General features: G+C 64.4%; 57 protein-coding genes and 1 pseudogene (2 of these 58 cut by a window edge). 25 read left to right on the top strand and 33 right to left on the bottom strand.

The annotated features are described in order from the left end of the window. The 4 genes from ALVIN_RS17150 to ALVIN_RS11105 all read right to left on the bottom strand — a co-directional run. Positions 1-204 carry the 5' portion of a PilZ domain-containing protein gene (locus ALVIN_RS17150; RefSeq protein WP_012971417.1) on the bottom strand. It extends 129 nt beyond the left edge of the window, so 204 of the gene's 333 nt are visible here — the first part of the coding sequence; the start codon lies at positions 202-204; its stop codon lies off the left edge, out of view. A 63-nt stretch (positions 205-267) separates the two neighbouring features. Further along, positions 268-1,047, bottom strand: a complete 780-nt coding sequence (locus tag ALVIN_RS11095; protein ID WP_012971418.1) for a TatD family hydrolase — start codon at positions 1,045-1,047, stop codon at positions 268-270. 92 nt (positions 1,048-1,139) lie between these two features. Next, positions 1,140-2,030: a cysteine synthase CysM gene (gene cysM, locus ALVIN_RS11100; RefSeq protein WP_012971419.1), complete on the bottom strand. Its 891-nt coding sequence runs from the start codon at positions 2,028-2,030 to the stop codon at positions 1,140-1,142. Between the two features lie 116 nt (positions 2,031-2,146). Beyond that, positions 2,147-2,413 (bottom strand): hypothetical protein, encoded by a 267-nt coding sequence (locus ALVIN_RS11105; RefSeq protein WP_043795627.1) that lies wholly within the window; start codon positions 2,411-2,413, stop codon positions 2,147-2,149. 111 nt (positions 2,414-2,524) lie between these two features. Here ALVIN_RS11105 and ALVIN_RS11110 point away from each other — a divergent pair, with 111 nt between their 5' ends. Together ALVIN_RS11110 and ALVIN_RS11115 are read left to right on the top strand one after the other, a co-directional pair. Beyond that, positions 2,525-5,131 (top strand): methyl-accepting chemotaxis protein, encoded by a 2,607-nt coding sequence (locus tag ALVIN_RS11110; RefSeq protein ID WP_012971421.1) that lies wholly within the window; start codon positions 2,525-2,527, stop codon positions 5,129-5,131. After that, on the top strand, positions 5,128-5,550 hold the full coding sequence (locus ALVIN_RS11115; RefSeq protein WP_012971422.1) for a flagellar basal body-associated FliL family protein: 423 nt from the start codon (positions 5,128-5,130) through the stop codon (positions 5,548-5,550). Before ALVIN_RS11110 ends, ALVIN_RS11115 begins: the two co-directional genes overlap by 4 nt. Before the next feature lie 34 nt (positions 5,551-5,584). On the opposite strand, the gene ALVIN_RS11120 is transcribed toward ALVIN_RS11115, so the two are convergent. From ALVIN_RS11120 to ALVIN_RS11155, 8 genes are read right to left on the bottom strand one after another with little or no spacing between them, the layout of a single operon-like run. Further along, positions 5,585-5,890 (bottom strand): STAS domain-containing protein, encoded by a 306-nt coding sequence (locus ALVIN_RS11120; RefSeq protein WP_012971423.1) that lies wholly within the window; start codon positions 5,888-5,890, stop codon positions 5,585-5,587. A 30-nt stretch (positions 5,891-5,920) separates the two neighbouring features. Further along, entirely contained in the window at positions 5,921-6,970 is a 1,050-nt protein-coding gene (locus ALVIN_RS11125; RefSeq protein ID WP_012971424.1) for a protein-glutamate methylesterase/protein-glutamine glutaminase, read from the bottom strand. A gap of 9 nt (positions 6,971-6,979) precedes the next feature. Continuing rightward, complete coding sequence (locus ALVIN_RS11130) at positions 6,980-8,215, bottom strand: methyl-accepting chemotaxis protein (RefSeq protein ID WP_012971425.1); 1,236 nt, start codon at positions 8,213-8,215, stop codon at positions 6,980-6,982. Next, positions 8,212-8,823, bottom strand: coding sequence for a chemoreceptor glutamine deamidase CheD (gene cheD / locus ALVIN_RS11135; RefSeq protein WP_012971426.1), 612 nt, complete (start codon positions 8,821-8,823; stop codon positions 8,212-8,214). The genes ALVIN_RS11130 and cheD overlap by 4 nt, the downstream gene beginning before the upstream one ends. 12 nt (positions 8,824-8,835) lie before the next feature. Further along, entirely contained in the window at positions 8,836-9,684 is an 849-nt protein-coding gene (locus ALVIN_RS11140) for a CheR family methyltransferase (RefSeq protein WP_012971427.1), read from the bottom strand. A gap of 11 nt (positions 9,685-9,695) precedes the next feature. Continuing rightward, a complete protein-coding gene (locus tag ALVIN_RS11145) occupies positions 9,696-10,199 on the bottom strand; it encodes a chemotaxis protein CheW (RefSeq protein WP_012971428.1) in 504 nt (167 codons plus the stop codon). A 42-nt stretch (positions 10,200-10,241) separates the two neighbouring features. After that, the gene (locus tag ALVIN_RS11150) at positions 10,242-12,635 is read right to left on the bottom strand and encodes a chemotaxis protein CheW (protein ID WP_012971429.1); all 2,394 of its coding nucleotides are present in this window, start codon (positions 12,633-12,635) and stop codon (positions 10,242-10,244) included. A 32-nt stretch (positions 12,636-12,667) separates the two neighbouring features. After that, complete coding sequence (locus tag ALVIN_RS11155) at positions 12,668-13,033, bottom strand: response regulator (protein WP_012971430.1); 366 nt, start codon at positions 13,031-13,033, stop codon at positions 12,668-12,670. 254 nt (positions 13,034-13,287) lie between these two features. Between ALVIN_RS11155 and mfd the strand changes: the two genes are divergently transcribed. Continuing rightward, complete coding sequence (gene mfd, locus ALVIN_RS11160) at positions 13,288-16,770, top strand: transcription-repair coupling factor (RefSeq protein ID WP_012971431.1); 3,483 nt, start codon at positions 13,288-13,290, stop codon at positions 16,768-16,770. An 11-nt stretch (positions 16,771-16,781) separates the two neighbouring features. Here the strand turns inward: mfd and ALVIN_RS11165 are convergent, their stop codons facing one another. After that, complete coding sequence (locus ALVIN_RS11165; protein WP_148217500.1) at positions 16,782-17,069, bottom strand: hypothetical protein; 288 nt, start codon at positions 17,067-17,069, stop codon at positions 16,782-16,784. Between the two features lie 368 nt (positions 17,070-17,437). Here ALVIN_RS11165 and ALVIN_RS11170 point away from each other — a divergent pair, with 368 nt between their 5' ends. Next, positions 17,438-17,752, top strand: a complete 315-nt coding sequence (locus ALVIN_RS11170) for a hypothetical protein (protein WP_012971432.1) — start codon at positions 17,438-17,440, stop codon at positions 17,750-17,752. A 2-nt stretch (positions 17,753-17,754) separates the two neighbouring features. Here ALVIN_RS11170 and fur (ALVIN_RS11175) read toward each other — a convergent pair whose 3' ends face one another. Further along, entirely contained in the window at positions 17,755-18,171 is a 417-nt protein-coding gene (gene fur / locus ALVIN_RS11175) for a ferric iron uptake transcriptional regulator (protein ID WP_012971433.1), read from the bottom strand. 174 nt (positions 18,172-18,345) lie between these two features. Here fur (ALVIN_RS11175) and ALVIN_RS11180 point away from each other — a divergent pair, with 174 nt between their 5' ends. From ALVIN_RS11180 to ALVIN_RS11190, 3 genes are all read left to right on the top strand, one after another. Further along, a complete protein-coding gene (locus ALVIN_RS11180; RefSeq protein ID WP_223295210.1) occupies positions 18,346-18,804 on the top strand; it encodes an outer membrane protein assembly factor BamE in 459 nt (152 codons plus the stop codon). A gap of 173 nt (positions 18,805-18,977) precedes the next feature. Further along, positions 18,978-19,166, top strand: a complete 189-nt coding sequence (gene hemP, locus ALVIN_RS11185; protein WP_012971435.1) for a hemin uptake protein HemP — start codon at positions 18,978-18,980, stop codon at positions 19,164-19,166. A gap of 13 nt (positions 19,167-19,179) precedes the next feature. Beyond that, a complete protein-coding gene (locus ALVIN_RS11190) occupies positions 19,180-20,490 on the top strand; it encodes a DUF2325 domain-containing protein (protein WP_012971436.1) in 1,311 nt (436 codons plus the stop codon). Between the two features lie 30 nt (positions 20,491-20,520). Here ALVIN_RS11190 and ALVIN_RS11195 read toward each other — a convergent pair whose 3' ends face one another. Beyond that, entirely contained in the window at positions 20,521-20,925 is a 405-nt protein-coding gene (locus ALVIN_RS11195) for a cupin domain-containing protein (RefSeq protein ID WP_012971437.1), read from the bottom strand. A gap of 371 nt (positions 20,926-21,296) precedes the next feature. Between ALVIN_RS11195 and ALVIN_RS11200 the strand changes: the two genes are divergently transcribed. From ALVIN_RS11200 to ALVIN_RS11220, 5 genes are read left to right on the top strand one after another with little or no spacing between them, the layout of a single operon-like run. Further along, positions 21,297-23,417 carry a TonB-dependent receptor plug domain-containing protein gene (locus ALVIN_RS11200; protein ID WP_012971438.1) on the top strand — a complete coding sequence of 707 codons (2,121 nt, stop codon included), beginning with the start codon at positions 21,297-21,299 and terminating at the stop codon, positions 23,415-23,417. Between the two features lie 23 nt (positions 23,418-23,440). Further along, complete coding sequence (locus tag ALVIN_RS11205; RefSeq protein ID WP_012971439.1) at positions 23,441-24,187, top strand: MotA/TolQ/ExbB proton channel family protein; 747 nt, start codon at positions 23,441-23,443, stop codon at positions 24,185-24,187. Beyond that, complete coding sequence (locus ALVIN_RS11210) at positions 24,177-24,572, top strand: ExbD/TolR family protein (RefSeq protein WP_012971440.1); 396 nt, start codon at positions 24,177-24,179, stop codon at positions 24,570-24,572. The genes ALVIN_RS11205 and ALVIN_RS11210 overlap by 11 nt, the downstream gene beginning before the upstream one ends. Continuing rightward, a complete protein-coding gene (locus tag ALVIN_RS11215; RefSeq protein ID WP_012971441.1) occupies positions 24,569-24,991 on the top strand; it encodes an ExbD/TolR family protein in 423 nt (140 codons plus the stop codon). The genes ALVIN_RS11210 and ALVIN_RS11215 overlap by 4 nt, the downstream gene beginning before the upstream one ends. Then, positions 24,991-25,815 (top strand): energy transducer TonB, encoded by an 825-nt coding sequence (locus tag ALVIN_RS11220; protein ID WP_012971442.1) that lies wholly within the window; start codon positions 24,991-24,993, stop codon positions 25,813-25,815. Before ALVIN_RS11215 ends, ALVIN_RS11220 begins: the two co-directional genes overlap by 1 nt. A gap of 93 nt (positions 25,816-25,908) precedes the next feature. On the opposite strand, the gene ALVIN_RS11225 is transcribed toward ALVIN_RS11220, so the two are convergent. Then, a complete protein-coding gene (locus ALVIN_RS11225; RefSeq protein WP_012971443.1) occupies positions 25,909-26,961 on the bottom strand; it encodes a DUF4198 domain-containing protein in 1,053 nt (350 codons plus the stop codon). Between the two features lie 51 nt (positions 26,962-27,012). Then, positions 27,013-27,327, bottom strand: a complete 315-nt coding sequence (locus tag ALVIN_RS11230) for a hypothetical protein (RefSeq protein WP_012971444.1) — start codon at positions 27,325-27,327, stop codon at positions 27,013-27,015. Positions 27,328-27,500: 173 nt separating this feature from the next. Here ALVIN_RS11230 and ALVIN_RS11235 point away from each other — a divergent pair, with 173 nt between their 5' ends. From ALVIN_RS11235 to ALVIN_RS11255, 5 genes are all read left to right on the top strand, one after another. Then, complete coding sequence (locus ALVIN_RS11235) at positions 27,501-27,755, top strand: FeoA family protein (protein ID WP_012971445.1); 255 nt, start codon at positions 27,501-27,503, stop codon at positions 27,753-27,755. After that, positions 27,748-30,282: a ferrous iron transport protein B gene (gene feoB, locus ALVIN_RS11240; protein ID WP_012971446.1), complete on the top strand. Its 2,535-nt coding sequence runs from the start codon at positions 27,748-27,750 to the stop codon at positions 30,280-30,282. The genes ALVIN_RS11235 and feoB overlap by 8 nt, the downstream gene beginning before the upstream one ends. A 382-nt stretch (positions 30,283-30,664) precedes the next feature. Then, positions 30,665-31,714 (top strand): GGDEF domain-containing protein, encoded by a 1,050-nt coding sequence (locus tag ALVIN_RS11245; RefSeq protein WP_223295211.1) that lies wholly within the window; start codon positions 30,665-30,667, stop codon positions 31,712-31,714. An 80-nt stretch (positions 31,715-31,794) separates the two neighbouring features. Continuing rightward, entirely contained in the window at positions 31,795-32,571 is a 777-nt protein-coding gene (locus ALVIN_RS11250; RefSeq protein WP_012971449.1) for an HD-GYP domain-containing protein, read from the top strand. 127 nt (positions 32,572-32,698) lie between these two features. Then, complete coding sequence (locus ALVIN_RS11255; protein WP_148217501.1) at positions 32,699-32,929, top strand: hypothetical protein; 231 nt, start codon at positions 32,699-32,701, stop codon at positions 32,927-32,929. Here the strand turns inward: ALVIN_RS11255 and ALVIN_RS11260 are convergent. Next, positions 32,919-33,836 carry a LysR family transcriptional regulator gene (locus ALVIN_RS11260; protein WP_043795633.1) on the bottom strand — a complete coding sequence of 306 codons (918 nt, stop codon included), beginning with the start codon at positions 33,834-33,836 and terminating at the stop codon, positions 32,919-32,921. The two genes, ALVIN_RS11255 and ALVIN_RS11260, sit on opposite strands and share 11 nt — an antisense overlap. A 112-nt stretch (positions 33,837-33,948) precedes the next feature. Between ALVIN_RS11260 and metE the strand changes: the two genes are divergently transcribed. Further along, the gene (metE, locus tag ALVIN_RS11265; RefSeq protein WP_012971451.1) at positions 33,949-36,243 is read left to right on the top strand and encodes a 5-methyltetrahydropteroyltriglutamate--homocysteine S-methyltransferase; all 2,295 of its coding nucleotides are present in this window, start codon (positions 33,949-33,951) and stop codon (positions 36,241-36,243) included. Between the two features lie 24 nt (positions 36,244-36,267). On the opposite strand, the gene fur (ALVIN_RS11270) is transcribed toward metE, so the two are convergent. The 4 genes from fur (ALVIN_RS11270) to ALVIN_RS11285 form a co-directional block, all read right to left on the bottom strand. Continuing rightward, entirely contained in the window at positions 36,268-36,687 is a 420-nt protein-coding gene (gene fur, locus ALVIN_RS11270; RefSeq protein ID WP_012971452.1) for a ferric iron uptake transcriptional regulator, read from the bottom strand. A gap of 81 nt (positions 36,688-36,768) precedes the next feature. Continuing rightward, a complete protein-coding gene (locus ALVIN_RS11275; protein ID WP_012971453.1) occupies positions 36,769-37,407 on the bottom strand; it encodes a DUF3299 domain-containing protein in 639 nt (212 codons plus the stop codon). Between the two features lie 24 nt (positions 37,408-37,431). Next, complete coding sequence (locus ALVIN_RS11280) at positions 37,432-38,691, bottom strand: ABC transporter permease (RefSeq protein ID WP_012971454.1); 1,260 nt, start codon at positions 38,689-38,691, stop codon at positions 37,432-37,434. Between the two features lie 5 nt (positions 38,692-38,696). Beyond that, entirely contained in the window at positions 38,697-39,467 is a 771-nt protein-coding gene (locus tag ALVIN_RS11285; RefSeq protein ID WP_012971455.1) for an ABC transporter ATP-binding protein, read from the bottom strand. A gap of 128 nt (positions 39,468-39,595) precedes the next feature. On the opposite strand from ALVIN_RS11285, the gene ALVIN_RS11290 reads away from it, so the two are divergent. After that, positions 39,596-40,474 (top strand): metal ABC transporter solute-binding protein, Zn/Mn family, encoded by an 879-nt coding sequence (locus tag ALVIN_RS11290; RefSeq protein WP_012971456.1) that lies wholly within the window; start codon positions 39,596-39,598, stop codon positions 40,472-40,474. Positions 40,475-40,486: 12 nt separating this feature from the next. Here the strand turns inward: ALVIN_RS11290 and ALVIN_RS11295 are convergent, their stop codons facing one another. The 8 genes from ALVIN_RS11295 to ALVIN_RS11330 form a co-directional block, all read right to left on the bottom strand. After that, positions 40,487-40,762, bottom strand: coding sequence for an RnfH family protein (locus ALVIN_RS11295; protein ID WP_012971457.1), 276 nt, complete (start codon positions 40,760-40,762; stop codon positions 40,487-40,489). Further along, positions 40,755-41,192 (bottom strand): type II toxin-antitoxin system RatA family toxin, encoded by a 438-nt coding sequence (locus ALVIN_RS11300; RefSeq protein WP_012971458.1) that lies wholly within the window; start codon positions 41,190-41,192, stop codon positions 40,755-40,757. Before ALVIN_RS11300 ends, ALVIN_RS11295 begins: the two co-directional genes overlap by 8 nt. An 18-nt stretch (positions 41,193-41,210) precedes the next feature. After that, positions 41,211-42,545: a phosphoglucosamine mutase gene (gene glmM, locus ALVIN_RS11305; protein WP_012971459.1), complete on the bottom strand. Its 1,335-nt coding sequence runs from the start codon at positions 42,543-42,545 to the stop codon at positions 41,211-41,213. A 3-nt stretch (positions 42,546-42,548) separates the two neighbouring features. After that, the gene (ftsH, locus tag ALVIN_RS11310) at positions 42,549-44,468 is read right to left on the bottom strand and encodes an ATP-dependent zinc metalloprotease FtsH (RefSeq protein WP_012971460.1); all 1,920 of its coding nucleotides are present in this window, start codon (positions 44,466-44,468) and stop codon (positions 42,549-42,551) included. A gap of 62 nt (positions 44,469-44,530) precedes the next feature. After that, the gene (gene rlmE, locus ALVIN_RS11315) at positions 44,531-45,151 is read right to left on the bottom strand and encodes a 23S rRNA (uridine(2552)-2'-O)-methyltransferase RlmE (RefSeq protein WP_012971461.1); all 621 of its coding nucleotides are present in this window, start codon (positions 45,149-45,151) and stop codon (positions 44,531-44,533) included. A gap of 118 nt (positions 45,152-45,269) precedes the next feature. Next, positions 45,270-46,115 (bottom strand): hypothetical protein, encoded by an 846-nt coding sequence (locus ALVIN_RS11320; RefSeq protein WP_012971462.1) that lies wholly within the window; start codon positions 46,113-46,115, stop codon positions 45,270-45,272. A 94-nt stretch (positions 46,116-46,209) separates the two neighbouring features. Further along, a complete protein-coding gene (locus tag ALVIN_RS11325; protein WP_012971463.1) occupies positions 46,210-46,578 on the bottom strand; it encodes a high-potential iron-sulfur protein in 369 nt (122 codons plus the stop codon). 252 nt (positions 46,579-46,830) lie between these two features. Next, positions 46,831-47,319: a C40 family peptidase gene (locus tag ALVIN_RS11330; RefSeq protein ID WP_012971464.1), complete on the bottom strand. Its 489-nt coding sequence runs from the start codon at positions 47,317-47,319 to the stop codon at positions 46,831-46,833. Positions 47,320-47,624: 305 nt separating this feature from the next. Here ALVIN_RS11330 and trxB point away from each other — a divergent pair, with 305 nt between their 5' ends. The 6 genes and pseudogenes from trxB to infA all read left to right on the top strand — a co-directional run bounded on the left by trxB (position 47,625) and on the right by infA (position 52,960). After that, the gene (trxB, locus tag ALVIN_RS11335; RefSeq protein ID WP_012971465.1) at positions 47,625-48,587 is read left to right on the top strand and encodes a thioredoxin-disulfide reductase; all 963 of its coding nucleotides are present in this window, start codon (positions 47,625-47,627) and stop codon (positions 48,585-48,587) included. A 9-nt stretch (positions 48,588-48,596) separates the two neighbouring features. Beyond that, positions 48,597-49,340, top strand: coding sequence for a leucyl/phenylalanyl-tRNA--protein transferase (aat, locus tag ALVIN_RS11340; RefSeq protein ID WP_012971466.1), 744 nt, complete (start codon positions 48,597-48,599; stop codon positions 49,338-49,340). Beyond that, positions 49,337-50,101, top strand: a complete 765-nt coding sequence (locus ALVIN_RS11345; protein ID WP_012971467.1) for an arginyltransferase — start codon at positions 49,337-49,339, stop codon at positions 50,099-50,101. Before aat ends, ALVIN_RS11345 begins: the two co-directional genes overlap by 4 nt. 114 nt (positions 50,102-50,215) lie before the next feature. After that, a pseudogene (locus ALVIN_RS18320) lies at positions 50,216-50,845 on the top strand (cache domain-containing protein); the annotation flags it as partial. A 960-nt stretch (positions 50,846-51,805) separates the two neighbouring features. Then, on the top strand, positions 51,806-52,642 hold the full coding sequence (locus tag ALVIN_RS18325; protein ID WP_407637054.1) for a methyl-accepting chemotaxis protein: 837 nt from the start codon (positions 51,806-51,808) through the stop codon (positions 52,640-52,642). A gap of 99 nt (positions 52,643-52,741) precedes the next feature. Beyond that, positions 52,742-52,960, top strand: a complete 219-nt coding sequence (infA, locus tag ALVIN_RS11355) for a translation initiation factor IF-1 (protein ID WP_012971469.1) — start codon at positions 52,742-52,744, stop codon at positions 52,958-52,960. 32 nt (positions 52,961-52,992) lie between these two features. Here infA and zapE read toward each other — a convergent pair whose 3' ends face one another. From zapE to ALVIN_RS11370, 3 genes are all read right to left on the bottom strand, one after another. Continuing rightward, positions 52,993-54,090 carry a cell division protein ZapE gene (gene zapE, locus ALVIN_RS11360; protein ID WP_012971470.1) on the bottom strand — a complete coding sequence of 366 codons (1,098 nt, stop codon included), beginning with the start codon at positions 54,088-54,090 and terminating at the stop codon, positions 52,993-52,995. 69 nt (positions 54,091-54,159) lie between these two features. Then, positions 54,160-55,392, bottom strand: coding sequence for an aminotransferase class I/II-fold pyridoxal phosphate-dependent enzyme (locus ALVIN_RS11365; protein ID WP_012971471.1), 1,233 nt, complete (start codon positions 55,390-55,392; stop codon positions 54,160-54,162). Then, positions 55,392-55,443, bottom strand: the final stretch of a protein-coding gene (locus ALVIN_RS11370; RefSeq protein ID WP_012971472.1) for an HAD-IA family hydrolase. It continues 728 nt past the right edge of the window; 52 of the gene's 780 nt are visible here — the last part of the coding sequence; its start codon lies off the right edge, out of view; it ends in the stop codon at positions 55,392-55,394. Before ALVIN_RS11370 ends, ALVIN_RS11365 begins: the two co-directional genes overlap by 1 nt.

Consider the following 55,443-nt stretch of genomic DNA (forward strand, 5'->3'; position numbering starts at 1 on the left):
CAGCAATCGTTCATTAACATTATGCTCTATTTGTGTAAAAAGACACATGCCGCCTTCGCTGACATCGTGCGATAAGCCGCCTGGATTTGCAGGCGAACCCCTCTCCCCTGGATCGCCCAGGTGGTCGATCGACTGAAGCTGAACCAGCGCGGCGAGCGGAATACGCGGGGATCGACGGCGATCGGCATAAAAGTCGGTGTCCATGAAGCGCGCCCTCGTTGGGTTTGGGGGACTCTGGCGACGACCTGCCACATCGATTATAGCGTCTCAATCATCCACGACAAATAAACGACTATAATTGTCCACTATCACTTCGGCCAAGCGCTCGACATCCAGGCCACGCAGATCGGCGATGCACGCGGCGACGTGCTGGAGATAAGTCGGTTCGTTGGGTTTGCCGCGATAGGGCACAGGAGCCAGATAGGGTGAGTCGGTCTCGATCAGCAGTCGGTCGAGCGGCACTTGGCGCGCCACCTCGCGCAACGACTCCGCGCTCTTGAAGGTGATGATGCCGGAGAAGGATACATAGAAGCCGAGATCCAGCCCGGCACGCGCCATCTCCCAATCCTCGGTGAAACAGTGCAGCACGCCGCCGACCGCCCCGGCGCCTTCTTCGCGCAACAGACGGATGGTGTCGGCGCGCGCCTGGCGCGTGTGGATGATCAGCGGCTTGCCGCAAGCGCGCGCCGCGGCGATATGGGTGCGAAAGCGCGCATGCTGACCGGACGCCTCACCGTCTTCGAGACGATAGTAGTCGAGTCCCGTCTCACCGATGGCCACCACGCGCGGATCGGCGGCCAGTTCGAGCAGGCGCTCGACGCTCGGCGCCTCACCGCCCGCCTCGTTCGGATGGACGCCGACGGCGACATCGACCTCGGGATAGGGATCGACCAGACGACGCATCGCCGGATAGGCTTCCAGATCGATGCCGACACAGAGCATCCGTGAGACGCCGGATGCAGCGCAGGCACGCATCAGGCATCCGAAGTCATTGTCATGGGTCGTGAGATCCACCCGGTCGAGGTGGCAGTGTGAGTCGATGAGCATGAGCCTTGTGTGTCTTCGAGTGTAGTGCAGGTGTCGAACGGTATGGGCGGCCAACGGGCGCCATCAGTGGTCCGGAGACAGACCGATGCCGTTCAAGCGGGAAAGACGCCGGTCGAGAGATAACGATCCCCGCGATCGCAGACGATGGCCACGATCACGGCCCCGCTGACCTCCTGCGAGAGCCTGAGCGCTGCCGCGACCGCTCCGCCCGAGGAGACGCCGGCGAAGAGGCCCTCGCGCGCAGCCAGATCGCGCGCGGTCTGTTCGGCCACGGCCTGCGAGACATCGATGATCCGGTCGACGCCTGCCGGGTCGTAGATCTTCGGCAGATAGGCTTCCGGCCAGCGCCGGATGCCGGCGATGCTGGAACCTTCGTCCGGCTGTACGCCGACGACCTGGACCTCGGGATTCTGTTCCTTGAGATAGCGGCCCGTCCCCATGATGGTACCCGTAGTCCCCATGGCGCTGACGAAATGGGTGACTCGCCCCTGGGTGTCGTGCCAGATCTCGGGGCCGGTACCCTCGTAATGTGCCGCCGGGTTGTCTGGGTTGGAGAACTGGTCGAGCCGAATCCCCTCCCCGCGCGCTTCCATGTCGAGGGCCAGATCGATGGCGGCCTCCATACCGCCGTCTTTGGGCGTGAGGACGATCTCGGCGCCGAAGGCGCGCATGACGCCCCTGCGTTCTTCGCTCATGTGCTCGGGCATGATGAGCCGCATCCGATAGCCCTTGATGGCGGCGGCCATCGCCAGAGCGATGCCGGTGTTGCCGCTGGTGGCCTCGATCAGGGTGTCGCCGGGGCGGATGGTGCCGCGCTCCTCGGCGCGCCGGATCATGTTGAGCGCCGGGCGGTCCTTGACCGAGCCGGCCGGATTGTTGCCTTCGAGCTTGACCAGGACGAGGTTGTCGGTGGCGCCGGGCAGGCGCTGGAGTCGAACCAGGGGGGTACGGCCGACATGGTCTTCGATGGTTGGATACGACATGGGCGTCTCGCTGCAAAACGGATCGGTTGGATAGATGTCCGATGATGGCACAGTCTCAAAGCGCCCCCAACCTCGCAACCATGGCCAATCCATCCCGCGCTCCATCTGGATGGCGCCTAGCCATCATGCGACGCTCCCGCCTCCCCGATCAGCCCATTGCGGGTCAGGACGCGCTCGACTTTGCGACCTGTCTGCATCAGCCGTGAGAGATCACTCAGTCCGGGACGCTCACCGGCATCGAGCCGCTGCTCCCAGTCGTCGAGTTCGCTCTCCAGGAAATCGAGCAGCTTGCGCGAGCAGCCCTGACAGACGCCCGTGCAAACCTGCGTCTCGGCCGCCTCGAACGGCAGGGTGGCACGCGCCTGTCGGATCAGCGCACGCATCGCGGTCGCGACATCCGGTTTTCGCGACGAAGATCCAGGCTCGATTCTATTGAACTGTGTCATCATTTCACTTTCATCGCACAGTGAAAAGGTATAGCGGTTCCCAAGAACATGCTCCATCGTCTCAAGATCAGAACCAAATTATTGCTGCTCGCCGGCGTTCCCGCTCTGGTGCTCGTCATCCTGACGCTGATCGGCGTCACGCGCCTGACGACCGAGATCCAGAAGGTCCACCATGCCCGAAACGTCGCCGCGCTGGTGGTGGCCTTGGGCGAGGTGGCCCATGAGCTACAGAAGGAACGGGGGATGTCGGCCGGCTTCCTCGCCAGCCGGGGCGTCAAGTTTGCCGACCGGCTGCCGGACCAGCGGACCGCCTCGGATACGGAGATCGCCGGTCTGCGCGCCGCACTCGCCGCCGTCGATCTGACACGGGCCACCCCCGAATACAGCCGTTTGCTGCAAGCGTCCATCACGGGGCTGGACCGGATCGCCGTGCTGCGCACGCGCATCGACTCACTCGCCGCGCGCCCGCCAGAGTCGTTCAAGACCTACAGCGACACCATCGCCGATCTCCTGGAAGTCGCCACCCGCTCCGGCAACGAACTGCCCGACGCCCGGATCGCACGCCTGGCCAATGCCAAGAGCGCCCTGCTCTACCTCAAGGAGCGTAACGGTCAGGAGCGGGCAATCCTCTCGGGTGCTTTCAGCGCCGGGCAGATCACCGCACCCAACTACGAGATTCTGCTGACGCTCCTGAGCGATCAGGCCAGCTTCCAGCGCCTGACCCTGGCCTTCGCCACGCCCGAGCAGCGCGCGGCGTTCGAGTCCGGTCTCGATCACCCGAGTGTACGGGATGTCGAACAGGTCGAGATCATGGTCCGCAACCTCGGGGTTGGAACCGAGCTGATCTACCCGCCCGAGCTCTGGTTCGACCAGATCACCGCCAAGATCGACCGGCTGCGCGAGGTCGAGGAAGGCTTCTCGCGTGACATCGCCCAGGCCGTGAACGAGCAGGCACGCCGGACGCATACAACACTCACAGCCTTCCTGCTCCTGACCGGACTGACGCTGCTGGCCACGCTCTGGCTCGGCGTGCTCATCGTGCGCGGCATCCTGCGCCAGATGGGCGGCGAACCGGCCTTCGCGGTCGAAGTCGCCCGCGCCATCGCCGACGGCGTGCTCGACAAGGACATCCCGCTGCGGTCCGGCGACAGGACCAGCCTGCTCGCGGCCATGCAACACATGCAACGGGAGCTGCACGAACGCATCGAGAGCGAGCGGCGGCTCGCTGCCGAGAGCCGGCGCATCCAGAGTGCACTGGACAAGGCGTCGACCAACGTCATGGTCATCGACGACGCCGAGCGCATCATCTACATGAATGCGGCCATGACCCGGCTGCTGCGCGAGTCCGAGTCCGACATTCGCCGCGATCTGCCGGACTTCGACGCCGCCGCTCTGCTCGGGCGCCCCTTTGCGACGCTCCAGCCCCAGTCGGCGACACCGGCCCCGCTATCCGACCTGAGCGCCGAGCGTATCGAGGAGATCCAGCTCGGCGGCCGGCTGTTGCGGCGCGTGGCCAATCCCGTGCTCAACGAACAGGGCGAGCGGCTCGGCTCAGTGGTCGAGTGGACCGACCGCACCACCGAAGTCGGTATCGAGCGCGAACTCTCGGCCGTCGTCGAGGCCGCCGTGCACGGCGACTTCAGCGGCCGCCTCGACCCCAAGGGCAAGCGCGGCTTCTTCCTCCATCTGAGCGAGGGACTCAATCAACTGCTCGGCATCGTCTCGTCCGGACTCGGGGATCTGGCGCGCGTCATGAACGCCATCGCCAAGGGCGATCTGAGCCAGGGCATCACGGCCGAGTACGAGGGCACCTTCGGTCAGTTGAAGTCCGACACCAATGCCACCCTGGCCCAACTGCGCGATGTCGTCGGCCGCATCCTGGAGTCCAGCGCCGCAATCAACAGCGCCGCGCAGGAGATCTCGTCCGGCAACCTGGATCTCTCCTCACGCACCGAGTCGCAGGCCGGCTCGCTGGAGCAGACCGCCAGCTCGATGGAGCGCTTCAACACCAGTGTCCAGCGCAATGCCCAGAACGCCCAGCAGGCCAACGAACTCTCGTCGATGGCCAATCAACGCATCCAGCGCGGCGGTGAAACGGTGCGCTCGGTGGTCGGAACCATGAACGGCATCCAGGAGTCGAGCCGGCGCATCGCCGACATCATCGGCGTGATCGACTCCATCGCCTTTCAGACCAACATCCTGGCACTCAACGCCGCCGTGGAGGCCGCGCGTGCCGGCGAGCAGGGCAAGGGCTTCGCCGTGGTCGCGCTGGAAGTGCGCCAACTGGCCCAGCGCAGCGCGCAGGCCGCCAAGGAGATCAAGACCCTGATACTGGACTCGATGAGCAAGGTCGATGGCGGTGCAAGACTGGCGCGACAGGCCGGCACCGAGATGGAGGAAGTGGTCGAGAGCTTCCATCAGGTCGCCGCCCTGATCTCCGAGATCGCCAATGCCAGTCTCGAACAGTCGACCGGAATCGATCAGGCGACGCAGTCGATCACGCAGATCGACGCCATGACCCAGCAGAACGCCGCCTTGGTCGAACAGGCCGCCGCCGCCACCGAGAGCCTTGAGGATCAGGCGCGCGAACTGGCGCACGCCGTCTCCATCTTCAAGCTCGACGAACACACATCACTCATAGAGGTCTCACGATGACAAGCGTGCAGCGCAAGACAGCCTATCTACTCGCCCTGCTCCTCGGGCTCGCCCCCCTGACCAGCCTGACGGCGCAGGCGAGCGAGGAGGAGGCGGCGGCGTCACCCTACCCGGGATACATGGCGCTGGAACCACCGCTGATCGTCAATCTCGCCAAGCCGCGCAGTTACCTGAAGCTGAGCCTACAGTTCTTCATCGAGACACAGACGGACGCCGACCTGATCACCCTGCACATGCCGCGTCTGCGCGATCGCATGATCAGCCTGCTCGGCGGTCGGGACGGCGAGCAGATCATGACCACGGAGGCGCGTGAGCAATTGCGGATCGAATTGCTCGACAGCCTGCGCAAGACCATGATGGAGCAGACCGGACGGCCGGCGATCAGCGCGGTCTACTTCACGGATTTCATCGCCCAGTGAGCGCCCGCTGGGTGCTCGATCCGAAGCGACACGCTCAATCGAGTTGGAAGAGTTTGTCGAAATTGGCGATCTTGAGCACCCGGCGCACCTCTTCGCTGCTGCCTGCGATGCGCACGCTGCCGGGATGGCTGCCCACGTGCTCACGCAGCAGGAGCAGCATCCCCAGGGCCGAACTATCGAGATAGGACGCCCGGGTGAGATCCACGACGAACTTCATGGATCCAGGGGCGATATTCTGATACGCATTCCGGAAGTCTTTGTGCTGCGCAAAATCGAAACGCCCGTCGATGGAGATGGTCACCACGCCCTTCTCTCGATCGATACGTGATGTGACGCTCATTCATACACTCCTGATCAATAACACTTCTGTTCAATGTTTGCGCTTGGCCGTCAGCCCCTTGAGCAGGGCAGCGGCAATGTCCCGCAGGGGCAGCACCTCGACGGCACCGCCCCGCTTGACCGCCTCGCCGGGCATCCCCCAGACCACACTGGTCGCCTCGTCCTGGGCAATGGTGTGCACGCCGAGATCGTACAGTTCCTTGAGTCCCTGAGCCCCATCGGCGCCCATGCCGGTCAGGAGCGCGGCGGCGGCATTGGTGCCGGCGGTCTTGGCCACCGAGCGGAAGAGCACATCGACACTGGGCCGATGGCGATTGACGGGTTCGCTGCGGTCGAGCCGACAGACATAGCGCGCGCCGTCGCGGGCGAGCTGAAGATGGTAGTCGCCCGGCGCGATATAGGCATGTCCCAGCATGATGCGATCGCCATCGGCGGCCTCTTTCACCACCAGTCCGGTCTGACGGTTCATGCGCTCGGCGAAGGCGGTGCTGAAACCGGCCGGAATGTGCTGGGCGATGACCACGCCCGGCGTGTCGGGCGGCAGGCGCATCAGCACCTCCTTGATCGCCTCGGTGCCGCCGGTCGAGGCGCCGATGGCCAGAACACGATCGGTCGTGCGAAACGACGGGATGGCGCGTGGCTGTGATTCGGTCGTCATCGCCGGCGCCACCTGCAAGGGCCTGACCCGGATGGTCGCGGCTATCCGGATCTTTTCGATCAGCTCGTCGGCATATTCGCGCATCCCGGCGGCGATCGGGCCATCGGGCTTGCGCACGAAATCCACTGCACCCAGTTCGAGCGCGTGCAGCGTCACCTCGGCCCCGCGCTCGGTGAGCGAGGAAACCATCACCACCGGCATCGGGCGCAGCCGCATGAGATTGCGCAGAAAGGTCAGCCCGTCCATGCGCGGCATCTCGACATCGAGCGTGAGCACGTCGGGATCGAGCGCCTTGATGCGCTCGCGCGCCACATAGGGATCCTGGGCGCTCCCCACGACCTCGATGTCGGGGGCGGACTCCAGGATCTCGGTCAGCAGCTGACGCATCAGGGCCGAGTCGTCGACGACGAGAACACGTATCATCTTCGATCCTCAAAAGAGCTCGATGTCGCCTTCGTCCATTGAGCTCTGGCTTACGGCACGATGGGCGGTGGCCACCAGATCGGCGTGCAGTGTCTCCAGTCGAATCCTGGCCTGATCGATATCGTCGATCGAACGGACCTGTCCGAGCGGAATGCGCCGCAACTCGGCGACGAAGCGATCCATGAGTTCGATGCGCACCTCGGCGCGCTCCAGCACCTGACGGGCGATGTCCTCGAATTGTAACAAGCGCACCGCCGCGCCGACATTGCTCTGGAGCCGGTCGACGATCCGGTTCAGTTCGTCGAGGCCCACCGCCATCTGGGCGTTGAGTGACTGGACCTGTTCGATCATGTCGTCCATCGAGCCCTTGGCACTGATGGAGGCGTTCATGTCCTGCGAGGCCATGCGGCCGACGATCTCGCGGGTCTCGGCGAAGACCGACTGCGCCTGCACGACCTGCTGGCGGATATGATCGTTGAACTCGGAGGCGTCCTGGGAGAGCTTGCGGACTTCCTGCGCCACCACCGCAAATCCACGTCCGGCCTCGCCCGCGCGCGCCGCCTCGATGGCGGCATTGAGCGCAAGCAGGTTGGTCTGACGGGCGATGCGCTTGGCGCCATCGAGCTGCTCGAAGATGTGGGCCATCTGCGCCGAGAGGTCATCGATCTGATTGGCCACATGGACGCTGTGCTTGCCCATATCGATCAGGCGCTCGACGTTCTGGGCGAGCAGTTCGCTGTTGGCTTCGAGGAAGTCGTTGACATCGATCAGCTCGCCCTGGGTCTGCCCCGTCTGATCGGTTCTGGAGATCAGGTTCATCACCAGACGCTGCTGCGCCCTGGACTCGTCCGAGAGGCCGTTGAAACTGGCGTGGAGGTCGCCGGCGGCGTGGCCGATCAGATCCCTGGCCTGCCGGACCGAGTCGCGCAGCTCGTCCATCAGCGGCGCGAAGAGCTGGTCGGTCTCGACCACCAGATCCCAGAACGCACGCTCGTCCGGACTCTCCTGACGGCCGCCTTCGTATCGTGCGGACGTCCGGGCCGCGTGGCCCGTCGCGTCACCGCTCGCCCCCAGCACGAGCCACAGCGGCCAGATCGCCGCCAGCAGCAATACCGCGACCCAGGCCGGAACCAGCCCCGGCCACAGCAGCACCTGAAGCAACGCCACCAGACCGAAGAGCAACGGCGGCCAATGTGACCTGAAGGTCTCCAGTATCGTCCCGACTCGAATCCGTGCCGCATTCATGAAAACAGCTCCACCTCGCCCTCGACCTTCGCCCGACGCAATGTCTCACTGTAACTGAGCTCGCGCTCGATGATGGTGTCGTTGTGCATGCTACGCAGTTTCTTGACCAGGACACGACCGCTGGTCGGAAAGAAATAGACCTTGCGCGGATAGTTGCCCAGCAGATCCTGGGCGACCACGGGGATACCCTCGGTGGTCAGATAATCGATCACGAACTGAGCGTTGCGTTCGCCGACGACATGGTTCTTGAAACCCGGCAGCACATTGCCGCCGCCGAAGACCTTGGCTTCCAGGTTCGAGCGCCGCGCACCGAGCTTGATCAATTGGTTGATCAGGATTTCCATCGCATAGTCGCCATAGCGCATCGAACGACTGAAGCGCTCGTTCTCATCGCGCTTGTCGTCCGGCAGCATGAAATGATTGATGCCGCCGATGCCCCGGATCCGGTCGCGGATACAGGCTCCGACACAGGAACCCAGCACCGTGACCATCAGGATCTCGCGTGTCGAGACATAGTACTCGCCCGGCAGGATCTTGACCGCATCCATCTCGAAATGGCGGTCGTAGTAGAGATTGGGTGCCAGGACTTCCTCGAATCCATGCTGCATAGCGGTCCCATTTCAGTTTGTGTGCACGGGAGCGTAGACCGTCTTGCCCCGCAGACGAAAGAGATTGGCCACATGCGCCAGACTCTCGGAGTGTCCGACGAAGAGTAATCCGTCCGGACGCAGCAGCGGGTGGAAACGCGACAGGATCTTCGCCTGTGTCGGCTTATCGAAGTAGATCATGACATTGCGGCAGAAGATGGCCTCGAAGGGTTCGCGTATCGGCCAATGCTCGCTGAGCAGGTTGAGCGGCTGGAACTCGATCAGGGCGCGCACCTCGGGCCGTACCCGTGCCTGACCGGCTCGCGCCCCCTTGCCGCGCAGGAAGAAACGCTTGAGCTGGGCCTCGGGCAGTTTCCCGACCCGGTCCATCGCATAGATGCCCTCGGCGGCCTGGCGCACCACGTTGGTGTCCAGATCGGTCGCCAGGATCCTGACGGGCGGCGTCCAGGAATCGAACGCCTCGATCAGGGTCATGGCCATCGAATAGGGTTCCTCGCCGGTCGAGCAGGCCGAAGACCAGAGCCGGACCGGACGCCGGCCCTGGCGCCTGGCCTCCAGCGCGAGTTCGGCCAGCACGGGGAAATGATGCGACTCACGGAAGAACGAGGTCAGGTTGGTGGTGAGCGAGTTGGTGAAGTGCGGCCACTCGTCCGGATTGGAATCCAGGAAGTCCAGATACTCCTCGAAGGTGGTCAGGCCGGTGGCGCGCAGACGCCGGGCGATGCGGCTGTAGACCATGTCCATCTTGGCCGGACTGAGCGAAATGCCGGCGTGCTCATAGATCAGACGCCGGATCTGCTCGAAGTCGCGTGACGTGAAATGGAACTCACGCTCACGGCTCACCGCCGCGCGCTCTGCCATATCGCCGCCGCTCAGGCCACGGCCAGATGGGACTGGTCGACCAGTCCCATCTCCTGGCTGGTCATGAGCCTCTCGATGTCGACCATGATGATCATGCGCTCGTCGAGCGTGGCCAGACCGTCGATGTAGGCCGTGTCCAGCACCGAGCCGAACTCGGGTGCGGGCCGGATCTGATCGCCGCGCAGCGCGATGACGTCCGAGACGCCGTCGACCACCAGTCCCACGATGCGTCCGCTGATGTTGAGGATGATGACCACCGTGAATTCGTTGTACTCGACCTGCCCGAGATGGAACTTCAGACGCATGTCGATGATGGGCACGATGATGCCGCGCATGTTGATCACGCCCTTGATGAAGTCGGGCGAGTTGGCGATCTTGGTCACGGCGTCATAGCCGCGGATCTCCTGGACCTTGAGGATGTCGATGCCGTACTCCTCATCGCCCAGCGTAAAGGTCAGATACTCACGCGCGCTGTCGGTCGCGACCGCGCTGCCCTCCCGGCGCTCGTCGTTCATGGTCTCGGTCTCCCCTTGTCTCGTTTGAGTATTCGATCTCGACTAGCCGCCGGCCCGGCGGTTGAGCCGGACCAGGGCATCGACGTCCAGGATCAGGGCGACGCGCCCATCGCCCATGATGGTGGCCCCCGAAACGCCTTCCACCTTGCGATAGTTGGTCTCCAGGCTCTTGATGACGACCTGATGCTGGGCGACCAGTTCGTCGACCAATACGGCGGCACGCCCCTCGTTGGTCTCGACGATGACCAGGATGCCATCGAGCAGGTTCGGCTCGGGGCGGCCGCTGCTGAAGACATCGTGCAGACTCACCAACGGCAGATATTCGTCGTTGATCTGGACTACGCGCCCTTTGCCGACGACGGTCTTGAACTGCTCGGCGCGCGGCTGGATCGATTCCTGGATCACGGTCAACGGCAGGATGAACATTTCCTCGCCCATGCGCACCGAGAGTCCGTCGAGGATGGCGAGCGTCAGCGGCAGGCGGATGGTGATGTGCGTGCCGCGCCCGGCCGTCGAGTCGACCTCGACCCGGCCGTTCATGTCCTCGATGTTGCGCCGCACCACGTCCATGCCGACACCGCGCCCCGAGATGTCGGTGACGCGCTCGGCGGTCGAGAAGCCGGCGTGGAAGATGAGCTGCCAGACATCCTTGTCGGACGGGTTGTCCGGCATCGGGATGCCCTGCTTGGCGGCCTTGGCGAGCAGTTTCTCGCGCTTGAGTCCGGCGCCGTCGTCACTGACCTCGACCACCACGCTGCCGCCGCGATGGCTGGCGCGCAGCACGATCTCGCCGGTCTCGGGCTTGCCGGCGGCCAGACGCGCCTCGGGGCGCTCGATGCCGTGGTCGATGCTGTTGCGCACCAGATGGTTGAGCGGATCGGCCAGACGCTCGATCAGCCCCTTGTCGAGTTCGGTATCCTCGCCGATGAGCTTGAGCGTGACCCTTTTGCCGAGACTGGCCGCCGTGTCGCGCACCACGCGCGGGAAGCGATTGAAGACGAAGCTGATCGGCATCATGCGGATCGACATCACCGCTTCCTGCAGATCGCGCGAGTTGCGTTCCAGGTTCGACAGCCCGGCCATGATGCGCTCATGGACGACCGGGTCGAGTCCGGCCGCCGAGTCGGCGAGCATGGCATGGGTGATGACGAGTTCGCCGACCAGATTGATCAGTTGGTCGACTTTCTCGACGCTGACGCGGATGGACGAATCGGTCGTGGCCGGGCGCTTGGGCGCGTTGCCGGCACGGCTCTCGCGCTCCATGGCCGGCGATGCTGCCGTTGATATCGGTGCCGAGGCATCGTCGTCCAGGCGTGACTCGGGAGAGCCGGGTGCCGAATTGAAGAGTCCATACCCGCGTTCATCGTCGAGCCGCTCCTGGTGCGCCACGGCGGCCACTCGATCCATGCCGGGGCTGCCGCCGAAGAGTCCATAACCCGAGTGCTCCTGATCGAGTGCGGCCTCGGTGCCGGGGGCGTCGCGGAAGAAGCCGTAGCCGTCGGACTCCAGGATCTCGATCTGAAAACCGAACGCCTGGGTCTGGTCGGGAGTCGAGTCCGAGGCGCCGTGCTCGGTTCCGGGCGCGCCCTCGAAAAAACCATAGCCGAGTTCGTCCTGATCCGGCTCGGTCGCCGATGCGGCCGCGCCGAACACGGCGTCGCCTTGCAGACCGGGTGCATCGGTGAAAAAGCCGTAGGCGGTCTCGGTTTCCGCCTCGGTCTCAGCAGGCGCTTCCGGTGTCTCGATCGTGTCGATCTCGACCTGCCCCGGCTCGCAGATGAAGGCCAGGATCTCTTCGATCGCGCCGCGTCCGGCTGCCGATGTCAACTGCCACAGGCAGCGCTCGGTCTCGCCGGCACCGATGTCCTGGATCCGGCCCAGCTCACCCAGCGCCTCGAACAGGGCGCGACGTTCATCCGGCGTGCCCTGACCAATGCCGGCCGGCTCGAACGCGAGACGCCAGTGCGTGACGGATGACTCGGCCTCGACCGTGCCTGTCGGCCGAATCTCGCCCGCAGACGACGCCGGAACGTCTCCCTCAGCATCGTCCGCACGCGCCAGCCGTTCCAAGTGCTGGCAGACCTCGGTTACGCGCGAATCTTCGTACTCCTCGCCTTCCTGATGGGCCTGGAGCTGGGACTTGAGCACATCGCCGGCCTGGAGGAAGGCATCGACCATCTCGACCGTTGGGGCCAGTTCCTGCTTGCGCAGCCGATCGAGCAGGGTCTCCAGTATATGGGTCACTTCGGCCATGTCGCTGAAACCGAAGGTGCCGGCCCCGCCCTTGATGGAATGCGCGGCGCGGAAGATGGCGTTGAGGGTCTCCAGATCCGGCGCTTCGACGTCCAACTCCAGCAACAGGCTCTCCATCGCGGCCAGGTTCTCGCCGGCCTCCTCGAAGAACACCTGATAGAACTGACTCATGTCGATGCTCATGACCCCTCCCCCTCAGCTCTGGCGCGGCGCGTTCAACCGATCACTTTGCGGACGACTTCCAGCAGCTTGGCCGGGTCGAAGGGTTTGACCAGCCAGCCGGTCGCGCCGGCTGCCCGGCCCTGACTCTTCATGGCGTCGCTCGACTCGGTGGTGAGCATCAGGATGGGCACCGACTTGTAGGTCGGCAGGGCGCGCAACTGTTTGATGAGGCTCAGTCCGTCCATGCGCGGCATGTTCTGGTCGGTGAAGATGAGATCGAACTTGCCGGAGCGTGCCTTGTCGAGGCCGTCCTGTCCGTCGACCGCCTCAGTGACCGCATACCCCGCCTCCTTCAGCGTGAAGGAGACCATCTGTCGGATGGACGCCGAATCGTCCACGGTTAGAATCGTCTTAGCCATGTCGTTGGATCCTTGAGAATTGCGATGAGTCCGATCGCCGACGCCTCGACGGCGCCGGTCGCTCGATCAAAGGAGTAATACTGAAGATTTGCGCCACGGTTGTCGACCGTCGATGAAAGAAGATTCACGCCCAACGGGGTTTGCCCTTATATACCGGTGACTCGGACGAATGCCAGTCCATGTGCGAAAATCCGGCGTGAAAATTGGCTCGTCGGGCCTGTCCCCTCCGCTAACCCGAGGTCGTTTGCCGCACGATGTCGTCGCCTTCTCCATCCGAATCGCACTCTCCGCTCGATCCACCGCTGCCGCGCCGTCCGGGCGAGCGCCGGCTCTGGGGCGGACTCCATGGCGCCGGCACGGCCCTGGCCATCGCCGGTGCCGCTGAGCGGCATCCCGGACTGGTGCTGGTGGTGGTCGATGCCGTCCAGACCGCCGCGACCCGGCGTGCCGAGCTTGGATTCTTCCTGGACGGAGGCGAGCGGCCGATCCTCGACTTTCCCGACTGGGAGACCCTGCCCTACGACGTCTTCTCGCCGCTACCCGAGCTGGTCTCGGAGCGGCTGCTGACCCTGCATCGCCTGCCGACGCTGGAGCGCGGCGTGCTGATCGTCCCGGTCGCAACCCTGATGCAACGTCTGCCGCCGCGCGACTATGTCGATGGGCATTCGCTGGTGCTCGCCGTCGGCGATCGACTCGATCTCGACGCCACGCGCCGGCGGCTGGAGCGGGCGGGCTATTCGTGCGTCTCGCAGGTCATCGGGCATGGCGAATATGCGGTGCGCGGCTCGCTGCTGGACGTCTTCCCGATGGGCAGTCAGGTTCCGCTACGCATCGACCTGTTCGACGAAGAGGTCGAGAGTATCCGCGTTTTCGATCCAGAGACACAACGCTCCAGGGACAAGCTCGACCGCATCCGGCTGCTGCCGGCGCGTGAGCTGCCGCTCGACGAGGAGGCCATCGCCGGTTTCCGTCAGCGCTACCGGGCCGCCATCGCCGGCGATCCGCAGCGCAGTCTCATCTATCGCGAAGTCTCCAAGGGTCAGGCGCCGGGCGGGCTGGAATACTATCTGCCGCTGTTCTTCGAGCAGACGGCGACACTCTTCGATTATCTGCCCGAGGATACGTTGGTCGTCGAGTCGATCGCGTGTCGCGAGACGGCGCGCATCTTCTTCGAGAACGTCGAGCAGCGCTACGAACAACGGCGGCATGACGCTGAACGTCCGCTGCTGCCGCCGTCGCAGCTCTATCTGCCCCCCGAGGAACTGGCCGGGCGGCTCAACCGGCTCTCGGGCGTGCTCCATCAGCCGGACGCGGCCGACGCGCGGCGCAAGGGCTATGCCGATGCCTGCAACTTCGCCACCCATCCCCTGCCGCCGCTGACCATCCAGGCGCGTGCCGCGCAACCGGCGCAGGCTCTGCTGGGTTTCCTCGCCGACGGCGAGCGGCGCGTGCTCTTCGTCGCCGAGAGCAGCGGACGGCGCGAACTGCTCGCCGAGCAGCTCAAGGGCTTCGACATCCACGCCCGTCCGGTGTCGGGCTGGCGGGCGTTCCTCGACGGCGACGCCGCGCTCGCCCTGACGGTGGCCCCCATCGAACAGGGTCTGCTGCTCGAAGACGCCAGGCTCGCCGTCATCACCGAAAGCCAGCTCTATGGCGAGCGGGTGCGCCAGGAACGGCGTCGACGCGAGCGCGAACGCGACAGCGACGCCATCGTCCGCAACCTCACCGAGCTGACCGAGGGTGCGCCCGTGGTCCACGAGGAACACGGCGTCGGACGCTATCTGGGACTCCAGACGCTGGAGGTCGGCGGCCTGACCACCGAGTTCCTGACGCTCGAATACGCCAACGGCGACAAGCTCTATGTCCCGGTCAGCGCGTTGCAGTTGATCTCGCGCTACACCGGCGCCTCGCCCGAGAATGCGCCGCTGCACCGGCTCGGCGGCGATCAGTGGGAGCGGATCAAGCACAGGGCGGCGCAGAAGGCGCACGACGTGGCGGCTGAACTCCTGGACATCCATGCCCGGCGCGCGGCGCGTCAGGGTGTGGCCTTCCCTGAGGGCGGCGAAGACTATGCCGCCTTCGCCGCCGCCTTCCCGTTCGAGGAGACGCCTGACCAGCAGCGCGCCATCGAATCGGTGCTGGCCGACATGGCCGATCCCAAGCCGATGGATCGCGTGGTCTGTGGTGACGTGGGCTTCGGCAAGACCGAAGTCGCCATGCGCGCGGCCTTCATGGCGGTGCACAGCGGGCGTCAGGTCGTGGTACTGGTGCCGACCACGTTGCTGGCGCAACAGCATTTCGAGAACTTCTCCGACCGCTTCGCCGACTGGCCGGTGCGCGTCGAGAGCCTGTCGCGCTTCCGTACCGCCAAGGAACAGAAAGCGGTCCTGGACGGACTGGCCGATGGCACCGTCGACATCGTGGTCGGCACTCATAAACTGCTCCAGCCGACGATCCGCTTCAAGAACCTAGGTCTGGCCATCATCGACGAGGAGCACCGCTTCGGCGTGCGTCACAAGGAGCAGTTGAAGAACCTACGCAGCGAGGTCGATGTCCTGACGCTCACTGCCACGCCGATCCCGCGCACGCTCAACATGGCCATGTCCGGTCTGCGCGATCTGTCGATCATCGCCACCCCGCCGGTCGAGCGTCATCCGATCAAGACCTTCGTCAGTCCCTGGAACGACGCCCTGGTCCAGGAGGCCGTGCTGCGCGAACTGAAACGCGGCGGTCAGGTCTACTTCCTGCACAACGAAGTCGAGACCATCGAGAATCAGGCCCAGAAGCTCGAAGCCCTGATCCCGGAGGCACGGGTGGCGGTCGCCCATGGTCAGATGCGCGAACGCGAGCTGGAACGCATCATGCGCGACTTCTATCACCAGCGCTCCAACCTGCTGGTGTGCACGACGATCATCGAGAGCGGCATCGACGTGCCCTCGGCCAACACCATCCTCATCAACCGCGCCGACAAGCTGGGTCTGGCCCAGTTGCACCAGTTGCGCGGTCGGGTCGGGCGCTCGCACCATCGCGCCTACGCCTATCTCATCACGCCGCCGACCAAGGCCATGACGGCGGATGCGAAAAAACGGCTGGAGGCCATCGAGTCGATGGAGGATCTGGGCGCGGGTTTCACGCTGGCGACTCATGACCTGGAGATCCGCGGCGCGGGCGAGCTGCTGGGCGACGAGCAGTCGGGGCAGATCACCGAAGTCGGCTTCACGCTCTACATGGAGCTGCTGGAACGCGCGGTCGAGGCGCTGAAATCAGGACGCGCACCCGAGCTGGATCGCCCGCTCGACCACGGCACCGAGATCGATCTCGGGATTCCGGCACTGCTGCCGAGCGACTATCTGCCGGATGTGCAGGCGCGGCTGGTGCTGTACAAGCGCATCGCCGGCGCACGGGATCGTGAGGAACTGCGCGAATTGCAGGTGGAGATGATCGACCGCTTCGGCCTGCTGCCCGAACCGGCGAAGAATCTGCTGGAGATCACCGAACTCAAACTCTTGGTCCAGCCTTGGGGTATCCGCAAGATCGAGGCGGGACCGGCGAGCGGGCGTCTGCTCTTCACCGAATCGCCCAGGATCGATCCGGCCAGACTCATCGGTCTGATCCAGAGCCGACCCAAGGAATACAAGCTGGAAGGCGGTGACAAGCTGAAGTTTTTCCGTGACATGGCCGAACCCGGCGCGCGGATTCGCGAGGTTCGGCGCATGCTGGAGCCGTTGCTGGCCTAGCCATTCGGTCTTCAGTTGCGCGGCTGTGGCCGTGCATAGAACTCGCCGCACCGCAAGCGATAGACATCAATGAGCTGGCGCATCTGCTCGGCAACCGCTTGGGCGGTCTGAAAGTCGGTATAGAGCCCTGGATCCGTCGTTTCCGGTTCCGGGGTCGGCGCCGACAACCGTATCGCCATGATGCCCGGCTCATACCAGCCGATTCGCTCCGGGCCTTCGACATGAAGGATCGACAGCGCCGGGTACATCGGGTACATGGTGACAGCGCGTCTGGTTGCGACATGGTGGCCGGATTTCATAGCGATCCCCCCTGAAGGTCGTTGTCCTGATGACCTTCAGGAGCGAATACCGTGCCAGCGGCGAAATCTTCGATCCCCCGGCGAATCTGGCACAGACGACACACTGAAACCGTCACGCAACACGCACGAAGCGACGAATTTTCGACACTGATGCCCCGCGAACGACGTAGCTCCGACGCCACTGTTGCAAGGTGGTCATCCATCCGGGACGCGACAGCCGGATCGCGCCGATGGCACCGCGAGTTTCGTGAACCACGCAACAGTCCGGCGCGCGTTCGCGGTCTATGCTTACCGAGGATGACACCGCCTTGGCACGGGTGTTTCAGGGTCGAGCGGGAATCCTGTCCAATCACCGAGGAATCCGAGAGATGGCCACCGAGAACAGACGCCTGCTGATTGCGATCGATGCCGAGATCCGCGAGATCAACCGCGCGACCATCAACCCGCTTTTCGAAGAGCTCAAGCTCTCCGACCTGACCCCCGTGATCGAAATGGTGGCCAAAGCCCGCGCCAGCTATCTGCGAGCGCTCTACGACATCGCGCTCAAATCCCCGGATGGGCAGCCGGACGCGGCCGACATCGAACGGCTCGGCACCCTGCGCCGGATCTATGAGGAGCTCGTCAAGGGCACCCAGGCGCTGGAGACGGCCATCGAGCGCGAATATCTGGACGTCGTCCGGTAGGCTCAGCGCTTGCCCTGACAGTTCGGGCAGAGGCCGTAGACCACGAGTGAGTGGTCTTCGATCTTGAAGTGATGCTCGGCGGCAATGCGTTTCTGGCGCGTCTCGATCGTGGGGTCGAGGAACTCGACGATCGCGCCGCACTTGATACAGACGAGATGATCATGGTGCTCGCCGCTGTTGAGTTCGAAGACGGACTGCCCGCTCTCGAAGTGACGGCGACAGACGAGGCCGGCCCCCTCGAACTGGGTCAGCACGCGATAGACGGTGGCCAGACCGATCTCCTCGTCCTGACTCAGGAGTTCCCTGTAGACGTCCTCGGCACTCATGTGGCGCTTGCCACTGTGCTCGAGGATGCTCAGGATCTTGACGCGCGGCGCCGTCACCTTGAGTCCGGCCTGCTTGATCTGTTCGTTTTCCAACTGAATTCTCCGGGTCACGGGCCGACACGACCGACTTGGACGATCGCACTCGGCCACTTGGATCAGCGCCCCCTGTGATCCAGGAACGACGCTACGGTATGATGCTCTGATTTAGCGCAAAGTCGTGATCAGGACAAGATGCGAAAGATTTTCAGTTTTCCAATACTGGGCTCCATGATGGTCTCGATCGCCATCGCGGGATGCGCGCGCGACACCAAACCGGACGAGACGCAGACCTCGGTCCTGGAGACGCTGCCCTTCGTCTACAAGATGACGGTCCAACAGGGCAACATCCTCACCGAGGAGATGGTCGATGCGCTCGAACTCGGCATGACCAAGCGTCAGGTCAACTTCGTGCTGGGCACGCCGCCGCTGGTCAGCTTCTTCCATGCCAATCGCTGGGACTACACCTATACCATCAAGCGCGGGCATCAGCCGATGGAGCAGCGCAATCTGACGCTCTACTTCGAGGACGATCAGCTGGTGCGTATCGAAGGCGATCTGCAACCGAACCCGACGCGCGCCGCCGCGCGTACACCCGAGCAGATCCTGATCGAAGTGCCTGATTACGAGTCACGCGAAGGTGTGGTCCGCCGCAGCCTCAGGGGACTTGGACTGGACCCCAAGGACTGAAGACGGCGCACCGCCGAGGCGCCCCCTGAACACCAGCAAAAATGAGAACGACATGCATTGATAATTGACAGGCTCGAACTCAGCGCTTACTCTTTAACGCGAATGATTGCTATTTGCCAGCCATCCGGCTGCTCCGTCATCAATCACCGTGCAAACCAGCTGAGAGCCTGACGATGCCTACGACCACACCAGCCGCCAGTCGCCGTCCCGAGCACCTCCACAAGAGCGCACTGTCCCCGATACCGCGCACCATCGACGTCCGGTCACTGCTCGGCAACGATCCATTCGTGATGATCGAGCACGGTGATTGTCGCTACGTCCTGCGGATGACCCGCAACAACAAGCTGATTCTGACCAAGTAAGGAGCGGCGTCCCATGCACGAACGCTCCATCCTGGACATTGCCGCCCCGTCCGGGCGAATGCCTCCCTACGGTGATGCACGCCACGCGCGGCAGGAAGTGGCCATACCGCCGCTGGGGAGCCGTCGCCGCAAGCTGTGGGAGATTCCGCACAAGTATCACTGCCCCATCATCGGCACCTGCCTGGACGTCGGCGAGCTGAGGCGCTTGGGCGCGCGTTTCAGCTGGCGTAAACAGGAGCGACCGAGTGACTACGAGATCCATGTGAGCTTCGTTGCCGCCGCCGATGAGCGCAACGACCTCTCGCAGGCTACCTACAAACTGCTGGAGAAGAAATACACCGGCGTCGTCGGGCGCTTTACCAAGGCGCGCTCCACCGAGGAACTGCTCGCGCTCTGGACCGAGGCGCTCGGCGCCGGCGAGGTTCCAGGTGCGCTCTGGGCCGTCATGACGCACCCCCGGGCGGATGCCGTCGTGATGTCCTTGGTCTATGAAGACATCCACATGATCTCGCACCAGATCGGGGCCGGTCAGCGGGCGGATCTCAAGGCGCTCTCCGAGACGCGCCAGGAACTCGCACGCCTGAAACGCGACTTCGAGACGCAGCAACGGCGTGCGCGTGAGCTGGCCGATGGACGTGAGCGCGAGATCGCGCGGTTGAGCGAGCGGCTGGCGCACTGTGAGGGTGACTGTGAGCGGTTGCGCGAGCGCGAGTACAGCCTCAGCGAACGTCTGAAAGCCAGCGGTGCGGAGACCTACCAGCAGGCTCTCGATGAACGCGACGCCCGTCTCGCCCAGCTCGAAGAAGCACTGTCGGCCAGTGAAGCCCGCACCGCCATCTGGCGGGAGAAGCACGCCCTGGCGCAGACCGAATGCGAGCGGCTCGCGCAGTTGGCCCAGGAGCGTGCGGCCGACTGCGAAGCGCTGGAGCGGCTCGTCCTACAGTCCGGCGCCGCGTCCTGTGAGGACTGTCCCAACGAACGCTGCGCCCAGCGCGCCGACTTGGGCGGCCGACTCGTACTCTGCGTCGGTGGACGCAAACCACTGGTCGAGCAGTATCGGCGCCTGGTCACCGGCTGCAATGGCCGTTTCGACCATCACGACGGCGGACTCGAGGACAATCAGCGTCGCCTGGAAGCCATGCTCGCGTCCGCTGATGCCGTGGTCTGCGCGGCCGATTATGTCAGCCATGACGCCTATTACCGGACCAAACGCTTCTGCAAGCGCTGCGAGAAGCCGCATGTGCTACTCGGCAGCTCGGGTGTATCGGCCTTTGCGCGGGCGCTCGAACAGGTGGCCGGCTATGCGGCACCCGCGTCGCATTGACGCAGGCGGAGCCTCCCGGCCACGCCGGACTCAGACGCCGGCGTCCGCCGCGATGTTCGCGCCCGGCCGGTGCCCATGCCGCAAACGGCGCCCGCGTCCCAGTTCCAGCACGGGTGAGCCGAAGAAGGCCAGTACCGTCAGGTCTTCCTGGATATCGAAGAAGGCATGATCACAGGCCGCATGCACATACATGATCGTGCCCTGCTGGACACGGTGCTCGGTCTCTCCGATGCGCAGCTGCCCCGTGCCCTCCAGCACCAGATAGAGTTCGTCCTCTTCGTGGGCGCTGGCCATGTCCCTGGAACCGACCGGGATGTGGTAGATGGCGCAGGACAGCGACGGCGTGCGCAGGAACTCCTTGAAGTTGACGCCCTGACGCTCGACCTTGGCGAGCAATTCGTCGAGCTGGAAGACTTCCCAATCGCTCTCTTGCATGGGTATAAACCTATAAAAACAGTTTGTTATCGGTGATCGAGACGACTCCGACGATAGCAAGAGACGCTCCACCAAGCAACTGAGAAGGATTTGCATGCGTATCCCTTCTCATCTTGCGCCTCGGTCTCGGGACGGTTCCTTGGAGGCGAGCGCCCATCGCTGCGGCAAATAGGCGCGTACATGTTCGACCAGGATCTGCTGGGCACGCGGCCTCTCAAGCGCCTCAGGATCACGGACATCGATATTGAAAATACTCAATCACAAATGCGAATTATTGTGATTAAATGTCGATGCGATTCTGAATTCACTGCCGCGTGCTCTGCGGTGATGTCCGTGACCACAACGAACCCCAGACGCAAGGAACAGATCCCATGCGCCGTCTATCCGCCCAGTCGCCCGGACGCTCGCCGATCCGTCTCTCCGTCCTCTTGACACTGAGCAGCGCCTGTCCGATCACTGTGCTCGCCGGCGAAGACTCGATCGAACTCCCGACGGTCTATGTCACCACCGCGACGCGCACCCAGCACGATATCGACACCAGCCCGGCGCCGATCCAACTGATCGATTCCGCCGATATCCAGGCCGCCGGCGCGACCACTCTGCGCAACATCCTGGATCTGGCGCCGGGCGTCTATGTCAGTCCATCCGGCACCAACCTGCAAATCCGCGGTCTCGGCGGGTCGGACACCCTGTATCTCATCGATGGCCGTCGCGTCGAGGGCGAGTTCAGCAACAGCTTCGAGCTGGAGCGTATCCCCGCCACCATGATCGACCGCATCGAGATCGTGCGCGGTCCGGCCAGCCTGCTCTATGGTGCCGATGCACTCGGCGGCGTGGTCAACATCATCACCAAGCCGCCGACGAGCGGACTGGAGGGTAGTGTCGACCTCCAGTACGGCGCAAACGACCGGGGTGCCGGCGAGCGCGCCCAGTTCGCGGCGGATCTGCGCGGCGGCAGCGAAGCGCTCCGCTTCAGTCTCTACGCCAGCCGACTGAGCCGTGACCCCTACTCGGAGCGCGAGACGGCACGCGTGACCGTCCCGCAATCCGGGACTCAGGTCGCCCCATCCAGGCATTCGAACGCACGGATCAGAAACGGACTCGCGGACAGCTATGAAGTGGACGTGGACTATCGCGATCAGGCCGACGTGGATACGGTCGGCGGTGCGCTCGAATGGCGGATGACGCCCGACCTCAAGCTCAGGTTCGATCTCAATGCGATGCGCGAGGAACGTGAAGGCACCTACATCAGCAGCCGCTACGCGACCAATTACACGGCCTCGGGCAAGACCCTCCAGGCCGCCGACATCCCGGCGCGCCAGTATGACGACAACGAGCGCCTGGACACCGCCCTGACGCTCGACTGGTCGGTGCTCGACAGACTCGACCTGCGCTATCGGCTCCAGTACAGCCGTTACGACAAAGACCGCGTGGCCTACGCCATCCATTATGCCGACCTCGGCTATGCGACCCGGAACGACTCGGCGAGCGCGGTCAACCAATCGACACTGACCCAATGGGTCAATGAACTCACGGCTACCTGGCGACCGGCCGAGGGACATACCCTGGTCGGCGGTCTGGAGCATCGGGAGAACGACGTCGAATCGACCGCTTACACGGCTGACACGCGCACCTTCGATTCGGCCTTTCTGCAGCACGAATGGCAGCTCCGGCCGAATCTGAACGCCGTCTATGGCGCTCGCTACGATGATGACTCGGTCGGCGGCTCGCACCTGTCCTTCCAGGCCGGCGGTGTCTGGACCCTGGCTCCGCTCGCACGGCTACGCGCCAACTTCGCCCAGGGCTACAAATCACCGGACGACCGCAGTCTCTATGTCGATCAGGTCAATCCCCAGGGCGTCGCCATGCTCGGCGCCGAGGTCATCAGCCCGGACCAGGGTAAGACCAGTGCTCACAGCCTGGATCCCGAGTCGAGCGATACCTTCGAGATCGGACTCGCCGGTACGGCCAGGCGCTGGGACTATGGCCTCACGCTCTTCCACACCGAGGTCACAGATCGCATCGAGATGGTGCGCGAGGGGAGCGGTCTCCTGACCTACAACACCTTCCGCAACATCAGCGAGGCCCGTATCCAGGGCATCGAGGCCGAGGGTTCGATCAGTCTGACTCCGGATCTGCGCGCCCGCGTCGCCTTCACCCAGCTCAGCACCGAGAACCGCAGCACCGGGGATCCATTGCTCAACACCCCGGAGACGCTGGCCACCCTGACCCTGGACTATGCCCCCAGCGCGGACTGGCTGCTCCAGGCCATCGTCCGCTACACCGGGGAACAGGATTACTCGGGACGGACCGGCATCGAGACGGCCGCCGGCTACACCCTGGTCCATCTCAAGGCGAGCTATACCCCGGCCGGCCTGACGGGCGTCGAGCTCTATGGCGGCATCGACAACCTGTTCGACGAAGCGATCGACCCCGGTCTGGGGTCGGATCCCGGCCCCTACGCCTATCTCGGCGCACGCTACGCCTTCTGATCCAACATCGACATCAGCCGACCATGACCGTCTCATCCTCCCCACCGCAGATGCCATCGAATCCAGGTATCCTGGACAGCGCGCAGACTCAGCTCCATGACCTGCTCGGCATCGGCGGCCCGGTGCTGCTGGTGCTGGGTTTGCTGTCCGTGGTGGCGCTCGCCATCGTGCTGCTCAAGCTCTGGCAGTTCCATCGTCTGCGGCTCGACCGGCTCGCACCCGTGCGGGAATCACTGCGTCGCTGGCAGCAATCGGACGCCAGGGCGGCGATCGCCGTGGTCGCCGGACGCACGCAGCCCGTGGCGCAGCTGGTGCATCTGGCACTGGTCGGTCTGCACCGCCCCCAGGTCGACATAGCGCTGCTGCGCGAGGAACTGACCCGCGTGGCCAGCCTTCACCTTGAACGTCTGCGCAGTCATCTGCGCGCACTGGAGATCATCGGCACCCTGAGCCCCCTGCTGGGCCTGCTGGGCACGGTGCTGGGCATGATCGAGGCTTTCCGCCAACTCGAGACGGCCGGCAGCCAGGTCGATCCCGCCATCCTCTCCGGCGGCATCTGGCAGGCGCTCCTGACCACGGCGGTCGGACTCACGGTCGCCATCCCGGTGGTGATCGCGCATACCTGGCTGGAGCGCCGGGTCGAGCGTTGCGCTCATCAGATGGAGGATGCCGTCACCCTGGTCTTCACCCGTGGACTCAAGGCTCCAATGCCGACCACGGAGGAGCCTCAGTCCGTCAGGCGCGTGCGCGAGGTCGGCCATGCGGCTTGATCTACCGCGCTCGCGTGCCGGTCGCGGCCTCGGTCTGACACCGCTGATCGACGTGGTCTTCATCCTGCTGCTGTTTTTTCTGCTGGCCTCGCATTTCGATCGCTGGCGGACGCTGCGGCTGGATACCGCGCCGGCCACCGCCGGCGAACAGGACGCGGATCGCCCATCCGTACTGAGGCTGCGTCTGCACGCGGACGGCACTCTGGATATCGATGGCGTCGCGCTGGATCCGGGCCACTTGAAGCACACCCTCGAAGACTATCGAGCGCGTCGACCGGATGTCTCCGTGGTGCTGGAGGCCGAGGCCGAGGTGCGTCTCCAGCCGCTGGTCGGCCTCATCGATACCGTCACCGCCGTCGGCATCAGGGAGTTGAGTCTGAGATGAAGCTCGTTCGCCGGGATCCGCGCCCTCGGCGCGAGGATCATCTGATTCCGCTCATCAATGTCATCTTTCTGATGCTCATTTTCTTCATGATCAGCGGACAGATCCGTTCTCAGGAGCCAATCCGCGTGAATCCGCCGGTCTCCGAGCAGCAGGCGAGTCGTGAGGCGAGCGAGTACGTCATCATGCTGGATGCCGACGGACGGATGGCGGTCGGCAACCGGCTCGTCTCGCGCGAGGCGCTGCACGAGCGGCTCGTTGCCTGGCAAGCGGCCACGGCCGCAGACGGGTCGATTGCCGGAATCACCCTCAAGGCCGACGTCGCCGTGACCGCTGGCCGGTTGCGCGAAACGCTCGCACTGCTGGAGACCGCCGGTATCGAGCAGGTCGAGCTGATCACGCGCGCGACCGGCAAACCCTGATGGAGATCCGTCGACATCACTGGCTGGTCGCGGTCTCGGCGGCGGCGCTGGTCCATCTGGCCGTGGTCGCCGGCGTGCGCCATGAGCCGCGACCATCGCAACCGGCCCCTGTGATCATTCGGTTCGGCGCGCCGGGAGCACAGGAGGCGGCGGCGGGCGGCGGCGAGCCGACCCAGTCCATCGGGCCTGCCGGAGCCTCCACCGCACCCATCGCCGCCACGCCCGCCTTGGGCGAACAGGTTGCCGCCAAGGTCGTCGAGCCGACCCGAACCGAAGTCGCGCCGCCCAAGCCGAAACCGAAACCAAAGCCCCAGACAAAAGCGATCGCAAAACCCAAACCTCAAGCCGCCAAACCCAGCCGACCGACAGCTGTCGCGAGCACCCGCACCCAAACGTCAACCGGGCCTCAAGCCAATAACTCCAACTCGATCGCGGGCAGACGCCCGGAGGGGGCAGGCCAGGGTGGCGGCGTGAGTGGCGGTGGATCGGGCAAGGGCGGAAACCGACACGGCCAGGGATCGGGGGCGGGCGCCCTGGGTATGGCGAACTACCACGGCACCCTGGTCGCCTGGCTCAATCGACACAAGCGCTATCCAAGCCGCGCCCAACGCCTGCGTCAGGAGGGTACGGTCAGGGTGTCGTTCACCATCGATCGTAACGGGCGTATCCTGTCGCATCGGATCGTCACCAGTTCCGGTCACGCACTGCTGGATCAGGAAGTCCAGGCCATGCTCAAGCGTGCCTCGCCAGTGCCGGTCCTACCGTCCGGCATTCGCGAGTCACGACTCACCATCACGGTGCCGATTCGGTTCAGTCTGCGTTGATGTCCTGTCTGTTCCGATCATGACGCATCGCAATTGACGAAGCCGGAGCTTCGTCACCGGATCAGGGAGCGCGCTATCGATTGGCGGATCGGTTTATTGCCCCTTCAGGCTCACCAGCGTCTCGAACAGACCGCCGTCGACCAGCCCCGTGTCCGGAAGGCCATGCGTGCGCTGTACGATCTTCAGCGCTAGGCGGGTCTGGGGCCCAAGGTTGCCGTCGATCGAACCGCTATAGAGCCCGATCCCGCGCAGGGCTTCCTGAACCTGCCGACGCTGAGACTCACTGAGTCCCTGGTCGAAGCGTCTGGCCTCCTCCGTCGTTGCGGCGACGAGACGCGCCCCGCCGGCCACACCCCCGGCATCAAGCGCACGGGCATTGATCCAGATCACCGCGTCCTGAGACAGCTCCTTGCCCTCATGCTCCTTCACCGGCCCCGAGCCGAGACAGGCGAAGCCCCAGACACCCGGAGCCGGGATGCCGAAAGTGAAGAGACCATTGGCGTCGGTGATGGCGACGATGGCCGTGTCCGGCACATCCCCCCTGGGCGCCTTGTCGAAGGCATTGGTTTCCATGTCGATGCCGGTGTTGATGTACTCGATCTCGCACTCCACACCGGCCGCCGGCTTGCCCTTCGAGAGTAGCTGACCGCTGAAGGTGCCGCCGGCGAAAACCTGATAGGGCTTGTTGAGCGGCACGATCTCGGTCGGCAGCCCCAGCGGCTCGCTCCAGCTGGTGGGCATGGCGCCCTTGTTCACATAGGACTTGGTGATCTGCTGGATGTAGACGCCCTCGCTCTCCTCGTGATACGGCGTCGGCACGACCACGAAGACATAGTCACCATTGCGCCGGATCCGGTAGCTGGCTTCATAGGCCGCCGCCGTGTTGTCCGGCCCCTGCCAGGTGATCGGTTTGAGACTGTCCTTGAGGTCGGTCTTTTCCTCCTTGAACTGGACGAAGAATTCGACCGGCTCGCCCATGTCCATGACATGACCGTTCTCCATCGGATGACCGAAGACCAGCTTGAGATCGATCTCGGCCGGATTCTCCAGCATGACCTCGGGCGTGTAGAGCAGTTGAAAATGCGCCTGCGCGGCCCCGACGCCCAGGGCAGCGGCAGAGGCGAGGAGTGTAATGGACGGTTTCATGATGTGTTGACTCCACTGTCGAGTGAGAAAGAACGATCGAAAGCCGACCGACTACTCCAGGATGTCCTTGCCCTCGATGGTGATCTCATGACCCGGACCGGCCTCGAAGACGACCCGATAGTCACCCTCCGGCTTGTCGAATTCGAACTCACTGTTCTCGCTCATGACGCCCTCGTGGATGAGGTTTCCGCCGGCGTCCAGCACCCGCATCTTGACACCCGAGGCCGAGGAGCCGTCGGAGAAACCGCCCTCGCAGAAGACGGTGCCGTCACCGTTGTCGTAGCAGGAGCACAGCGGGGTGTGGGCCAGGGCCTGGCCGGTTGCGAGACCGGCCGCAAGCAGAAGGGCGATTGGGATCTGACGCATGATGAATCTCGTGTCGTTGGAATGAATGCGAATCGATGGCAGCCGCCATCCGGAGCAAAACCATACCGCAAGGAGCGATATAGCGCAAATAACAATCCTTATCATTTGCGTTAAGTTGGCGTAATACGTAGAATTCGCATTCATCAGCGATCACCCGAGTCGTCCTATCCCTCATGCCCAAGTCTCCAGACCGATCGACCCGTACCCTCAACGACATCCGCCCCGGACACCGCACCCGTATCCGCCGCCACCTCGGACGCGGGGCCGTGCGCCAGCGGCTCATGGATCTGGGGCTCATGCCGGACGTCGAGATCGTCCTGGTGCGTAGCGCGCCCCTGGGCGATCCCATCGAGATCAAGCTGGAGGCGGCCAACGTGACCCTGCGTCGCCGCGAGGCCGCGACCATCGAGGTCTTCGACGATGAATGACCGTAACGACATCCTGGTCGCCCTGGCCGGTCAGCAGAACGCCGGCAAGTCGACGCTCTTCAATGTGCTCACGGGCGCGCGTCAGCACGTAGCCAACTACCCAGGGGTCACAGTCGACAAGAAGTACGGCCAGTACAGCGACGCCGAGGGTGTGGTGCGCACGGTCGACCTGCCGGGCACTTACAGCCTGACCTCCTTCTCGCTCGAGGAACGGGTGGCGCGTGAGTTCCTGCTCCAGGAGCGCCCGGATGTGACGGTCAACGTGGTCGACGCCTCGAACCTGCGTCGCGCGCTGCACCTGACGCTCCAGATCCTCGAAATGGAACTGCCGGTGGTGCTGGCGCTGAACATGATGGACGTGGCCGAGGGGCGCGGGCTGCGGATCGATCAGGAGGCGCTGGCCGAGCGACTCGGTCTGCCTGTGGTGCGCACGGTCGGACGCAAGGGCGAGGGGCGCGAACCACTGCGCGCGGCGATCCGGGCGCTCGCCCGCTCCGGCGAACGCCAGCCGGCGCGTGTAAGCGTCGACTATGGCCCACTGGATCCGGATATTCAGGTTCTGACGAGCGCCATCGCCGCCGCACCCGAGCTGGCGGGCATCCCGAGCCGCTGGCTTGCGCTCAAACTGCTCGACGACGACACTCAGGCCGCACAGCTGACCGCCGAGCGGCTGGATGCCACGCACACCGAGACCCTGCTTCAGGAGGCCGCGCACCGACGCGCGACCTTCGAGCAGGAATATGGCCTGGACGTCAGCGATCACCTGGTGAGCTGCCGCGAGCGCACCGTCGGCCGGCTGCTCGACGGCGTTCTCGTGGGCCGCGAGGGCAACCGCCCGACCCTGACCGAGCGCATCGACTGCGTCATCCTCAATCGCGCCGCCGCTCCGGTCTTCCTGGTGCTCACGGTGTTCCTGATCTACCAGATCGCCATCGTCTGGGGCTATGAGCTGACCACCTACACCTGGCCGTTCCTGGCCAGGGCGCGCGAGCTGATCGCGGGCCTGCTGCCGGCGGCCGGTTTCCTAGTCGATCCCTATACCCGCGACATCGGGCTGTGGCTGGTCGACTCGGCCAACACCCTGCTCAACTATGTCCCCATCTTCCTGATCCTGTTCGCGCTGATCGCCATGCTCGAGGACTCGGGCTACATGGCGCGCATCGCCTTCATCCTCGACAAAGTGCTGCATCGCTTCGGCCTGCACGGACAGAGCACGCTGCCGCTGATCCTGGGCGGGGTCTTCGCCGGCGGCTGCGCCGTGCCCGGCGTCATGGCGACCAAGGGCATCCCGGACCATCGCGCGCGCATGGCCACCATCCTGACCGTGCCCTTCATGAACTGTCTGGCCAAGGTGCCGCTCTACACCCTGCTGCTCGGCATCTTCTTCGTCGAGGACAAGTCGCTGATGATGTTCTACATCTCGACCATGACCATCATCTTCGCCCTGCTGGTCTCCAAGCTGCTCACCAAGACCGTGCTGCGCGGTCACGAGACCTCGCCCTTCGTGATGGAACTGCCGACCTACCATCTGCCGACGGTCTCGGGCGTGCTGCGCCGTGCCTTCGAGCGCACCTGGGTCTATGTCAAGAAGGTCGGCACCATCGTGGTGGCGGTGGCGGTGGTGGTCTTCACGCTACTGCAATTCCCTGGCATCTCCGACGAGCGCCTGGCCGACTACGAGCAGCGGGGCCGCGCCGCCGTGACGGCCTTCCAACAGGCGATGGCCGGCAATGCCTATCGTGAGGTGGCGACGGCTGCGAACATCACCTCGCTGCTCAATGTCTACAACGACTACAAGCGCGCCAAGCTCAATGCCAAGGGGGCGGACGCCTCCAGTGCCGTCGACGCGCATTTCGCGCGACTCAACCCGGATTTCCTGCCGCTGATCTCGCCGCCCAGGGGCGACAAGGACGCCCGTCAGGCCAGCCGCGCCCTGCGTGACATGGACTCGGCGCGCAAGACGCTGCGCCGTGAAATGAAGGAAGAGCGCATCACCAACTCGCTGCTCGGGATGATCGGGCGCGGCATGGAGCCCGTGACCCAGTTCGCCGGCTTCGACTGGAAGATCAATGTCGCCCTGCTGTCGTCCTTCGCCGCGCGCGAGAGCAGCGTCGCGACCCTGGGCGTGCTCTTCCAGCAGGACGCGGATCAGAACGCCACGCTCGAGGCGCGCATGGGGGCCGAGACCAGGGCGGCCGGCGCCACGGCTCTCCTGGGCACATCCATCATCCTGTTCTTCGCGCTCTATCCGCCCTGTCTGGCGACCACGGTCATGGTCAAGGTCCAGACCGGCTCCTATAAGTGGATGATCTTCTCCATCGTCTTCCCCACGCTGCTCGGGCTGGGCGTGGCCAGCGCCGTCTACAGCATCGGGCTGGCCACCGGCACCTCAGGCATCGAGATGATGAGCTGGACCTATTTCAGCGCCCTGGCCCTGCTGCTGACCCTCGGCCTGTTCGGTGGACGCGACGGGCGCGCCCGACATCCTGTTCTTGAGTCACCCGCTGATGGAGGGCTACGCGCATGAGCACGACCGTTCAACCCATGCCGATCACCGAGCATACGCAAGTTTCGACGGCCGAGACCGTGGTCAATACCACGACGCCGCTCGGCTGGGTCGACATCGCCGCTGTCGCCCTGATCGTCGGCGCGGCGCTCTATTATCTCTATCGCAATCTCCTGCCCAAGCGCGGGCAGTGCGCGGCCTGTGCGAGCCAGGGCAAGGCGGGTGGATGCCAGTCGACCAGGATGGCCGGGACTACAGTCGCGAGGACTTCGAGGCGCTCATCCCCTTCCTCTACTACAAGAACATGGAACCCCGCATCAAATGATAACAATTACCATTGCCGCATTGATGGGCAATGATAGACTTCGGCTTCGTGATCGCGCCTTGGAGACAGACTCACACCATGCAGATCAAGATCGGCGCGCGCCTCATGCTGGCGAACCTTCTGATCCTGGGCGTCAGCCTGGCGGTCTTTGGCGTGCTGCTGCAACAGGAAGTCGACCCTGGAATCCTGATACTTTTCTCTCTTTTGACGGCGGTCGCCAGTCTCGCACTGACTCCCCTGCTATTGCCCTGGATCTGTCTGCGCGATCTGCGTGCCATTCAAACCGTCATCGCCGGCCTCAAGCGCGGCGACTATGCCGTGCCGCTGCCGATCGCACCCGAGCCTGGCGATCCGGACGATGAATACGAGCTCAATCGCCTCAAGCGCGAGATCCACTGGATGCGCCGCGCCATCGCCAAACGCGAGCAGGACATCCGACGGCAGACTGAGCGCATCCTGGCGCTCAACGAGGCTCTGCGGATCGAGGCGATCACCGACACGCTGACCGGACTCTACAACGCCCGTCACTTCTGGGAATGCATCGGCCAGTGCTTCAACGAACATCTGCATACAGGCGTCTCCTTTGCCTTCGTCATCCTGGACATCGATTTCTTCAAGCGGATCAATGACACCCATGGTCATCTGGGCGGTGATCGTGTGCTCGAACAGTTCGCATCGGCACTGCGCGAAAGCACACGCAAAACGGATATCGTGGCCCGGATCGGCGGCGAAGAGTTCGCCCTGATCCTGCACAATGTCTCATCCGACGAGACCAAGCAGTATCTGCATCGACTGCATGGCCTGCTGCGCGAACGCGACATCCGGATCGGCCCCGAGCAGCGGATCAAGGTCACGGCCAGCGTCGGCTACTATGTGATCGAGAAGCCGCTCCCGCCCGCGCTGACCGTGCCGCCGATCACCACGACCCAGGATATCGTCAAGCGCGCCGACGATGCCCTCTATTGGGTCAAGAACAACGGACGCAACGGCATCATGGCCTGGCATGAGCTGACCCATGATTACCGCGACCAACGCCTCGAACTGACGACGCCGACGTCAGCGACCTGCCCCTGTCGGCGAATCCCGGCGTCTCCTTGCGCTGTATCCAGCGATGTCGATGCGGCTTGAAACATCCGTATCCAGGGTCGGTTGGCGCATCGACGATGAATCTGAAGCTGCAATCTGCGGCAAGGAACGATTGAAAGACTGTGAGTATTCCAGAGCATGTTTGTCTGCATGAAGTCATCGATGTCGTCCTGACGACGCTGGACGCACGAGACCCCTATACCTATGAGCATTCCTGCCGGGTCGCGCTCTTCTCGGAATTGATGGCGCGTGAACTCCAGCTCCCACCCGCCATCCAGCAACGGATACGGGTCGCCGCCCAGTTGCACGACATCGGCAAGATCGCCATCACGGATCAGGTGCTGAACAAGGCAGGACGACTCGATCGCGATGAAATGATCGAGATCCAGCGCCACCCGCGCATCGGCTACAATATCCTCGTGCGTCTCCCGACCTTCCATGAGATCGCGACCATCGTGCTGCACCACCACGAGCGTTTCGACGGCGAGGGTTATCCGCAGCGACTGGCCGGCGAAGCCATCCCCCTGGAATCCAGGATCATCGCCGTTGCCGATGCCTTCGATGCCATGACCTCGAACCGGCCCTACCGCAAGGCGCTGTCGGTCGACGAGTCGCTGACCGAGATCCGACGACATGCCGGCGAGCAGTTCGATCCGCTCATCGCGGCAAGCCTGACACGGCTACGCGATCTGGTGCTTGAGCACCTGAGCAGCGGCCCGACGCCCATCAATGGAAGGCACCACGCTTATGTGGGGCACGAGGATCTGATGCACTCGCGCATCGTCCAGAACACCGGCTTCTTCGTGGAAGGCGAACCGCCCAGGCACGTCGAACCGAACACGCCCCCGGATGTGCCGCGAGCCGCGCATCAAGATGGCGGCCACATCGCCTTGTCATGACGGACAGTGGGGACTATAAGAATGCAGTGAGGGCCTACCGGCTCACGCGCGTGCCTCCCTCCACGGGATCGGCCAGGATGGCCGCCCGCCCCAGAGCCGCGCGAGCCTTTCCGCGAGGATGACGCGCATGTTCCACTGCATTCCCTTCCTGGCCGGTGCCGCTGCCGGCACGGTCATCACCTACGTGCTCAAGGATCACGAGGCACGGGACAGGATCCGAGCGGGCACCGACAGGGTCGTCGATGGCGTCCGGGATGGATTCGAGCGTGCCGGCCGAGCCGGCCGGGCGCTGGTGCGTCCAGCCTCGAACAGGACCGGGTCGGACACCGGGATCGACCCGCAGCCGGCTACCCACTGACGCTCGATCCCACCCCGCCGCCGTGTTCACGGGCGAGCGCGACGAAGGCACGCAGATAATCGATGTCGGCCTCGCGCTCGCGGATGCCGACGAAGATCTGCTTGGCGATCCCCTGCGCGCCGAGTCGCACCGACCCGAGATCGAGCTTGCCGGCCTGTTCGTCCACCAGCCAGCGGGGCAGTGCCGCGACACCGCGACCGCTGGCGACCATCTGCAGCAGGATGTCGGTCGTTTCGATCGGCTTGTGGCGCTTGGGCCGGATACCGGCCGGCAGCAGGAAGCGGGTATAGATGTCGAGCCGGTCGATGGCGACCGGATAGGTGATCAGCGTCTCCTCGGCCAAGTGCTCCGGTTGCACGCATGGGAGACCGCGCAACCGATGCCCCGGTCCAACCACCAGCACCTGCTCATAGTCGAACACCGGCTCGAACCGCAGACCGCCCGTGTAGAGCGGGTCCGGCGTCACCAGCAGATCGATCTCGTGCGCGAAGAGCGCGCCGATCCCGCCGAACTGGAATTCCTGCCGGACATCCACATCCACGTCCGGCCAGGCGGCCAGATAGGGTGACACCACCTTCAACAGCCATTGATAGCAGGGATGGCACTCGATGCCGATGCGCAGCGTGCCGCGTTCACCCAGGGCGAACTGCCGCAGACGCTCTTCGGCCTGTGTGAGCTGCGGCAGCAGACGATTGGCCACCGCCAGCAGATAGCTTCCGGCCTGCGTCGGACGCAGACGGCGCCCCTCCCGCGTCCAGATCGCCACGCCGAGCTGATCCTCCAGCTTGCGTATCGCATGGCTGAGGGCGGATTGGGTCAGGTTGAGCTGCTCGGCGGCGGCGGTCACGGAGCCGTACTGATCGACGGCACGGACGATCGCCAGATGGGTGCGTTCGAGTTGAGCCATATCACCGGTTTCACATGAATGCCATGCATGATCGGATGAAATCATACCATTTCCATTCATGATTTGAGCGAACGAGAATGGCGTCATCTTTCATTCGTCAGAGCACATCGACATGGCCATCACCCATAACCTCGGCTTTCCCCGCATCGGCGCCAAGCGCGAATTGAAGTTCGCCCTCGAATCCTACTGGAAGGGCGAGTCCACGCTCGACACACTCAGGGCGGTCGGCGCCGAGCTGCGCGCGCGCCATTGGCAAGCGCAAGCGGATTTGGATCTGGTCCCGGTGGGTGATTTCGCCTTTTACGACCAGATGCTCGACATGAGCTTCACGCTGGGCCATCTCCCCAAGCGCGTGCACGGTCTCAAAGGCGAGTCGCTCGACACCTATTTCCGCGTGGCGCGCGGGCGCTCGGCTCCGGCGGCGGAAGCACAGGCCGGTTGCACCGACGGCGTTGCCGCGGGCGAGATGACCAAGTGGTTCGACACCAACTATCACTACATCGTGCCGGAATTCACCGCCGCCACGGAATTCAAGCTCGATGCCTCGCGTCTGCTCGAACAGCTGGCCGAAGCCAAGCGCCAGGGCGTCAATGCCAAACCGGTCATCATCGGTCCCGTCACCTATCTGGCTCTGGGCAAGAGCAAGGACGGCTCCGACCGGCTCGCGCTGCTCGATCGTCTGCTGCCGGTCTATGCCGAGTTGCTGAACACGCTGGCCGCGCACGGCGTCCAGTGGGTGCAGATCGATGAGCCGATCCTGGTGACGGAACTCGACGAGACCTGGCGTCATGCCTTCGAGATCGCCTACCACGAACTCAAGACGGCCCCGGTCAAGTTGCTGCTGGCGACCTATTTCGGCGAGCTCCAGGATCAACGCTATCTGGCCGCCCATCTGCCGGTGGCCGGCCTGCACATCGATGCCGTCCGGGGGCGCGACGATCTGGTTGCGTTGCTGAATCTGCTGCCTTCCAGCAAGATCCTGTCACTCGGCGTGATCGACGGCCGCAACATCTGGAAGACGGATCTGAACGCCGTGCTCGACTGGCTGGAGCCGATCCAGGACCAGCTCGGCGAGCGGCTGTGGATCGCCCCCTCCTGTTCACTGCTGCATGTGCCGGTGGATCTGGACAGCGAACGGACGCTCGACCCTGAGATCCGGTCCTGGCTCGCCTTCGCCCGGCAGAAACTCAATGAGCTGCGGGTGCTGGCAACAGCGCTGAATCAGGGCCGCGAGGCCGTCAGGGCCGAGCTGGACGCCAACCGGGCCGCCATCGATTCACGGCGCCAGTCACCGCGCGTCAACGACCCCGAGGTCAAGGCGTCGCTCACCCGAATCGATGCGCGCCTGGGCCGGCGCCAGAGTCCCTACGCCGATCGCGCCGCCAAGCAGGCCGGCCTTCTGAATCTGCCTGAATTCCCCACCACCACCATCGGTTCCTTCCCCCAGACGGGCGAGATCCGTCAGGCGCGCCGGCAGTTCAAGGCGGGGACGATCGACGAGGCGACCTATGTCGAGATCATGCGTGGCGAGATCGCCCGCTGCGTGCGCGAGCAGGAAGCGCTGGGGCTGGATGTCCTGGTGCACGGCGAGGCCGAGCGCAACGACATGGTCGAGTACTTCGGCGAACAGCTCGCGGGCTTCACCTTCAGCCAGTTCGGCTGGGTGCAGTCCTACGGCTCGCGCTGCGTCAAGCCGCCGATCCTGTTCGGCGACATCCGCCGTCCCAAGGCCATGACCGTCGACTGGATCACCTACGCCCAATCGCTGACCGATAAGCCCATGAAGGGCATGCTGACCGGCCCGGTGACGATCCTCAACTGGTCCTTCGTGCGCGACGACCAGCCGCGTTCGGTCTCCTGCCGGCAGTTGGCGCTGGCGATGCGCGAAGAGGTGCTGGATCTGGAGCGCGCCGGCGTGCGGGTGATCCAGATCGACGAGGCGGCGCTGCGCGAGGGTCTGCCGCTACGCCGCTCGCAGTGGACGGACTATCTCGACTGGGCGGTCGAATGCTTCCGTATCACCGCCAATGGAGTGTCGGACGCGACCCAGATCCACACCCATATGTGCTATTCGGAGTTCAACGACATCATCGCGTCGATCGCCGACATGGACGCCGACGTCATCACCATCGAGACCTCGCGCTCGGACATGGAACTGCTCGATGCCTTCGATGATTTCAGTTATCCCAACGCGATCGGCCCCGGCGTCTACGACATCCACTCGCCCAACATCCCGGGCGAGGCGCACATGGTCGAGCTGATGCGCAAGGCCGCCGAGCGCATCCCGGCGCAACGGCTGTGGGTGAATCCGGACTGCGGACTCAAGACCCGGCAGTGGAGCGAGGTCATCCCGGCGCTCACCAACATGGTCGCCGCCGCCAAGACGCTGCGCGCCACGGTCTCCTAGCATGGGGAAGCGTCGTCGGGGCGATCAGGGCTTGCTCTGACAAGCGGGACAGACCCCATAGATGATGAGCGCGTGATCCTCGGTCCGAAAGCCATGTTCTTTCGCCACGGCCATCCGACGCTGTTCGATCTTGGGGTCGACGAACTCGACGACGCTCCCGCAACGGGTACAGACCAGATGGTCGTGGTGCCCGCCACGGTTGAGCTCGAAGACGGCCTGGTTGCCGTCGAAGTTACGCCGGCAGACGAGACCGGCCGTCTCGAACTGTGTCAGCACGCGATAGACGGTCGCCAGACCGATCTCTGCCTCCTCGGCGAGCAGTTCGCGGAAGACGTCCTCGGCACTCAGGTGCCGCTCGGTATTGCGCTCCAGGATCGCCAGGATTCTGGCACGGGGAACCGTTACCTTGAGCCCCGCCTCTCTGATTTGTTCACTTTTCGACATGGCGAGCCCGATCTCCTCAACTGTCTCGATTCTCGGGCAGGATACCGGCTTTTCGGTCGGTCGGCATCCCTTGTCCGCGCCTCAGGGATAGGGCGTGACCCCGACGGCTTCGAGCCGATAGCCCGCGTCGGCGATCTCGCTGGAGAAACGCTCGACCCGGAGGATGCCGCTGACCCAGACGGCATCGAAGACGCCGCCCCGATACGCTTCACCCTCAGCCAGGGTGACATGGACGATCTGGTTGACGGGCGGCGGCGGAACATGGATGCAGGCGCCATAGTAAGGAACCAGGAGGAATTCGCGTATGTCATCCAGGCCGAACTCCACGGGCACCACGAAGCCGGACAACTTCACCGGCTTGCCATCGAGCGCGGCGACGACCGGGGCCTGCTGCCACAGAGCCATAAGCCGGCCCATGATCACCTCGGCGCGCGGGTCTTCGTCCGGGATGTCGTCCAGACTCACCCCGTCCACGCTCAAGCCGTCGAGCAGCCGGTCCGGATCCCAGTCTGCGGGGATGAGGGCATCCCAGTCGAGTTCGCTGAAATCGCCCGCGTCGCGATAGCCGGTGCCGGCGTTTTGGCCATCGGCGGAAGCTGGCCCCACCGCCGATTCATCGGACGCCTCGCCGCAGGCGGTGAGGCCGAGGGTCATGGAGACGATGACCGCCGTCACGAGCAGTCTGGTGCGGGATGTCTGTGGATACACGTTTAGTTTCATCTCAATCGCTCGTCCCGACATGACTCAGGTCCGCATCGACAGACCATCGACGAGCGACAGCCGGTACGCCCGATAAGCCGGGATCGCCCCCACCGCGAAGCCCGCGACGGCCACGGCACCAAGCAGCCGCCACTCGGAGAGGCTGGGGAGCCGTCCGGATAGCGAGAGACCATACTCGGCCTGGATCAGCGGCTGGGCCACCCCGAGCACGATATAGAGCAGCCCCAGCCCCAGTATCAGACCCAGCAGGGTCAGGAATCCGGCCTCGCCCATGATCAGGGCAAAGAGCTGCCAGGGCCGCGCGCCGACGGAACGCAGGATCGCCATCTCCCGCCGGCGTTCAGCGAGACTGGTCAGCAGCACCGTGAGCATCCCCAGCATGCCGATCAGGACCACAGAGGCCGAGATGATCTGCAAGACGTTCTCGGCCACGCCCACCAGCCCCCACAGCTCGCTCAGCGCGACGCCTGGCAGGATCGCCGACAGCGGCTCATCGGGATAGGTATTGACGAAGCGCTGAACCCTGAAGGCCGCCGCCCTGGACGTCACCCCGACCAGGGCGGCGGTGATCCTCCGGGGTGTGAGATCCAGGTGGCGCGCCTCCTCGGCTGAGGTGCTGTGTCCCGGCACGGGGGCACCGGAGTGCCAATCGAGATGGATGGCCTCGATCGCTTCGAGACGGACATGCACGGTACGATCGACCGGCGTACCTGTGCGCTCCAGGATGCCGGCGACGCGAAACGGCTTGTCGGCGTGCGCGGTGAAGCTCACCTTGCCTGTGCCGTGCCCGACGACGATAGAATCGCCCAGACGATAGCCGAGCGCGGCGGCGACCTCGGCGCCCAGCACGGCATCATAGAGATCGGTGAATGGACCGCCCGCGGCGAACTCGAGCCGCCGATCGCGGGCGAAGCGATAGTGCTCGAAGTACCCGAGATCCGTCCCCAGCACCGGATAGCCGCGATGGGAATCGCCCAGCGAGAGGGGCACCGTCCAGGCGACCCTGGGATGGGCGGCGATCGCCTGATAGCTACTCCAGGAAATGGTGTGGCTAGCCTGACCGAGACGGAAGACGGCATAGAGCAGGAGCTGCACCGATCCGCCGCGCGCACCGACGATCAGATCCGTCCCCGACAGCGTGTTGGCGAAGCTCGTTTGCGCCTCGTGCCGCAAGCGCTCGACGCCGACCAGCAGGCTGACGCTCAGGGCGATGCTCAGCAGGATGAGTCCGGCATTGAAGCGACGGTTGAGCAGGCTCTTCCAGGCGAGTCGGAGGATGGCCATGATCTTCAGCTCCCGGACTGGACGGCGGTCTCGTGATCCGGCGTGGCGCGGTTGAGCGCGGCGAGACGCAGGGTGCGATCGAATAGGGGCGCGAGCGCGGTGTCGTGGCTGACGAAGACCAGGGTCGAGCCCGAGTCCGCACATTCCTGGAACAGGAGCTGGATGAAGGCCGCGCGCCGGTCGGCATCCAGGGATGAGGTCGGCTCATCGGCGATCAGCAGCTCGGGCGCACCCATGAGCGCACGTGCGGCGGCGACACGCTGTTGCTGGCCGACGCTCAGCGTGCTCACCGGGCGATCCGGACATCCGTCGGCCGCCATGCCCAGCTGTCTCAGCAGCCGCAATGCCTCAGCGGTCGGTGTGCCGGAGCGTCGGCGGACGCGCGCGCGCCGTACCCGCGAGAAGTGACAGGGCAACTGCACGTTCTCCAGGACCGAGAGATAGGGGATGAGGTTGAACATCTGAAAGATGCAGCCGATATGATCGGCCCGGAAGTGATCGCGCCGCGCACCGCTGACGGTTTCGAGCGACCGGCCCAACACCCGCAGACTTCCCTGCTGCGGCACCGCCACGCCGGCCAGCAGGTTCAGCAGGGTGGTCTTGCCGCTGCCGCTCGGCCCGGCGACGAAAACCCGCTCGCCGCGCTCGATCCGGAGATGGTCGAGCCGGAGCACCGGCGGCCCCGACTCGGTCCAGCGGAACGCGAGATCCCGGATCTCGACAGCCGGCTGGAGCGGAGTGTGCGAATCTGGATTGAGGGTGCGAGACCCGGGCATGGTCGATCCTGAACGCCATTGGTTGTCGAACCAAGATGTTATCTCATAACATCCTTCCAAGCACCCGACGAAGACGCGCCAGGGTGTGCCTCCATCCATACAAGGCCGCGAACCACGCCGAGGAAACCATGCGAACCCGAATCCTATCGTTCATCGCCTTGCTCTGCCTATCCACCGCCCTGCCGGGCGCGGACCGAATCCAGGTCTTCGTCACCGTGCCGCCGCAGCAGACCTTCGTCGAACAGATCGGCGGATCTCACGTCCAGGTCGAGGCGCTCGTCGGCGCCGGTTCCAATCCGCATGCTTATGAGCCGCCCCCCGGACAGATCGCGCGGCTGGCCGAGGCGGATGTCTATTTCGGGATCGGGTTGCCAATGGAGACCGCCTGGATGAAGCGGATCAGGGCCGTGAATCCGGAGATCCGCGTGGTGGATCTCAGCGACGGGATCTCAAGGCGCCGTCTCGAAGCTCATGAGCATGGGCACGGAGCGGAACCTGATCATCACCATGAATCCGACAGCGAGCAGGATCCGCACATCTGGACCAGCCCGCCGCTCGTGATTGGGATGGCGGAACGCATCGCCGGGACGCTGAGTGAACTCGACCCGGAGCGGGCCGCCGAGTACGAGGCGCGGCGGGCGGATTTCATCGCCGAGCTGAAGGCGCTGGACGCCGACACCCGTGCCCGGCTCGACCGGCTGACGCACCGCCGCTTCATGGTCTACCACCCGTCCTGGGGCTACTTCGCCGAGACCTATGGCCTGACCCAGATCCCCATCGAGGCCGAGGGCAAGGAACCGGGTCCGCGACGGCTGGCCGCCCTGATCGATCAGGCACGCCGCGAGGACGTGCGGGTCATCCTGGCCCAACCTCAACTGTCGACCAAGGCCGCCGAACAGGTCGCCCGGGAGATCGGTGGACGGGTGGAGGTCGTGGATACGCTGGCCGCCGACTACATCGGCACCATCCGCCACCTCACTCGAGTGCTGACGAGCGCCGACGAGTGAGCACGGAGGATCTCAGGCCGCGCGCCGCTTGCGCGCCGTCTTGGGATCGGCGATCAGGGGGCGATAGATCTCGATCCGATCGCCCTCCTCGACCGCCTGATCCAGCTTGGCCAGTTTGCCGAAGATACCGACCTTGTTGGCGTCGAGATCGATCTCCGGGAACTGATCGAGCAGTCCGCATTGCTCGATGGCTTCGCGGACACTGGTGCCGGTGCGCACTTCCAGCGCCCGCAGCGCCTGTCCATCCGTGCCGACATAGGCCACCGAGATCTGGAGATATTCAGTCACGGTCGTAGACCTCATCGGCGCGCTTGCAGAAGGCATCCACCAGCGTATTGGCGATCTGGTTGAAAACGCTGCCGAACGCCTTGTCGATCAGGCGTCCCGAGAACTCGAACTCCAGTTCCAGCTCGACCTTGGAGGCATTCTCGCGCAGCGGGGTGAAGCGCCAGGCGCCGACCAGCTTGCGGAACGGCCCGTCGAGCAGATCGATGTGCATCAGCCGATCGCGCTCGTAGCGGTTGCAGGTACTGAAGGTCTGTCGAATCCCCATCCGATGTACCCCGATCTGACCGCAGATTTTCTCCTCGGTCTCGGAGATCACGCTGGCGCTGTCGCACCAGGGCAGGAATTGCGGATAGGAAGTGACGTCATAGACGAGATCGAACATGCGGGATGCCGAATAGGGCACCAGAGCGCTTTTTCTGACGATGGCCACGATGGTTCCGAAACACTATCAAGCGGTGAGTTGAGCGCGCACGACCCCGGCGAGGTGTTCGGCGAGACGTTCGACCTGCGGCCGATCGCTGCCCTCGACCATGACGCGTACCAGGGGTTCGGTGCCGGAGGGGCGCAGCAGCACCCGTCCGCGCCCGGCCAGTTCACTTTCAGCACTGGCGACGGCGTCCTGGACTTCGGGCAGGCTCAGCACATCGCGCGGCTGGTCGAGACGCACGTTGACGAGCACCTGCGGATAGAGTTCGACCTCGGTGCCGATGTCGTCGAGTCGGGTGCCAAGCCGGTCGAGCGCCGCCAGAACCTGGAGCGCCGAGACGATGCCGTCGCCGGTGGTGGTGCGGTCGCGGCAGATGATATGGCCCGACGGCTCGCCGCCGAGGATGCCGTCGCTGGCCTTGAGCCGCTCCATGATGTAGCGGTCCCCGACCTTGGTGCGCGCAAAGCCGATGCCGAGTCGCTTGAGCGCATGCTCGAAGCCGAGATTGCTCATCAACGTACCGACCACCTCACCGCGCATGGCGCCGGTGAGCAGACGTGATTTGGCGATCAGATAGAGCAGCTGATCACCGTCGATCAGGTGGCCGCGCGAGTCGACCATGAGCACCCGGTCGCCGTCGCCGTCGAAGGCGATGCCGAGATCCGCGCCCTCGCGCACCACGGCTTCGCGTAGCGCGCCCGGCTGGGTCGAGCCGACGCCGTGGTTGATGTTGAAGCCGTCCGGCTCGTTGCCGAGCCGCACGACATTCGCCCCGAGTTCCTCGAAGACGAAGGGTGCCGTGTTGTAGGTCGCGCCATTGGCGCAGTCGACCACCAGCTTCAGCCCCCGGAAGTTCATGCTCGCCGGGATGGTGCTCTTGCAGAATTCGATATAGCGCCCGTTGGCGTCGTCGATGCGCTTGACCTTGCCGAGCGCGCTCGATTCGACGGTGCGGAGCGGCTGATCGAGTTCGGCCTCGATGGCCAGTTCCACCTCGTCGGGCAGCTTGTCGCCGTTGGCGGAGAAAAACTTGATGCCGTTGTCGTCGAACGGATTGTGCGAGGCGGTGATGACGATGCCGGCGCTGGCCCGAAAGGTCCGGGTGAGATAGGCCACGCCCGGCGTGGTCATGGGACCGAGTAGCCGGATGTCGACCCCGGCCGCGACCAATCCGGCCTCCAGGGCCGACTCGAACATATAGCCCGAGATCCGGGTGTCCTTGCCGATCAGGATCTTGCCGCGCCCGTTGCCCAGCACACGCCCGGCCGCCCAGCCGAGCTTGAGTACGAAATCAGGGGTGATGTTCCCGCTGCCGACTCGTCCACGGATGCCATCGGTGCCGAAATACTGACGCATGACTTAGTGTTCTCCTGCCGGATGACCGACCTGACCGGCCTCGAAGCCATCGCCGTTGTCGTCGTTGAGACCATTGCGCGAGGCGGCCGGACGACGCGGCTCGTCGTCCTCCCAGTCGCGCGGCGGACGCGGCTCGCGCCCCGCCATGATGTCATCGATCTGCGACGAGTCGATGGTCTCGTACTTCATCAGCGCGGCAGCCATGGCGTGGAGCGTGTCGAGATGCTCCTGGAGCAGATCGCGCGCGCGCCCATAGTTGCGATCGATGACGCGCCGGATCTCCTCGTCGATCAAATGCGAGGTCTCGTCCGAGACGCTCTTGTGCTGCGTGACCGAGTGGCCGAGGAAGACCTCCTGCTCTTCTTCGCTGTAGGTCAGCGGCCCCAGCCGATCGGACAGACCCCACTTCGTCACCATGTTGCGCGCGATCTCGGTGGCGCGATGGATGTCGTTCTGCGCCCCTGTGGTCACGCTGTCTTCGCCGAAGATGATCTCCTCGGCACAGCGCCCGCCGAACAGGCTGGAGATGTTGCTCTCCAGACGCTGCTTGCTGTAGCTGAAACGGTCGTCCTCGGGCAGGAACAGGGTCACACCCAGCGCACGACCGCGCGGGATGATACTGACCTTGTGCACCGGGTCGTGATCCGGCACCAGACGCCCGACGATGGCGTGCCCGGACTCGTGATAGGCCGTCAGGCGCTTCTCGTCCTCGGTCATGACCATGGAGCGACGTTCGGCGCCCATCAGGATCTTGTCCTTGGCCTTCTCCATGTCGCTCATCTCGACCAGCTTCTTGTTGGCGCGCGCGGCGAACAGTGCCGCCTCGTTGACCAGATTGGCCAGGTCCGCACCCGAGAAGCCCGGCGTGCCACGCGCCAGGATCGACGCCTTGACGTCCTCGGCTGCCGGTATCTTGCGCATGTGGACTTTCAGAATCTGCTCGCGACCGCGCACGTCCGGCAGCGGCACCACGACTTGACGGTCGAAGCGACCGGGACGCAGCAGCGCCGGGTCGAGCACATCGGGCCGGTTGGTGGCGGCGATGACGATGACGCCCTCGTTGCCCTCGAAGCCGTCCATCTCGACCAGGAGCTGGTTCAGCGTCTGTTCGCGCTCGTCGTGACCGCCGCCCAGACCCGCACCGCGATGCCGGCCCACGGCGTCGATCTCGTCGATGAAAATGATGCAGGGCGCATGCTTCTTGGCCTGCTCGAACATGTCACGCACGCGCGAGGCGCCGACGCCGACGAACATCTCGACGAAGTCCGAGCCGGAGATGGTGAAGAAGGGCACCTTGGCCTCGCCCGCGATGGCGCGCGCCAGGAGCGTCTTACCCGTACCGGGCGGGCCGACCATGAGCACGCCCTTGGGGATCTTGCCGCCGAGCTTCTGGAACTTGGTCGGATCGCGCAGGAAGTCGACCATTTCGACGACCTCTTCCTTGGCCTCTTCCGCCCCGGCGACGTCCTGGAAGGTGACCTTGACCTGATCCTCCGAGAGCATCCGCGCGCGGCTCTTGCCGAACGACATGGCGCCGCGTCCACCGACTCCCCCCTGCATCTGGCGCATGAAGAAGATCCAGAGCGCGACCAGGATCAGGAGCGGGAACCAGTTGATGAGGATCTGCATCAGGACCGACTGACCCTCGGGCGGTGCGGCCTTGATGATGACATTGTTGTTGAGCAGGTCGCCCACCAGCCCATCGTCACCCGGACTGTAGGTGCTGAAGCGCTGACCGGTCTCGGTCATGCCATCGATCAGGCGACCCTGGATGGTGACTTCCTTGACGCCGCCCTGCTTGACCTGTTCGATGAAATCCGAGTAATCCAGATTTCGGGGCGTCGATTGAGTCGCGGTGAAATTGTTGAACACGGACATCAGCACGATGGCGATGACCACCCAGAGCAGTAAATTTTTCGCCATGTCACTCACGACTCACGACCCCTGAAGGTAAAACGCTGGAAAAACGACTCGATCCCCGGATTCTAGGGCCGAAAGCCCTTGGCCACCAGAAACACCTCGCGGCTCTCCGTGCGCGAGGACTTGGGCTTGCGCGTGGCCACCTGTCTGAAGCTTGAGCGCAATTCGCGCATGTAGTCGTCGAAGCCCGTGCCCTGGAAGACCTTGGTGACGAGGGTGCCACCGGGCTTCAGATGCGAGCGCGCCAGCTCCAGCGCGAGTTCGACCAGATACATGGCGCGCGTCTGATCCACGACCATGGTCCCGGTGATGTTGGGCGCCATGTCCGAAAGCACCACGTCGAGCGGCGCCTCGCCGATGGCCTCGCGCAAGCGCGACAACACCTCGTCATCGCGAAAATCACCCTGGAGCACGACGACACCCGGCAGAGGCTCCATCGGCAGGATGTCCAGGGCCACCACACAGCCCTCGGGGCCGACGAGCTGGCGCGCGATCTGCGACCAGCTACCCGGCGCCGCGCCCAGATCGACCACCCGCATCCCTGGCTTGAGAATGGGGTCTTTCTCCTGGATCTCCAGCAGTTTATAGGCCGCACGCGAGCGATAGCCGTCGACCTGGACGCGCTTGACGTAGGGATCGTTGAAATGCCGGTCGAGCCAGCGGCGGCTGGATTTGGTGCGTGACATGCAGTTGACGAGGGTCTGACCAAAACGGATCGATGGCGGCCCGGGGCGGGCGGCTGACCGCGCAGCCTACCACAAGAGTCCCCATCATGATCGACTCACGGGCGCGGTAGCGCGGATCTCAGACGTCATGGACCCAGGGGAAGCGGAAGAGTTCGAGCAACAGACCCGCCATGGCGCCGCCGAGCAATCCGCCCAGGAAGGCCGGCGGGATCTCATCGTGCATCGAGAGGCTGGCCAATTGCCAGAACCCCGGATCGAGTCCCATGAGCGGCGCGACCATCATCCAGACACTGCCGGCGGCGATGGCGGCCAGGATCGCCATGGTCGTGGCCTCGATCAGATCGCACGGACGCGACTCCAGCCCCAGACGACGCGACACCAGGACCCAGCCACGCACGGTTCCGACATAGAGGATGCCATTCACGCTCGCCAGGAAGAGCAGGACGGAGAAAGTCGAAAACGGCGCCGAATGCAGGGGTTCGGCGATGGCCAGCACGGTACCGACGAAGGCTCCGGTCAGGAGTCCGGCCAGGAGCTTGCCTGGAACGTGGCGGGTACAGCGACGCGGAAACGAGAGCGTCAAACCGACCGTAGCCGCCAGGATCGAGGCCGTCACGACCGCATTGGTCAGAGTGGCCTGGCCGGGCATCAGGATGAGCAGTGCCACGCCCGTCACCGCGCCGATACCCGTGCTGATCAGCGCCAGTTCGTGCGCGCCATAGAGCACGGCGCCCGCTGCACCCGCCAGGGCAGCGGCTAGGACATAGGCGAACCCACCCAGCTCGGCCCCGCGCGCCAGCGACAGCAATCCAATGAATAGCGGCGCATAGATCATCCCGATCAGGCTCCAGACGATGACGCGGAGAAACACGAATCGCCAGCGTATCCGGGCCACGCCCTCGTTCCCGCTCAAGCCTTTGTAGGGGCGGGCATTGGCGAACTCACTGGAGCTTTCGGATGACATGACGAACAACCCTGGAGAGACTGAAGACCGTTGCATGATTATGAACGAAAAACGGGGCCAGCGGCCCCGTTTCGTCCCAATCCGGCAACGGCGATCAGCCGGCCTTCAGGGTCCAGGAAGCGCACCAGCCGTTGACGTTGATCAGCTTGCCGGGGAAGAGCTGGCAGCCCTTCCACTCGTCGGTCGCGCCGGCGGCGTCGGCCTGCATGAACTGGCAGTTGGCGCAGTGCTGCTCTTCGGGCGGCAGACCGGGACGGGCCGCGGCGACGCGCTCGGACTTGGTTGCATCCTGGTTGTACTTGAGGGCGATCGCGGTCGCATCGTCCGCGGCCACGGCATTGGCGGGAGCGGAGGCACGGGCGGTGCCGAAACCGACCAGGTTGATCATCGGGATGGCGGCGGCGGTGCCCAGCATCACTTTGACAGCGTCACGACGGCTCTTGCTGATTGGCTTATCGGACATGAAGTCACTCCTAACAGAATATGGTGTGGTGATTCCGACACTCCCGGTCCAGTACCGGAAGCCGTCTGGCATTTTCCTACAGGCGGCCCGAAAAGGCGAGTCGTTTAAAGCCGTATCCACGACGGGGCCGCGCAAGCCGTGATGCGGCTCGGTGTCTTTGAGCAATGCGATTGTCCGCGCCCGGCACCGTATCCGCCCTGATCTTTGTCAATGGCACGGTTCAGCGCCCGCGTGGACGGCCATTCGATGCACTCAGCGCAGATAGGTTCCCGCGCCGATGTAGTGCCTGTTCCAGTAGGGCGTGTCGAGATGATCGATGCGCACCCGGCTACGCGAGGTCGAAGCATGGACGAAGCGCTCCCTGTCGATCATCAGGCCGACGTGATAGGCGTTGGGTCCGGTCTTGAAGAACACCATGTCGCCCGGTTGCAGCCGGCTTCGGGGCACGGGCTTGGCGGCTCGCTGCTGGGCGGCGGCGGTGCGCGGGATCGCGAGGCCGGCCTGATGATGGGCGTAATGCGTCAGACCGCTGCAATCGAAGCCTTCGTCCGGCGATTCGCCGCCATACAGGTAGCGGGTTCCGATCTGCGCCAGACTTTTGTCGACCAGTTCGGCGCGGCGCGCGCTGAGTCCGTCGTCCCGGCCACGGCTCGCACAGCCGGCCAGGGTCGTCAGCACCAGTAGCGCGACCAGGATGAATGTCAAACGGGACAGTGGCGTGGAGGTCGTTCGAATCTTCATGGATCACTCTCGATTAGCGTGCCAGATCACTGGAATATCTGGAGTTTGGTCGGTTGTATCGCCCTTGGACGGCGGCTGTCAATCGCCGCCCGGCGCAATCCCGGCGCCTCGGGCAATCTGAGGATGTGAGAAGACGGCGTCGGCACACCTGCCCCTTCGGACTTTACGCTCCGTCGGGCAACCCTTAAATTGGCGTCATCCGACACAGCCCTTCTCACTGTTGCGCCCCGCTGGCCTGCGAATTCCGGGCCAGAGACGTCGCAACCCTGTCCCGACCTGATCGGGCGCCCTGGAGTATCCAATCGATGAGCGAAACCAAACACTGCCGACTCCTGATCCTCGGCTCCGGACCGGCCGGCTACACCGCCGCCGTCTATGCCGCGCGTGCCAACCTCAAGCCGGTGCTGGTCACGGGCCTGGAACAGGGCGGTCAGCTGATGACCACGACCGAGGTCGACAACTGGGCCGGCGATCCGGACGGCGTCCAGGGTCCGGAGCTGATGGAACGGATGCGCCGCCATGCCGAGCGCTTCGAGACCGAGATCCTCTTCGATCACATCCACACCACGGATCTGTCCAGCCGTCCGTTCCGGCTGATCGGCGACTCGGCGACCTATACCTGTGATGCGCTGATCATCGCCACCGGGGCGAGCGCGCAGTATCTGGGCCTGCCCTCGGAGCAGACCTTCAGAGGACGCGGCGTCTCGGCCTGTGCGACCTGCGACGGGTTCTTCTATCGCAATCAGAAGGTCGCCGTGATTGGCGGCGGCAACACGGCGGTCGAGGAGGCGCTCTATCTCTCCAACATCGCCTCCGAGGTGACTCTGGTCCACCGGCGTGATGCCCTGCGGGCCGAGAAGATCCTGCAACAGCAGCTCTTAGAAAAGGCCGAGAAGGGCAACGTCCGCATCGCCTGGAACCATGTGCTCGACGAGATCCTGGGCGATGCCACGGGCGTGACCGGGATGCGCATCAAGCACGTCCAAACCGGCGAGACCCAGGACATCGACCTGCAAGGGGTCTTCATCGCCATCGGTCACACGCCCAACACAGCCATCTTCGCCGGTCAGCTCGACATGGAGAACGGCTATATCAAGGTCCAGAGCGGCACCCAGGGCAATGCGACCGCGACCTCGGTCCCCGGCGTGTTCGCGGCGGGCGATGTAATGGATCAGGTCTACCGTCAGGCCATCACCTCGGCGGGCACCGGCTGCATGGCCGCACTCGATGCCGAGAAGTATCTCGACGCACTGGAGGCGCAGTCCTGACGCGCCGCCATGATCGCCCTACTCGATCCGCGCGATCGCACGGCCTTTCCCGATCCGGCTCAGGCGCTGCGGGAGCCCAATGGACTGCTGGCGGTCGGCGGGGATCTGAGTCCCGAACGGCTGATCCAGGCCTATCGGCGCGGCATCTTTCCCTGGTTCAGCGCGGGCGATCCCATCCTCTGGTGGTCGCCCGATCCGCGCGCCATCCTGATCCCCGAGCGCTTCCACGGCTCGCGCAGTCTGCGCAAGCGGCTGCGGCGCGGCGATCTCGTCACCACGCTGGATCGTGACTTTGCCGGGGTCATCCAGGGGTGCTCCGAGCCGCGCGACGCCGAGGACGGAACCTGGCTGGTTCCGGAGATGGTCGCGGCCTATCGGCAGCTCCATGCGCTGGGGCTGGCCCATTCGGTCGAGGTCTGGCGCGCGGGCGAGCTGGTCGGCGGACTCTATGGCGTGGCCATCGGGCGCGCCTTCTTCGGTGAATCCATGTTCAGCCGGGTGAGTGATGCCTCCAAGGTGGCCCTGGCGCGTCTCTGTGAACAGCTTTGGGACTGGGAGTTCGGGGTGATCGACTGCCAGATGACGACCGGGCATCTGTTGAGCCTGGGAGCGTTCGAGGTGCCGCGCGCCGAGTTTCTGACGCTCCTGGACCGGCATGGCGCGCGTCCCGGATACGATCGGAGCTGGGACGACGGCACGGAGCGTCCGGCGTGCGCGATCCGGATCGCGCCGGTCGGCGGGGACGGAGGATGATGCACGGGCTGGGCATCGGACGCGGACGCACGCTGCCGCTCTATCTGACCGGCGAGCATGACTGCTCCTATCTCGACGGTGTCCAGGCGCGGACGCTGTTCGTCGATCCGGGCGCACGCATCGATGGAGCGACCTATCAGACGCTCATCGATCAGGGGTTCCGGCGCAGCGGCGCTCATGTCTACCGCCCGGCCTGTCGCGGCTGTTCGGCCTGCGTTCCGGTGCGTCTGCCGGTCGCCGGGTTCGTGCCGAATCGCTCGCAGCGGCGCAACTGGCGACTCAATGCGCCGGACATCACCCTGAGCGACGGCCCGGCGGCGTTCCGCGCGGAACAGTTCGACCTCTATCGGCGCTATCTGACCGCGCGTCACGCCGACGGCGCCATGGCCGAGGATGCGACCGAGGACAGTTATCGGCGCTTTCTGGTCGAGTCCTGGGGCGGGACGACGCGCTTCATCGAGTTCCGGCTCGACGGGCGGCTGGTCGGGGTGGCCGTCACCGACGTGCTCGAACAGGGGTTGTCGGCGGTCTACACCTTCTTCGATCCCGAGCTGGACGAGCGCGCGCTCGGCACCTTCGGCGTGCTGGCTCAGATCCAGACCGCCCGGCGTCTCGGGCGGCCCTATCTCTATCTCGGCTACTGGATCGCCGAATCACGCAAGATGGTCTACAAGGAGCGCTTCCGCCCGATCGAGGCCTGGGACGGCCGGCACTGGCGACGCTTCGAGCGCAGGCAGCCCCTGAGGTTCGATGAACGCTGAAGGGCATCGACCGATGGTGGTCTGAACGGACAGAACTCAAGGACAGTCACTCAGGACGATCAGTATGATACTTGCCCCGAGATGCAGGCGAACAATCGAGCAGGAACAGGACACATGTCTTCGATTCGAACTAAGATCTTCATCCTGATCACGGCCATCGGCCTGATATCCCTCGTGATCGGGGTGGCCTATGCCTATTTCAGCGAGGCCACCCTGACCAACCGTATCGTCGAGCAGCGTCATGAGCAACTGCTCGGCGCGGTACGCCAGCGCATCGCCAAGAAAGAAGACATCGGCCTGACCAACGCCATCGCCTTCGCCGCCAACCGTTCCATCATCGAGGCCATGAAACGGGGTGACCGCGATCTGGCCATCGCCACACTGGAGGCGATCGGCAACCTGTATCAAAAAAACAGCAACTTCAAGGGCATTCAGATCCATCTCCACACGCGCGACATGCGTTCCTTCGTGCGAAGCTGGAAGCTCGACCAGTTCGGCGACGATCTGACCCGGATCCGCCCTGGAATCGTCAAGGTCAACACGGAGAAGAAAGCCCTGGTGGCCTTCGAACTCGGCGAGAACGGACTCATGATCCGCGCCATCATGCCCGTGTTCGACGGCGCCGAATTCGTCGGCACCCTGGAGTTCCTCCAGGGCGTGGGCAGCGTCAGCCGCGACTTCGAGCAGGAAGACAAGTTCTATCTGATGCTGCTCAACGATCGCGCCTTGAAGATCGCTAAAAAAGCCGCTAAAAATCAAAAAATTGGTGACTTCGTCGTACTGAACGACAAGTATTTCAGCGAGCCCACCCTCGATTTCGCGCGCTCGCTCGACTATGCGACCCTGCTCGAACAGGGTTACAGCCGCAATGACCGCTTCTTCGCCAGCCTCCTTCCCGTCACCGACCTCAGCGGCGAGGTGGTGGCCTACCATGTGGTCGGCGAACCGATCTCGGTTCTGCAAACGCGCCTTGGCGAAGCCTCGACCATCACCCTGTCCTTCCTGGGGCTGATCGTCTTCATGATCCTGTTCATGATTCTGGCCCTGTTCTTCGGCATGAACGCCATGATTCTCAAGCCCGTCGCCGAGATCAAGGCCGGTCTGCAGGGCTTTTTCGACTATCTCAACCATCTCAGCGACCAGTGCCGGCCGATCGGTTTCGAGAGCCGCGACGAGCTTGGCGAGATGGCCGGTATGATCCGCGAGAATATCGCCCACACCCAAGACATGTTCCAGCGCGACCAAGCGCTCATCCGGGAGGTCGAGACGATCGTGGGTCGCGTGACGAGCGGTTTCTATTCCTCGCGGGTCGGCGGGACGACCGACAACCACCAGCTCGATGCGCTCAAGACGATCTTCAACGAGATGCTGGAGCGCTCGGAGCGGAATTTCGACAAGATCCTCAGTGCCATCCTGTCCTTCGCCAGTTCGAACTTCACCAGCCAGCTCGCCGTCGAGGAGCATACCGGCAAGCTCGGCAGCCTCATCAGCTCGATCAACACGCTCGGGGTCAGTATCTCCGAACTCATGGCCCTGATCCGGCGCACCGGGGATACGCTACAGCAGGGCACCGAACAGCTCTTCGACGCCTCCGGCCAGCTACGTGAGGCCGCCGTGTCCCAGACCCGCGCCATCACGGTGACCAGCGACACCATCGCCACCATCGCGCGCAACATCGAGGACAGTGACCGACGCATCGCCGAGATGAGCGAGCAGGCGCAATCCATGCGGACCCTCACTCAGGTCATCGCCGATATCGCCGGTCAAACCAATCTGCTCGCCCTCAACGCCGCCATCGAGGCCGCGCGCGCGGGCGAGCATGGACGTGGTTTCGGCGTGGTGGCCGACGAGGTGCGCAAGCTCGCCGAGAAGACCCAGCAGTCACTCGCCGAGATCAGCAACAATGTCGACGTCATGCTGCGCGTCACCAAGGACGTGCGCGATTCCTCGCGCCGGCAGTTCGAGCAGATCGCCAGTCTCACCACACTCACACAGGATCTGACCACGGCGAACGAAAACAATCAGTGTGTCGCCGAAACGATGTTCCAACTCTCGAACCACATCGCCAAGCGGGTCGAGAATCTCGTCAACGTCTCGCAGCAGACCCAGGCCCTCCAACGCCCGCTCGATCAGGTCTGTGACGTCAAACTGGTGTTCGAGATCAACATGGTGAAACTCGAATACATCCGGATGAAGGATCAGTTGCTGTCGGCCATCACCTGCGCCGAACCCTTCGACGAGAGACCCTTCCGGCACACACCCATCGATGCCTGGATGACGTCCTCGCGCAACCTGCCCATGACCGGGACTCAGGCCTGGCGCAATCTTCAGGTGTTGGCGGTCGAACAGAGCCGACTCATCGAGCGCATGTTCGAGCTGCATCGTCAGGACGCGACGTTCGAGTCGATTCGCCCGCTCATCAATGAGCTCGAGCTGGGCACTCACAGCCTCTTCGACCTCATCGACAGAGTGAAGACCGAGGAATGCCGGCGGCGTAATCAGCAACTCGAAGAAGCGCTCGACACAGTAGCGCACGGCTGAGCCAGTTGCGGCCAAGACTTGCTGAACCGCTCCGGTTTCGAATGTGGTAGACTTCCGCCGTTTACAAGGATCGCATTTGCCATTCCAACGAAGTCCACTATGTCAAAAGACGATGTCATCCAGATGGAAGGCACGGTCACCGAGACCCTGCCGAACACCGTGTTCCGTGTCCAGCTCGAGAATGGTCACACCGTGACCGCGCACATCTCGGGCAAGATGCGCAAGCACTATATCCGCATCCTCACCGGCGACAAGGTCACGGTCGAGCTGACGCCCTATGATCTGACCAAGGGCCGCATCGTCTACCGCGCGCGCTGATCGCGATCGCGCGCCGCTCCATTCGAACCGACTCAGCCCGAATCGGCCGACGCCGCCAGATAGTCGCGCGACTGCATCTCGATCAGACGGCTGATCAGGCGTTCGTACGCGAACTCGGTAAGACCGCCCGCGTAGAGCCCATCGATCGGCGCCGCCGTCGACATCACCAGCTTCACCCGCTGATCATAGAGTTCGTCGATCAGGTGCAGGAAGCGGCGCGCGGCGGCTTCCTGGCGCGGTTCGAGCCTTGGCACGTCCGAGAGCAGCAGGGTGTGATACTCCTTGGCGATCTCGATGTAATCGGCGGCTGAGCGCGCGGTGCCGCACAGGCTCGCGAAATCGAACCAGATCACGTCCATGCCGATGCCCTTGACCGGAATCGAGCGATCATTGACCTCGATCGCCGTCGCCGGCTCGACATGCCCGCCGGTCAGGCGTGCGAAATAGTCCGCCAACTGGCGTTCGCCCGCCGCGCCCGACTCGAACAGCAGCCCGCCCTGCGTCAGGGTCCGCAGCCGATAGTCCACCCCGCCGTCGAGTTCGAAAACCTCCGTGTGCTGCTCGATGAGCGCGATTGCCGGCAGAAAGGACTGGCGTTGCAGTCCGTTGCGATAGAGTTCGCTCGGTTTGGTATTGGCGGTCGTCACCAGCGTCAGGCCGCGCGCGAACAGCGCCCGCAGCAATCCGTGCAGGATCATGGCGTCGGTGATGTCTGTCACCAGGAACTCGTCGAGACAGAGCACGCGCGTCTCGGCGCACAGTCGATCGGCTACGACCTCCAGCGGATCGGGCTGCTTGGGCAGGACCGCAAGCGCGGCATGGATGTCGCGCATGAAGTGATGGAAGTGCAGCCGCCGCTTGCCGGACAGTTCCAGATCCTCGACGAACCAGTCCATCAGATAGGTCTTGCCGCGCCCGACCCCGCCCCAGAGATAGAGTCCGCGTACCGGCTCGACCGAGGCGGGTTTGGCCAGGCGCGCCCGCACGCGCCCGAGCCAGCCCGTGGGTTCCGGCCGGGTTGCGCTGTCGTCGCCGAGCAGTCGCTGATGCAGGGCGAGCAGGCGTTCGCTCGCCTCACGCTGGGCGTTGTCGCGTGGTTGGAAGGTCGTCGATCGCGAAGATTGGGTCATGTATTTCGATAGGCTCAAACGATTGGCGATCGCGGTCCGAGAGGACCGCGATGCGGGTTGTGTCCGTGCTCAGTCTCGCCCCGGCCGCCCGAGATCCGTGAGAAAGTCACCGATCCGTCGCACGCCCTCGTCGAGCACATCGAAGTCGCGCGTATAGGCCAGCCGGACATGACGATCGCACTCATGCGAACCGAAGTCCTGCCCAGGGGTCAGGGCGACCCCGGCCTCCTCCAGCAGACGTGTGGCGAAGTCCATCGAGTCTATCTCCAGCCACTCGGGAAGCCGGGCATAGAGATAGAAAGCGCCGTCAGGCGCGCCTGAAAGACCGAAGCCCAGGTCGCGCAGAGCCGGCAGCAATCGATCGCGTCGTTGCTGGAAGATGACGCGCCGCTGTTCGAGGATGACGGCGGTCTCGGGCGAGAAAGCAGCGAGCGCGGCATGTTGGGCCGGCGTATTGGCGGCAATGAAGAAGTTCTGTGCCAGACGATCCATGACGGCGACGGCCTCCTCCGGTCCCGCCACCCAGCCGACCCGCCAGCCGGTCATGCCGAAGTATTTCGAGAAGCTGTCGATGACATAGAGATCCTCGCCGGCGAGCGCGAGCGCCGTGGTGTCCGGCACGCCATAGGTCAGGCCGCGATAGATCTCGTCGACGATGAGCGCGGCCCCGCGCGCCCGGCAGATGGCGTGGAGCGCGCGTAGCTCGTCCAGGCTCGTGACCGCGCCGGTCGGATTGGCCGGCGAGGCCACGACCACCGCGCGCGTGCCGGGCGCCCAGACCGCTTCGAGCCGCTCGGGCGTGAGCCGATAGCCCGTCTCCGGGCCGAGCGGCACGGCGACCGGCTCGGCGCCCATGAGCCCAAGCATCTGGCGATAACAGGGATAGGACGGATCGCCCAGCATGACCCGGTCGCCCGGCTCCAGGAGCACCGAGAACACCAGTTGCAGCGCCCCGGACGCGCCGGGCGTGACCAGCACCCGCGCCGGATCGACTTCGACGCCGTGGCGCCGGCCGTAGTGCGCCGCGATCGCCTGTCGCAGGGCCGGCAGACCGGCCGCCGGAGTGTAGTGGGTCAGGCCGGCGTCGAGCGCCGCCCGGCCGGCGGCGAGGATGGGTTCAGGCGTCGAAAAATCCGGCTCACCGACCTCCAGATGCACGATGGAGCGCCCGGCCGCCTCCAGCTCGCGCGCGCGTCCGAGCAGACGCATCACATGGAAAGGCTCGACCCGACATGCACGCTCGGCCAGTCGGCTCGTCGGACGCTCCGCCATCGGCTGATCTTTGGTTGCACGCTTTGCCATCAACCGGCTCCGTGGAGCTGACGATGCAGCCGATCGAGCGCGGCCAGATCC

The sequence above is a fragment of the Allochromatium vinosum DSM 180 genome (assembly GCF_000025485.1).
Lineage (GTDB): Bacteria > Pseudomonadota > Gammaproteobacteria > Chromatiales > Chromatiaceae > Thermochromatium > Thermochromatium vinosum.

Excerpts from the sequence above, each read along its gene's own strand:
- ALVIN_RS11285 (WP_012971455.1), bottom strand. The coding sequence starts at position 39,467 with ATGCCCGGGTCTCGCACCCTCAATCCAGATTCGCACACTCCGCTCCAG.
- ALVIN_RS11280 (WP_012971454.1), bottom strand. The coding sequence starts at position 38,691 with ATGGCCATCCTCCGACTCGCCTGGAAGAGCCTGCTCAACCGTCGCTTC.
- ALVIN_RS11125 (WP_012971424.1), bottom strand. The coding sequence starts at position 6,970 with ATGATACGTGTTCTCGTCGTCGACGACTCGGCCCTGATGCGTCAGCTG.
- ALVIN_RS11110 (WP_012971421.1), top strand. The coding sequence starts at position 2,525 with ATGCTCCATCGTCTCAAGATCAGAACCAAATTATTGCTGCTCGCCGGC.
- ALVIN_RS11225 (WP_012971443.1), bottom strand. The coding sequence starts at position 26,961 with ATGAAACCGTCCATTACACTCCTCGCCTCTGCCGCTGCCCTGGGCGTC.
- rlmE (WP_012971461.1), bottom strand. The coding sequence starts at position 45,151 with ATGTCACGCACCAAATCCAGCCGCCGCTGGCTCGACCGGCATTTCAAC.
- metE (WP_012971451.1), top strand. The coding sequence starts at position 33,949 with ATGGCCATCACCCATAACCTCGGCTTTCCCCGCATCGGCGCCAAGCGC.
- ALVIN_RS11215 (WP_012971441.1), top strand. The coding sequence starts at position 24,569 with ATGAAGCTCGTTCGCCGGGATCCGCGCCCTCGGCGCGAGGATCATCTG.
- fur (WP_012971452.1), bottom strand. The coding sequence starts at position 36,687 with ATGTCGAAAAGTGAACAAATCAGAGAGGCGGGGCTCAAGGTAACGGTT.
- ALVIN_RS11155 (WP_012971430.1), bottom strand. The coding sequence starts at position 13,033 with ATGGCTAAGACGATTCTAACCGTGGACGATTCGGCGTCCATCCGACAG.
- zapE (WP_012971470.1), bottom strand. The coding sequence starts at position 54,090 with ATGACCCAATCTTCGCGATCGACGACCTTCCAACCACGCGACAACGCC.
- ALVIN_RS11180 (WP_223295210.1), top strand. The coding sequence starts at position 18,346 with ATGATGGTCTCGATCGCCATCGCGGGATGCGCGCGCGACACCAAACCG.
- mfd (WP_012971431.1), top strand. The coding sequence starts at position 13,288 with ATGTCGTCGCCTTCTCCATCCGAATCGCACTCTCCGCTCGATCCACCG.
- ALVIN_RS11120 (WP_012971423.1), bottom strand. The coding sequence starts at position 5,890 with ATGAGCGTCACATCACGTATCGATCGAGAGAAGGGCGTGGTGACCATC.
- ALVIN_RS11150 (WP_012971429.1), bottom strand. The coding sequence starts at position 12,635 with ATGAGCATCGACATGAGTCAGTTCTATCAGGTGTTCTTCGAGGAGGCC.
- ALVIN_RS11230 (WP_012971444.1), bottom strand. The coding sequence starts at position 27,327 with ATGCGTCAGATCCCAATCGCCCTTCTGCTTGCGGCCGGTCTCGCAACC.
- ALVIN_RS11165 (WP_148217500.1), bottom strand. The coding sequence starts at position 17,069 with ATGAAATCCGGCCACCATGTCGCAACCAGACGCGCTGTCACCATGTAC.
- ALVIN_RS11330 (WP_012971464.1), bottom strand. The coding sequence starts at position 47,319 with ATGAAGATTCGAACGACCTCCACGCCACTGTCCCGTTTGACATTCATC.
- cysM (WP_012971419.1), bottom strand. The coding sequence starts at position 2,030 with ATGTCGTATCCAACCATCGAAGACCATGTCGGCCGTACCCCCCTGGTT.
- ALVIN_RS11200 (WP_012971438.1), top strand. The coding sequence starts at position 21,297 with ATGCGCCGTCTATCCGCCCAGTCGCCCGGACGCTCGCCGATCCGTCTC.
- ALVIN_RS11235 (WP_012971445.1), top strand. The coding sequence starts at position 27,501 with ATGCCCAAGTCTCCAGACCGATCGACCCGTACCCTCAACGACATCCGC.
- feoB (WP_012971446.1), top strand. The coding sequence starts at position 27,748 with ATGAATGACCGTAACGACATCCTGGTCGCCCTGGCCGGTCAGCAGAAC.
- ALVIN_RS11220 (WP_012971442.1), top strand. The coding sequence starts at position 24,991 with ATGGAGATCCGTCGACATCACTGGCTGGTCGCGGTCTCGGCGGCGGCG.
- cheD (WP_012971426.1), bottom strand. The coding sequence starts at position 8,823 with ATGCAGCATGGATTCGAGGAAGTCCTGGCACCCAATCTCTACTACGAC.
- hemP (WP_012971435.1), top strand. The coding sequence starts at position 18,978 with ATGCCTACGACCACACCAGCCGCCAGTCGCCGTCCCGAGCACCTCCAC.
- ALVIN_RS11210 (WP_012971440.1), top strand. The coding sequence starts at position 24,177 with ATGCGGCTTGATCTACCGCGCTCGCGTGCCGGTCGCGGCCTCGGTCTG.
- ALVIN_RS11115 (WP_012971422.1), top strand. The coding sequence starts at position 5,128 with ATGACAAGCGTGCAGCGCAAGACAGCCTATCTACTCGCCCTGCTCCTC.
- ALVIN_RS11105 (WP_043795627.1), bottom strand. The coding sequence starts at position 2,413 with ATGCGTGCGCTGATCCGACAGGCGCGTGCCACCCTGCCGTTCGAGGCG.
- ALVIN_RS11365 (WP_012971471.1), bottom strand. The coding sequence starts at position 55,392 with ATGGCAAAGCGTGCAACCAAAGATCAGCCGATGGCGGAGCGTCCGACG.
- ALVIN_RS18325 (WP_407637054.1), top strand. The coding sequence starts at position 51,806 with ATGAGCGAGCAGGCGCAATCCATGCGGACCCTCACTCAGGTCATCGCC.
- ALVIN_RS11245 (WP_223295211.1), top strand. The coding sequence starts at position 30,665 with ATGCAGATCAAGATCGGCGCGCGCCTCATGCTGGCGAACCTTCTGATC.
- glmM (WP_012971459.1), bottom strand. The coding sequence starts at position 42,545 with ATGCGTCAGTATTTCGGCACCGATGGCATCCGTGGACGAGTCGGCAGC.
- ftsH (WP_012971460.1), bottom strand. The coding sequence starts at position 44,468 with ATGGCGAAAAATTTACTGCTCTGGGTGGTCATCGCCATCGTGCTGATG.
- ALVIN_RS11260 (WP_043795633.1), bottom strand. The coding sequence starts at position 33,836 with ATGGCTCAACTCGAACGCACCCATCTGGCGATCGTCCGTGCCGTCGAT.
- ALVIN_RS11275 (WP_012971453.1), bottom strand. The coding sequence starts at position 37,407 with ATGAAACTAAACGTGTATCCACAGACATCCCGCACCAGACTGCTCGTG.
- ALVIN_RS11195 (WP_012971437.1), bottom strand. The coding sequence starts at position 20,925 with ATGCAAGAGAGCGATTGGGAAGTCTTCCAGCTCGACGAATTGCTCGCC.
- ALVIN_RS11095 (WP_012971418.1), bottom strand. The coding sequence starts at position 1,047 with ATGCTCATCGACTCACACTGCCACCTCGACCGGGTGGATCTCACGACC.
- ALVIN_RS11320 (WP_012971462.1), bottom strand. The coding sequence starts at position 46,115 with ATGTCATCCGAAAGCTCCAGTGAGTTCGCCAATGCCCGCCCCTACAAA.
- ALVIN_RS11290 (WP_012971456.1), top strand. The coding sequence starts at position 39,596 with ATGCGAACCCGAATCCTATCGTTCATCGCCTTGCTCTGCCTATCCACC.
- ALVIN_RS11190 (WP_012971436.1), top strand. The coding sequence starts at position 19,180 with ATGCACGAACGCTCCATCCTGGACATTGCCGCCCCGTCCGGGCGAATG.
- aat (WP_012971466.1), top strand. The coding sequence starts at position 48,597 with ATGATCGCCCTACTCGATCCGCGCGATCGCACGGCCTTTCCCGATCCG.
- ALVIN_RS11345 (WP_012971467.1), top strand. The coding sequence starts at position 49,337 with ATGATGCACGGGCTGGGCATCGGACGCGGACGCACGCTGCCGCTCTAT.
- trxB (WP_012971465.1), top strand. The coding sequence starts at position 47,625 with ATGAGCGAAACCAAACACTGCCGACTCCTGATCCTCGGCTCCGGACCG.
- infA (WP_012971469.1), top strand. The coding sequence starts at position 52,742 with ATGTCAAAAGACGATGTCATCCAGATGGAAGGCACGGTCACCGAGACC.
- ALVIN_RS11205 (WP_012971439.1), top strand. The coding sequence starts at position 23,441 with ATGACCGTCTCATCCTCCCCACCGCAGATGCCATCGAATCCAGGTATC.
- ALVIN_RS11255 (WP_148217501.1), top strand. The coding sequence starts at position 32,699 with ATGTTCCACTGCATTCCCTTCCTGGCCGGTGCCGCTGCCGGCACGGTC.
- ALVIN_RS11325 (WP_012971463.1), bottom strand. The coding sequence starts at position 46,578 with ATGTCCGATAAGCCAATCAGCAAGAGCCGTCGTGACGCTGTCAAAGTG.
- ALVIN_RS11130 (WP_012971425.1), bottom strand. The coding sequence starts at position 8,215 with ATGAATGCGGCACGGATTCGAGTCGGGACGATACTGGAGACCTTCAGG.
- ALVIN_RS11170 (WP_012971432.1), top strand. The coding sequence starts at position 17,438 with ATGGCCACCGAGAACAGACGCCTGCTGATTGCGATCGATGCCGAGATC.
- ALVIN_RS11140 (WP_012971427.1), bottom strand. The coding sequence starts at position 9,684 with ATGGCAGAGCGCGCGGCGGTGAGCCGTGAGCGTGAGTTCCATTTCACG.
- ALVIN_RS11145 (WP_012971428.1), bottom strand. The coding sequence starts at position 10,199 with ATGAACGACGAGCGCCGGGAGGGCAGCGCGGTCGCGACCGACAGCGCG.